The sequence below is a fragment of the Stenotrophomonas mexicanensis genome (genome assembly GCF_032911605.1).
Classification (GTDB): domain Bacteria; phylum Pseudomonadota; class Gammaproteobacteria; order Xanthomonadales; family Xanthomonadaceae; genus Stenotrophomonas; species Stenotrophomonas maltophilia_A.
On record NZ_JAWJTG010000008.1, the window covers coordinates 1 to 57671 of the forward strand.

Genomic DNA, 57671 nt, shown 5'->3' on the forward strand with positions numbered 1-57671 from the left:
AGCCATGCTCGACTCATCGCGCACCCCGCGAAGAGCAGTCGAGCATGGCTCGACTCTACAGAAGCCCGGATCGCGCGCTACAGATGCAACGCGATCGCGGCCTCGATCTGCTGCGGCGACTGGAACCCGGCCAGACGGGTGCGTTCATCACCGTCACGGAACAGCGAGAGCGTCGGCGTCTGCCGCAACCCCAGTTCCCTGAAGAAGGCCTCGCCCAGCACCTCCAACTGCACGCGCAGCAACGTGGTGCCCTGCCCCGCCACGCTGTTGGCCACGCGGTGCAGCGACATCTCCAGCATCCGGCACCCCGGGCACTGGTCCTTGTGGAAGTCCACCAGCACCCGCGGGTGTTCGGCCAGCAGCTGCTGGAACTGCTCAGGCGTGGTGGCGTCGATGATCTGCATCGGTGTTGCTCCAGTAATGGGCGAGGACCGCATCGGTCCAGGCCTCGATGGCCGCGGCATGGCGAACGCCATGCGGCATCTGTTCGATCTCCAGCGGCGGGTAGTCGCTGTGGAAGTAGCGGATCAGCCGGTGCACGGCGCCGCAGTAGTACTCCTGCCCCCACTGCGTTTCGCCGGTACCGAACACCGCCAGCTGCCGTGGCCGCTCGCCGCGCTCGGCAATGCCGGCCACCCACGCCTTCATCTCCGCCGGCGTGCGGCCGGCGTTGTCGGTCCAGCAGCCCAGCAGGACCAGATCGGCCTCGCCGGCGGCCAGCGGCGGCTCCTGCCGCAGGTCGTCGGCCTCGTGCCAGTGCACGGCGTGACCTGCAGCGCGGCAGCGCTCGGCGATCTGCCGGCCGAGCTCTCGGGTGTTGCCGCTCAAGGAGGCGACCACCACCAGGATGCTCAGCACGGCGCCGGGCTCAGAGATCGTCGAAGCCGTTGTCGACGTTGGTCTTCTTGTAACTTGCATTGCGCATCTCGAAGAAGTCGGTCTTGGTTTCAGTGAAGTTGTCGGCGTAGGCCTTGATCCACGGCATCACGTTGTCGGTGGTGTCGCTGTACAGGCGTTCGATGCCGAGCATGCCGGCCATCTTGTTGGCGCGGTACTTCACGTAGCGCACCATCTCGTCCACGTCGATGCCATCGATACCGTCCAGCACCTCCGACGACCATTGCGTCTCCAGCTCGATGGCGTGCTCGAACGATTGGTGCACGTAGGCGGTCAGCTCGTTGGTCTGCAGCTCCGGGTTCTCGCCGATGATGGCGCGGATCAACTCGCTGATGAACTTGGTATGCGCCAGCTCGTCGCGGTTGATGAAGCTGATGATCTTGCCGGTGCCGTTCATGCGGTTCTGCCGCACCATGTTGTAGAAGTAGGCGAAACCGGAATAGAAGTTGATGCCTTCCAGGATCGAGGACTGGATCAACGACTTCAGCAGGGTCTCGGCGGTCTTCTCGCGCATGAAGTCGTCGTATGCACCCATGATCGGTGCGTTGCGCTTGATGATGGTCGGGTGGGTGCGGGCGATCTCGAAAATGCGGTTCTGGTTCGGCAGGTCGGTGATCGAGGCCAGCACGTAGCTGTAGCTCTCGTTGTGGATCACTTCCTGCTGGCCGATGATCGCCGCATTGGCATGCGCCGCTGGGTCGGTAATGTACTCGGCCACGTTGTAGATGAAGCGGGTCTGCGGTGAGTCGAGCGTGGCGAGCAGGCCGATGATCGAGTCGTAGGCGTTCTTTTCGCGTGCGTTGAGCTCGCCGTACTGGCGGGCATCGAGCTTCATGTCGACCTCATCGGGAATCCAGAAGTTGGTCGACAGCTCCTTGTAGGCCCGATAGAACGACGGGTACGGAATGTCGTTCCAGTTGAGGATGCCGCTGGTGCGGCCGTTGATGATGCCGGTGCTGCGGTTGGGATGGCGCGGTTCGAGGATCTTGATGCGGTCGAGGGGGGTTGCCATGGGTTTTTGCCTTCGTTCTCTTTCTATCGTGTTGCCGGCCAGCGGCCGGCACTACCGAAGATCGCGCGGTTGCCGGCCAGCGGCCGGCACTACCATCATTGATCAGCTGGAGCACCACTCGCATTCGCTGATGTCGATGTCGTTGGAGCGCACGTAGTAGGTGGTCTTCAGGCCCTCGCGCCAGGCACTCAGGTGCAGCTCCAGCAGGGTGCTGGCGCGGATGGTGCTGGGCACGTACAGGTTGAAGCTGATCGACTGGTCGACGTGGCGCTGGCGGCGCGCGTTCTGGCGCACGCTGGCGAACTGGTCGACCTTGTAGGCACCCTTCTCGTAGTACGGCCAGGTCTCCAGCGACAGGCCCGGAGCGGCCACCGGACGCCGGAAGTCTTTCTTTTCCTCGTAGTAGAACGCGCTGTAGATCGGGTCGATGGAGGCGGTGGAACCGGCAATCTGCGCCGTGCTCATGTTCGGCGCCACCGCCAGCAGCCAACCGTTGCGCAGGCCGTGCGTGGCCACCTCGCGGGCCAGGCTGTCCCACGCGGCGCCGCTGTAGTCGCGGTCACGGAAGTAGCGTCCGTTGTGCCAGTCGCTGCCGGCGAACATCGGGTAGCTGCCCTTCTCCTTCGCCAGCTGCGCGCTGGCCTGGATGGTCAGGAAGTTGATGCGCTCGTAGAGGCGGTCGGCCAGCTGTTCGGCATCCGGTGATTCCCACTGGATCGCCTGCTGCGCCAGCAGGTGGTGCCAGCCGAAGGTGCCCAGGCCGATGGCGCGGTATTTGCGGTTGGTGATGGTGGCCTGCGGCACCGGCAGCGCATTGAGATCGATCACGTTGTCGAGCATGCGCACCTGGATCGGGATCAGGCGCTCCAGCACATCGGTGGCCAACAGGTCATCCGGCGCACTGATCGCCCGACCGAGGTTGATCGAGGACAGGTTGCAGACCACGAAGTCACCGGCGCGGCGCGTAGTCACGATCTGGTCGCCGCTGACGATCTCCTGGATCATCCGCGTCGGGCTCATGTTCTGCAGGATCTCGGTGCACAGGTTGCTGGAATAGATCATGCCCGCGTGCTTGTTCGGGTTCCTGCGGTTGACCTCGTCGCGGTAGAACAGGAACGGGTTGCCGGTCTCCAGCTGGCTGAGCATGATCCGCTTGAACAGATCGATGGCCTTCACCGTGCGGCGGCTGATGCGCTCATCGGCCACCAGCTCGGCGTAGCGGTCACGGAAGCTGCCAGAACCACGCTTCTCGTCGTAGAAGTCCTGCAGGTACCAGCCTTTGGCCTGCTTCACCTCGTGCGGATCGAACAGGTACCAGTCGGCGCGGCGTTCGACCGCTTCCATGAACAGGTCCGGCACGCAGACCGAAGTGAACACATCGTGCGCGCGCAGGCGCTGGTCGCCGTTGTTGAGGCGCAGGTCCATGAAGGCTTCGATATCGCGGTGCCAGATGTCCAGGTACACCGCCACCGCGCCCTTGCGCTGGCCGAGCTGATCAACCGACACCGCAGTGTTGTTGAGCTGCTTGATCCACGGCACCACGCCACCGGAGGAATTGGCCACGCCACGGATTGGCGCGCCGCTGCTGCGCACATAGCCCAGATAGGCACCCACACCACCGCCGTGCTTGGACACGCGCGCGATATCGGTATTGGAGTCATAGATGCCCTGCAGGCTGTCGTCCACCGTGTCGATGAAGCAGCTCGACAACTGCCCGCCCACCTTGCCGGCATTGGCCAGGGTCGGTGTGGCCACCGTCATGTACAGGTTCGACAGCGCCCAGTACGCCTCACCGACCAGCTGCATGCGCCGCTCGCGCGGCTTTTCCTCCTGCATCAGGTACAGCGCGATGGTCAGCCAGCGCTCCTGCGGCAGTTCATAGACCTCACGGCTGCGGTCGCTGGCCAGGTAGCGCGTGGCCAGCAGGTACAGGCCGTTGTAGGCGAACAGGCGATCGCGTTCCGGGTCGATCATTTCGCCGGCCTGCTGCAGCTCTTCCTTGGAATAGCAGCGCAGGATGTCGTTGCTGTAGATGCCGCGGTCGGCCAGGCTTTCCTGCAGGCCCACGTAGGAACCGTACTTCAGTCCAACGTCGTAGAAGCGGTTGCGGCTGGCGCGCTTGTACAGGCGGCGCAGGTAGATGCGTGCGGCAAACTGTTCCCACTCCGGCGCGACCAGGTCCACGCGCGATTCGGCCTCGCGGATCAGCAGATCGACCAGATCATCGGCGCTGATGCTCGGTTTGCGTTCGACCATCGACTGCACTACACGGCGGTAGTCGCTCACGTCCAGCTGCGGGAACTCGGCATGCACGGCGTCGATGCTGCGCTGCAGGCGCTCGGCCTCGAACGGCAGGCGACGATTGCCGGCCTCCTTGGTGATCCAGGTCGGCACGCGCTCGCCACCGGCGCGCAAGGCGTCGCCAGCGCCGGCCAGATCGGCCACGCGGAAGGTACTGTCGGTCATGGTGGTGAAACTCCAGGCTCGCACGCGCGTTGGCGGTCGATGCCATGGCGGCCCTGCACGCGATACCGGCGCACGGGGCGGTCGGGGTGGGATGCCAAAGCGCGGGAACACCAGATCGTCGGCAACAGCCTGCGCCTGCGGCCGGTATCCGGGCCGTGGGGGCGATCTGGGTCCGCTCGATGGCGGCCGCGTCGACACGGCAAGCCTTCAGGGGCGGGCCGCGGGACGTTTGCTGCATGTCCGGCGGCGGCGGCTGACCGGGAGTGACGGACACAACATAGTGGGGATATTCCAACCCGTCAACACAAGATGCGGTAATCAGCACATGTCGCGACGATCAGTCGCAGGATGCCGTGTTGCACATGCGGCGCCTTGTCGACAACGCCTGCGTCCCCAGTTCGGTACAACATCAACTTTCCCCGGAACACCGCCCATGCGCGCTGCCCAGTACCCCTCCTTCGGCGACCCGGCCGACGTCCTTGCCATTGCCGATGCCGCCTTGCCCGAGCCCGGCCCCGGCGAGGTGCGCATCCGCACCGTGCTGGCCTCGATCCACAACCACGACCTGCTGACCGTGCGCGGCCTGTATGGCTACAAGCCAACGCTGCCGGCGATCGGGGGCAGTGAAGCACTGGGCGTGGTCGATGCACTCGGCGATGGCGTCGACGGCCTGCAGATCGGCCAGCGGGTGGCCGCCGCCTCGGTGCACGGCACCTGGGCTGAGGCCTTCATCGCACCGGCTCGCATGGTCATTCCGATGCCGGAGGCGATCCCGGACGAAATGGCCGCGCAGCTGATCGCCATGCCGCTGAGCGCGCTGATGCTGCTGGAATTCCTGCACGTCGAAGCAGGCCAGTGGGTCGTGCAGAACACCGCCAACGGCGCGGTGGGCAAATCGCTGGCGATGCTGGCGCGGGCGCGTGGCGTGCATGTGGCCAACCTGGTGCGCAATGCCGATGCGGTCGCACAGTTGAAAGTGCTGGGCATCGATCATGTGTTCGACACCTCGGTGGACGGCTGGAAGGATCGCGTGCGTGAGGCGACCGGCGAAGCGCAGGCCGCGGCCGCGGTGGATTCCATCGGCGGCGACGCCAGCGGCGATCTGGTCGACCTGCTTGGCCACCACGGCACCCTGGTGTCGTTCGGTGTGATGAGCGGCGAACCCATGCGCATTCCCGCCGGCGGCCTGATCTACAAGGAAGCCACGGTGAAGGGTTTCTGGGGCAGCAAGGTCAGCCAGGCGATGGCGGTGGAGGACAAGCGCCGGCTGGTTGGCGAACTGCTGAAGCGCGCGGCGAGCGGCGAACTGACCCTGCCGGTGGAGCAGATCTTCGCACTGGACGACATCGCCCAGGCAGCAAAGGCCGGTGCGGGTTCGGGCCGCAATGGCAAGGTGCTGCTGCGGCCGTGATGGGCTGGCACTGCCTTCTGTAGAGCCGAGCCATGCTCGGCTGCTTTCCTGTCAGTGTGCGGAGCCGAGCGTAGGCTCGGCTCTACAGGAGCGTGCGGACCAACGGTCCGCACCCACCGAGAGCAAGAAGCAGCCACTTCGTTAAGAACCTGTGATGTATAACTGAATGCGCTTTCGTCATTGGAAGGCGCATGTACCTGCGTGCGGTACTGACGGCTCCTCCCCCGTTCGGCGTTGTCGCTTCCATGTACCGCACCACCCTGAACCTGCTTGCCGGCGCGATCGCGCTGGGCCTCTCCGCCAGCGCTGCCGGCGCCGCTGAAACCGCCGACACCGGCAAGGACAGCACCACCCTCGGCACTGTGCTGGTGACCGGCTCCAACATCAAACGCAGCGATACCGCCGGGCCCAACCCGGTGCAGATCGTCAGCCGCGAACAGATCGAGCAGACCGGCCGCTCCACCCTCACCGACGTGCTGCGCAACCTGTCGGCCAATGCCGGCAACAGTTTCGACGAACAGTACACCGGCAGCTTCGCCGCCGGCTCGGCCTCGATCGGCCTGCGCGGCCTGTCGCCGAAGAACACGCTGGTGCTGGTCAACGGCTATCGGGTGTCCAACTTCGGCTTCGCACTCAATACCCAGGACACCTTCGTCGACCTCAACGCACTGCCGATCAGTGCGGTCGAGCGCATCGAAGTGCTGAAGGATGGCGCCTCGGCGGTGTACGGCTCCGACGCCATCGCTGGCGTCATCAACATCATCCTGCGCAGGAACTTCCAGGGCGTGGAAGTCGGCGGCGGCTTCGGTACCGCCACCCAGGGCGGCCTCGACGAACGCAAGGCCAACCTGCTGGCCGGCTTCGGTGATCTGGAACAGCAGGGCTGGAACGTGCTGTTCGGGCTGGACCTGCTCAAGCGCGACCGGCTTGATGGCGATGACCGCGCCTATACCCGCAGCGGCGATTTCCGCGACAAGCCCGGTGGTCGCCTGCCCGGGTGGTCCACTGCCGGTGGCAACTGGCTGAGCAACCCGCGTGCGCCGCAGCCGTTCGGCAACTGCCCCGACGGCAGCCAGCTGCGCCCGTACAGCGACTTCGGCAGCACCCTGCCCGGCCAGGCCTGCGCCTTCAATGCGCAGCCGTTCAAGACCCTGCAGCCCGGCGCCGAGCGCCTGCAGGCGTCGCTGAGTGCGACCTACCGCTTCAATGACAGCGTCGAGGCCTTCGCCGATGTGCTGTACAGCCACAACAAGGCCGACCAGATCTTCAGCGCGCCGCTGACCGTCGGGCCGGGCCTGCGTGCCTACAACCCGGCCACCGGCACCCTGATCGATGTGCCGGCGGTGCTGCCGGTCGGTCACCCGAACAACCCCGGCAGCACGCCGCTGCCGTTCGAGTACACCTTCTTCGATCTCGGCCCGCGCCTGAAGGACAACACCCAGGTGTTCTACCGCGCCCTGGCCGGCGTACGCGGCAGCGGCGAGCGCTGGGACTGGGAAGTGGCGGCGCTGACCTCGCAGAGTGCACAGCGCGAGTACGTCGACAACTTCGTCAACCGCTACGCGTTCGAGCAGATCCTGCGCGATGGCAGCTACAACTTCCTCAACCCGTCCAGCACGCCAGGGGCGCTGGATGCACTGCGCCTGCAGACCAAGCGCCCGGGCTGGTACAAGCTGCACTCGTTGAATGTGAAGGCCTCGACCTCGCTGTGGGAGCTGCCGGCCGGTGCGGTCGGCTTCGCCTGGGGTGCCGAGTTCCGCAAGGAATCACTGGACGCACGTACCAGTGCACAGGTGCTGTCGGGCACCGAGCTGCGCCCGGCGATCAACGTGGTCAACGGCGAACGGCAGGTCAGCGCTGCCTACGCCGAGCTGAGCGTGCCACTGCACCGCACGCTGGAACTGCAGCTGGCCGGTCGCGGCGACCGTTACGATGATTTCGGCAAGGCGTTCTCGCCGAAGGTGGCGCTGCGCTGGCAGCCGCTGGACAGCCTGCTGCTGCGCGGCTCGTTCTCGCGTGGCTTCCGTGCGCCGTCGCTGCCGGAAATCGCGCCGGGCCAGACCGTCAGCTACGGCTCGGTGATCGATCCACTGGATCCGCTGCAGCCCGGCGGCAGCCGTGGCGTGACCAACATCCGCACCGGCAACCCGGACCTGAAGGCCGAACGCTCGCGCAACTTCAACGTGGGTGCGGTGTGGTCACCGGATGGCGATACCAGCATCGGCCTGGACTGGTACCGCATCGAGCAGGACAACCTGGTCAAGCCGGACAGCGCGCAGTTCATCGTCGACAACCCGACGCTGTTCCCCGGGCGCGTGCAGCGCGATGCACAGGGGCGCATCCAGTTCATAACCAACCAGTACGCCAACCAGGGCGAGCTGACCACCTCGGGCCTGGACCTGGACGCCAACCACACCTTCCGCACCGATGGCTGGGGCAGCTTCACCGTGGCCGGCAGCTGGACCCACCTGCTCAGCTTCAAGCAGCCACTGGTGGCCGGCCAGGCCCCGTATGAAGGTGCTGGCAACAACCGCCACGGCGCGCTGCCGCGCACCCGCGGCACCACCTCGGTGAACTGGGCGGTGGGCGACTGGAGCAGCACGCTGAGCCTGCAGTACGTGAGCGGCTACGACCAGCGTGTGGCGACGGTCACCAGCAACCCGGGGCTGCGTGACCGCATCAAGCCGTATCACCAGCTGGATCTTTACATCGCCTACGAAGGTATTCCCAACACCACGCTGTCGCTGTCGGTGCTGAACCTGACCGACAAGGACCCGCCGTTCGACCCGGCCGGCGGCTCCAATGGTTTCGACATCAGCCAGTACAACCTGCGCGGGCAGTTCGTCTCGCTGGGGGCGCGCTACCGGTTCTGATGCGATATCGGGGCGGCGGTGATGCGCCGCCCCGTTCGCGTTGCCGGCCAGGGGCCGGCACTACCATCAACGTGCATCAGCGGCTCAGGTGCAGGAACTGCAGGTGCCGTTCGTACTGGCTGATGATGTCGTTGATGATCTGCTTGCGGCTGTAGCCCACCAGGTCGTAGTCCTGGCTGCCTTCGTACAGATGCACTTCAGCGCGGTAGTAGCGCTGGTTGCGCAGCTGCTGCGCGGCGAACGACGGCGTCAGGTAGCCACTCAGGATCACCCGGTACAGGAAGTCCTGCTGCTCGCCGTGATTCACCGTCAACTCCATGTCACCGGCCTCGAACCGCGTGGCCACATCCCAGCCCTGCCCGCGCAGCTGCTCGGCCACCGCCTCCATCGCTGGCTTCACGGTGTCGTCCATGAAGCGGTAGACCTGGTCGCGCACCGGGAAGTGCATGGCCTGGCTCAGGCGCTGGCGCCAGCCCTGGTGGTGGCGGTCGTCACCGATCAGCGGCGAGGGACGGTACTGCAGCGCGCGCTTGCGGTGCGATTCGTCACTGAAGGCGCGGGTCAGGCCCCACATCATCAGCAACAACACCGCCGAGAACGGCAGCGACGCCAGCACCACCGCCGATTTCAGCGCATCGATGCTGCCGGCCAGCAGCAACCCGGCGGTCAGCACCGCGATTACCGTGCCCCAGAACACGCGCAGCCAACGCGGACCATCATCCTCCGGCGCCCCGCCATGCGAGGACAACGTGGACAGCACCACCGCGCCGGAGTCAGCCGATGTCACGAAGAAAATGAAACTGACGAACACCGTCACCGCGATCACTGCCTTGCTCCACGGATACCCATCCAGCAGGGCATACAGCACGGTGGGTGGATCATCTACCGCCAGTTGCGCCAGTTGCTGCTGGCCATGGTGCAGCACCTGGTCCAGTGCACTGTTGCCGAAGATCGACAGCCACGCCAGGGTGAAGCCGAGCGGGATCAGCAGCACGCCGAACACGAATTCGCGGATGGTGCGGCCACGCGAGATGCGGGCGATGAACAGGCCGACGAACGGCGCCCAGCCGATCCACCAGGCCCAGTAGAACACCGTCCAGCCGCCCAGCCATTCCGGTCGGCCGCCATAGGCGTACACATCGAAACTCTTGCCGACCACGCTGCCGAGGTAGTCGCCCAGGTTCTGCATCAGCGTGCTGAGCAGGTACTGGGTGGGGCCGGCGCACAGCATGAACAGCACCAGCGCGATCGCCAGCAGCATGTTGATGTTGGCCATCCAGCGCACGCCCTTCTCCACGCCTGAAACGGCCACGGCCACCGCCGCGCCCATCATGCTGACCACCAGGATGATCTGCACCAGGTTGGAGTGCGGGATGTTGAACAGGTGCGACAGGCCAGCGTTGAGGTGCAGCACGCCGAAGCCCATGTCGGCGCCGATGCCGAACACGGTGGCGACAATGCCCAACGCGTCCACGGTATAGCCGATCGGGCCATTGATGCGCTTGCCGATCAGCGGGTACAGCGCCGAACGCAGGGCCAGCGGCAGGTTGTGGCGGTAGGCGAAGTAGGCCATCGCCATCGCCGCGAGTGCGAACACGCCCCAGCCATGCAGGCCCCAGTGCAGGAACAGCAGCTGCATGGCCTGGCGCGCGCCGGCCTCACCGGCCGCCGGATCGCCCTGCGGCGGCTGCAGGTAATGGGTCAGCGGTTCGGAGACACAGAAGAAGAACAGGGTGATGCTGATGCCGGCGGCGAACAGCATGCCGGCCCAGGAGAGATAGCTGAACTCCGGCTCGTCATGGTCGGCACCGAGCTTGATGCCACCGTACTTGGACAGCGCCACGCCGACCACGAACACCAGGTAGAGGGTCATCGCCAGCAGGTAGTACCAGCCGACATTGAGTGCGGCCCAGTCCTGCGCCTTGACCAGAAGGCGGCCCGCACCGAGCGGGAACAGGCTGACAAACAGCGCGAACGCCACGACAACAATCGCCGCGAAGGCGAACACAGGTCGAAGGGTGCGCACCGGGGATTGTTGCGGCTCCAGTACTTCCATGGGGCGGCGTTCTCCGGTAGATCAAAGGGTTAGCCGACCGATTCTGGCTGAACCGCAGTGGACAGAGCATGAAGTTGCAGCCTGTGGTCACAGGCCCGGTCCACCATTCCGTGTTATCACGCGCGCGCCGAAGCGTGCCTGCGAGCGCAGCCGCGCGCGGACCGCGTGCATCGCGGCCACGCGCGTACTGTCCAATCACGACATCACATGCACCGCGCACAGCTTGTTGCCATCCGGATCGCGAAGGTAGGCCAGAAACAGCTGCCGCCCGGCCATGTTGCGGATGCCGGCCGGGTCTTCGATGGCGGTGCCACCGTTGCTTACGCCTGCGTCCTGCCAGCCACGCACGGCATCGGCACTGTCCAGGGTGAAGCCGATGGTGCCGCCATTGGCATGGCAGGCCGGCTCACCATCGATCGGTGCGGTGACGATGAACATGCGGCCGTCCTTGAAATACACCAGGCGCCCCTTGTCATCGAAGACACCGGGACGGGCGCCCAATGCGGTGAACAGGGCATCGTAGAAGCGATGCGCGACGTCCATGTCGTTGGTTCCAACGGTGATGTGGCTGAACATGCGGGCACTCCCTGCGGAAAGACCGCAGTGTCGGCGAGCCCGGCGGTCATCGCAAACGCCCTGGCCGTTGTCCCCCTGCACAGGGTTTGTCGTACACCTCCCGATCACACTATAATGGGAATCATTCTCATTAATGATCGATGCCGATGGCCGTGCCCGCCGCCTCCAGCACCGCGCTGGCGGGGTTCTACCGCGAACACCATGGCTGGCTGCTGGGCTGGCTGCGCCGCCGCACCCACAACGCCGACTGCGCCGCCGACCTGACCCAGGACACCTTCGTGCGCCTGCTCAGCCGACGCGTCGATCCCTCCGAACTGCGCCTGCCACGTGCTTATCTAAGCACTATCGCGCACGCCCTGCTGGTCAACCACTGGCAGCGCGCGGACCTGGAGCGCGCCTATCTGACGGCCTTGGCCGCGCAGCCGGAGCCGGTGCATCCATCGGCGGAAGAACGCACGCAGGCACTGCAACTGCTGCACGCCATCGCCGACATGCTGGCCGGCCTGGCCGAGCGGCCACGCCGTGCGTTCCTGCTGGCCCGGCTGTCCGGCCTGGGCTATGCGGAAATCGGCCAACAGCTGGGCGTGTCCGAGCGCATGGTCAAGAAATACATGGCGCAGGCGATGCTGCATTGCCTGCGCCTGTCCGGCGATGCCACGGCATGAATGCCGCATTGGCCAGCCCGGCACTGGAGCAGGCGGCAGAGTGGTTCGCGCTGCGCGAGCAGGGCTGGACTGATGACGAGCAGTACCGCTGGCGCGCATGGCTGCAGGCTGATGCCGGCCACGCCGATGCGTGGCGTCGAGTCGAGTCGGTCTGGCAGTCCTTTGCGCCCCTGTCGGCGCCGGCCGCCGCCACCGCGCTGGATGCCGCAGGCCGTCGTCGCCGGCAGGCTCTGCGCAGCCTCGGTGGTGCACTTGGCATCGGCGCGGTTTCACTGCTGGGCCTGCATGGCCTGCAGGCGCAACGCGGCCTGCAGACGCAGCGCACCGTTGCCGGGCGCACCGGGCACTGGAGACTGATTGATGGCAGCCAGTTGTGGCTCAACGCCGACAGCGAAGTCACCATCGACATCGACATCGGCAGCGGCCGCCGCGCCCTGCATCTGCTGCGTGGCGAGCTGCTGCTGCAGACCGGCCATCACCCTGCGTTCGCCGGCCAGCCGTTGACCGTGCATGTGCCGGGCGCACGCCTGCAGCCGATCGGCACCCGCTTCGCGGTCGGTCGTGAGGCGCAGGGCAGCCGCCTGGATGTGTTCGAGGGCGTGGTGCGCTGCCTGCCGATGTTCGGTGTGGCGCTGGATGTGGCTGCCGGAGGCGCGGTGCGGATCGGCCCGATGGGCGGGCTCACAACGGTCGCTGCCGATCCTCTGCGCGGTGACTGGCAGGACGGACGCCTGCAGGTACAGAACACGCCTTTGGTCCGCGTCATCGATGAGCTGGCCCGCCACCATCAGGGCTATCTGGGTTGTGATCCGGCGCTCGCCGCATTGAAGGTCACGGCAGTACTGCCCCGCCTGGACAGCACCCAAGCGCTGCATCTGCTGGCCCGCGCCCTGCCGATCCGCATCGAGCAGCGCTGGCCGTGGTGGACCGTCGTGCGTCCGCTTTGAAATCGCGGTTCCCTTTCTGCGCGCTCACCGGGCATTACAAGGGAACCCATTGCGGATGTTGCCGCCCCCATGAAACTGCCCTGCCCCTCCCCTCGCCCCCTGGCCATCGCGCTGTGCCTGGCCATGGCCTTCCCGTGCCTGCTGCCGGCCGCCGCCCATGCACAGGACACTGCGGTCGCCATTCGCTGGCAGATCCCGGCTGGCCCGCTCGACCAGGCCCTGACCGCGTTCGGCCAGCAGTCGGGCCTGTCGATCGCTGCCGATGCGCGCCTGACCCGCGGCCGCCACAGCAGCGGCGTGCAGGCCACGCTCGGTACTGACGCCGCATTGGCGCAGCTGCTGGCCGGCACCGGCCTGGCCTTCCAGCGTGATGCCAGCGGTGTGGTGCTGCAGGCGGCACCCACCGCTGAAGCCGGGGTACGCCAGATCGGCACCCTGCGCGTGGCTGGCCAGGCCAGCGAAGGCGCTTCACCGTGGGGCCTCGCCGATGCCGATGCGGTCTACCGTGACAGCGGCTCCCGCGTGCACCTGGACCATCAGCAACTGGAACGCTTCCGCGGCCAGTCGATCGGCGACGTGCTGGCCGGTGCGGTGGGCGTGCACACCGCTGACGTTCGCAACGGCGGTGCGCTGGACGTCAACATCCGCGGCCTGCAGGGCCAGAACCGGGTGCCGGTGATCATCGACGGCGGCCAGCAGGCCATCGACGTGTACCGCGGCTATGCCGGCGTGCAGCAGCGCAGCTATCTCGATCCCGATCTGATCAGTGCGGTCAGCATTGAAAAGGGACCGAGCCTGGCCGCCAACGCCGCCAGCGCGATCGGCGGCGTGGTCTACATGGAAACGTTGAACGTCGATGACATCCTCGATGATGGCCAGACCTGGGGCCTGCGCATGCGCGGCGGCGTGGCCGACAACAGCATCGACCGCACCCGCACCTTCAAGCAGATCGCGCGCGGCAGCGACAACCGCAACAGCCTGCGCGACCCCCGCGACTGGAATGGCAGCGTGGCCTTCGCCCAGCGTGGCGAAGACTGGCAGCTGGTCGCGGCCTATGCGCGGCGCCGCCAGGGCAACTTCTTCGCCGGCAGCAACGGTGCGCATCGCTACGACAACCAGCACCTGTCCAGCGGCGGTACCGGCATGTCCAGCCAGGCCGTATCCAAGCTCTTCCATCCGGGCGATGAAGTGCTCAACACGCATACCGACAACGAATCGGCATTGCTGAAATTCACCTGGACGCCCAACCCGGACCAGCGGTTGGAGCTGAGCCACCGCTACTTCAACTCCAGCTTCGGCGAGATCATGCCGTCGGCGATCGGACGCGTGGGTGAGTCCAATGAATGGGTGACCTACGTGGACAAGGCCAACACCATGTTCCAGTTCGAGCCGGGAAAAATGCGGGTCAACGCCACCTCGCTGCGCCACCGCTACCGGCCCGAGGCACATCCGTGGCTGGACCTGAGCAGCACGCTGTGGTTTACCACCGCCACCAGCCGCATGTTCAATAGCAACATCGCCAACACGCCGCTGTTCAAGGACGTGCCCAACGACCAGATGCCGGACACGCTGGGCGAAACCTACGGCCCGGGACTGCAGTCGGACGTGAAGACCCAGCGCTGGGGCGTGGACAGCAGCAACACCACGCGCTTCAGCAATGCTCTGGGCGACTGGACGCTGCGCTATGGCGCGTCCTTCCAGCACGAGGACACGGCGCCCAACTCACCGGTGCTGCCGGTGGATTTCAACAACAACCGCTACCTGCGCTCGGGCACGCGCCGCGAAGCCAGCGTGGTGGCATCACTGCAGTGGCAGCCGTGGGACTGGCTGTCGCTGACCGCGGGCGGCCGCTTCACCGACTACCGCACCCGCGACCGCAACCGCGTGGCCTTCGTCAGTGAATCGCGCGACCTGCGCTACACCTTCGCGCGCCTGAGCAAGGGCGGCCAGCTGCTGCCCGGCTGGTACAAGGAGTGGTACCCGGATGCCCAGGGCAATTACACCTATGACTCGCTGCGCGCTACGCCCTATGGCGACAGCACGCTGGGCCAGGCCTACGATTTCGACGGCTTCATTCCCGATCCGCGCGGCGCCAACGGCTTCTATACCAAGCAGATTCCCACTGCCTGGGGCTACAAGCCGGCGATCCGGCGCTCCGGCCACGGCTTCGCGCCCTATGCCGAAGCACGCTTCAACCTCGACGAGGACATGTTCTTCTACGTGAAGTACGCGCAGGGCTGGAAGATGCCCAGCCTGTTCGAGTCGACGCTGGGCAACAGCACCTCGGCACCGGTGGCCGACCTCAAGCCGGAGAAGAACCGCTCGTGGGACATCGGCTTCAGCCTGCTCAAGCAGGACCTTTGGCGTGACGGTGATCGCCTGGCGTTCAAGGTCGCCTGGTTCAAGAACGATATCGACAACGCGATCACCCGTCGCTTCGATTCCAGCAACTGGGCGTTCTACGTCGACAACGTCGACAATTACACCGTGTCCGGCTATGAGCTGCAATCCGGTTATGACGCCGGCATCGCCTACCTGGACCTGTCGGCCAGCTACTACCAGCGCGCGCGTACCTGCGATGCGGCCACCGCCAAGCGCCTGCGCGAAGACCCCTATGCGAAGTGGAGCAAGCTGGACACCACTCCGGAATGCGTGGACGGCGGCTTCGGCACCTCGTTCGTCAACGCGCAGAACCCACCGAAGTACTCGATTCACAGCACGCTGGGCTTCCGCCTGTTCGACAAGCGGCTGGATACCGGCATCCGCCGCACCTACAACAGCGGCCCCACCCACGAACTGGACAAGCCCTGGAACACCACCGGCTCGACCGGCCTGCAGAACATCTACCTGCCGACCGCGATTTATGACTTCTATGCGCGCTGGCAGTTCACGCCGCGCAGCGAAGTGGAGCTGGTGGTCAGCAACCTGCGCAACACCTACTACATGGACACGCTGGCGATGAGCCTGATGCCGGGCCCGGGGCGCACCACGCGGCTGAACTTCACCGCACGCTTCTGAGTGCTTCAGAAACAGCAACGCCCCGGGGAGATCATCCCCGGGGCGCTTGCTTGCGGCCGCTCACGCTCTGGAAGGGGCCAACCGTGGTTCTGGTAGGCGCCAACCTTGGTTGGCGCAACGATGCATCACTTCGCGGTACTCAGCAGCAGCACTGCAATAGTGACCAGCGCAATTCCGACCCAGCCGATCGGACGCAGGCGGTTGCCGAACAACAGGCGGCCGCAGGTGGCGGTACCGATCACGCCGATCGCACCCCACATCGCATAGGCGGTAGCCAGGTCCATGTAGCGCACCGCTTGGCCGAGCAGGGCGAAGGCGATCCAGACCATGACGATCGCAGCGACGCCCCAGCGCCAGCGGCGGAAACCTTCCGACTTGGCCACCATCATGTTGGCGGCGACGTCGATCAAGGCCGAACAGATCACGAAAAACAGGGCCAGGGTATTCATCAGTGCGCCTCCCCGAGGGTGACGCAGACGATGCCGACCACTGCCAGCACCAGGCCGGCCAGCTGCTGCAGCGACAGGCTTTCACCGAAGACGGTGAGGCCGACCACAGTGAGCAGGGTCAGGCCGAGGCCTTCCCATACCGCATAGGCCACGCCCACGGCGATGCGGCGCACCGACTGCGCCAGGAAGAAGTAGGACAGCGCCAGCGCGCCGGCCATGACCAGATAGCCGGTCCAGCCACCATCGCGAGCGGCATGGGCCATGAACGAGGTGCCGACCACTTCGGCGACGATCGCCACGGTCAGGCAGGCCCAGGCGACCAGCGCGCCACGGGCGGGAACAGTACGGGACATGTGAAGCTCCTTGCAGGGCGGGGACCACGCCGCCTCATCAATGGATCCACGCCGAGCGTGGAGGGTCCGGAACGCCCCGCAGACGGGGGCGACGGAAGCAAGTATCATCGCCTTTTACGGTGGTATCAAAATGGATTCCATCGACAGGAGCGATGGATCAATGCCCTACTCCCCTGAATCCCTGCAGGCCTTCGTGGAAGCCGCGGCGCTGGGCTCGTTCTCGGCGGCGGCGCGACGCCTGCGCAAGACCCAATCGACGGTCAGCACCGCCATCGCCCACCTGGAAGCCGACCTGGGCGTGAGCCTGTTCGACCGCAGCGGGCGCTACCCGCAGCTGACCGAGGCCGGGCGCCAGGTACTTGGGCACGCGCAGGAAATCCTGGCTGCCGATGCCCGCCTGCAGCAGTTGAGCGTGCGCCTGGCCGCACCGGTCGAGCCGCGCTTGACCGTGGCATTCTCCGACGTCTACCAACTGGACCCGGAACAACGGGTGCTGCAACGCTTCGCCGAGGCATTCCCGGAGATCGAGCTGGAATGGCTGGATGCCGAGGGCGAGGACGTGCTGGAACTGGTGAGCAACGGACGCGCCGCGCTGGGTCTGCTGCCACGGCAGGAGCACTATCCGGACGGACTGGTGGCACGTCCGCTGGCGCACCACAGCGAACTGTCGGTGTATGTGGCGCGCGAGCATCCGCTGGCCAGCGCTGGCCGTCGCGCCGCCGCACAGCTGGCGCGGCATAGACAGGTGCGCTTGAGCGCGGAAGTCGATCAATCCCGCGTGGTCACCGGCCTGGCCTGGACCGCCACCGACTACCTGATGGTGATGGAAATGGCCGAGGACGGCCTCGGCTGGGCCGAACTGCCGCGCGCACTGGTACAGCGCTACGACCGCGGGCGGATGGTGGAACTGCTGCTGCCCGGCTGGCCGCGGCGCATCCACAGCGACCTGCTGTGGCGCCGCGACACGCCGCCAGGCCCAGCCGCACTCTGGTGGGCCGAGGCGCTGGGGTAAACCAAAAAAGGGGACGGAGGGGATTAAGTCGTTTGTGGCACAAACGACTTAATCCCCTCCGTCCCCTTTTTCAGTTGCCGGCCAGCGGCCGGCACTACCGATCAACGATGGGCGAGCGCGTAATCCAGCGCCGAGCACACGGCTGCCACCTGCGCGTCATTGCACTGCTGCGGGGTCGCCCGCGGGCTGTCTGGGTAGACCTCGGTGGTGGTGGTGTACTTCGCCCCGGTAATGCCGGCGCACAGGCCCAGCTTCACCAGCGGGTACTCGATCACGCCATGCGCCGCCACCGGCGAACCGATGATCTCGCCCTTCTCGTCGGCCGGCGCAATGTGGGTAACCTTTTCCACTGCGGCGATCACCGCCTGCTGGAACGCCGCCTGCGGGGCCTCGCTGTCGTCCACCAGATAGAAGCCATCGGGAATCAGGCCTGGCTCGAACGGCTTGCCATCACGCGCCGCCAGCGCCGGGCGGAACTCGCTCTCGTCGCTGTCGGTGGTTTCGTGCAGGTCGATGTGCAGTACGAACTGGTCCTTGATCGGTGCGACCAGTTCGATCAACGCGGTCGACTCGCGGGCCGGGCCATCGGCGCGGAAGTTGCGGTTCGGGTCGATCGCATCGAAGTTCCAGCGGTTGATGCGCTCGAAGCCCCACGGATTCACGCACGGCGCCACCAACAGGTTTGCCTTGCCGGCATAGTCGGCAGCGTGCTTTTCGAGGAACTCCAGCGCGCCCATCACGCCGCTGGTCTCGTAGCCATGCACGCCACCGGTGACCAGCGCGGCCGGCAGCGCCGGGTTCCAGTCGCGGCTGCGCAGGGCGAACAGTGTGTAGGTCTCGCCGGCGTAGTCGAGCTGGCCATAGGCCACCTTGTCGAAGCGCGAAGCCAGTGCCTCGATGCGCGGCAGCACTTCCTCGTCATAGCGACGCAGGCGCTGCTGGCGGCCACGCCACGCCTCCCGTTCCGCCGCTCCCCACGGCTTGCCAGGGGTTCCGACGGGGTAGAAAGCGGCTTGGGACATGGCAGATCTCAGCGAGTCAGGAAGCAATCACCCACTTTACCACCGGCCCATCAGCATGAACCGGAGGCGCATTCCATTGGCGAATGGAATCAGCAATAATTCTCATTTACGCCCTTCCACGACCTGCATCGATGCCCATCCACGCCCCGCAAACGGCCCGCCTGCCGCTGGCCGCAGCCCTCGCCCTGTGCCTGCTTCCGGCTGCCAACACCTTCGCCCAGGACGGTGCCACCACGCTGGACAGCATCCAGGTCTCCGGCAGCTGGCTGGGCACCGGCCTGCATGACAGCGTCAAGCGCTTTGCCGGCGCGCGCACCGTGGTTGACCGCCAGCGCATCGAGGCCAGCGGCGCGGCCAGCATCGGCGATGCCATGCGCCGCATCCCCGGCGTGCAGGTCACCGACAACTCCGGCACCGCCGGCAGTTCGGTCTCGCTGAACATCGGCGTGCGTGGCCTGACTGGGCGCTACTCGCCGCGCTCGACTGTACTGCTGGATGGTGTACCGCTGGCGGTGGCGCCGTATGGCCAGCCGCAGCTGTCGTTCGCGCCGACCAGCCTGTCCAACATCGAATCGATCGACGTGGTGCGCGGCGGCGGCGCGGTGCGCTACGGCCCGCAGAACGTGGGCGGCATCATCAACTTCAGCACCCGTGCCATTCCCACCGGGGCCGGCCTGCACGGCGAAGCGGGCGTGCGCTACACCGCCTACGACCATGGCGGCGGTGACAGCACCCAGTACAACGCCTTCCTCGGCGGCACCGGCGACAACGGCCTGGGCGCGGCCCTGCTGTATTCCGGCCAAGATGGCCGCGGCTGGCGCCAGGGCAGCGATGACCGTTTCAACGACCTCGCGCTGAAGTTCGCGTACGCCATCGACGAACAGCAGGAACTGCGCGCCAAGCTCTCCTACTACGATGTGCGCTCGCTGACCCCGGGCGGCCTGACCCGCGCGCAGTACGAGGCCGACCCGTTCCAGAACACCCGCCCCACCGATTTCTGGAAAGGCCACCGCACCGGCATCGACCTGGGCTACACCAATACGCTCTCGGCCAACAGCGAGTTCGAGGTACTGGCCTATTACAACGAAAGCAGCCGTGCCAGCTCACTGATCAACGCCGCCAATACCCAGCTGACCGTGCAGCCGCGCGACTACCGTGTGCTCGGCATCGAGCCGCGCTACACCCAGCGCCTGCACTGGGGCGCCAGTGTGCACGACATCACCGCCGGCTACCGCTTCCTGCGCGAGCGCGGCAACGACCGCAGCTACACCGTCACCCGCCGTACCGGTGTGGCCAGCGCAACCAACCGCTTCGACAACGCCACCGACGCACATGCCTTCTACATTGACGACCGCATCGCGATCGGCCAGTGGCGGATCACCCCGGGCGTGCGCATGGAGTGGATCGACATGGACCGCCGCCAGGCCGGGGGTGCGGCGACCTTCAGCAGCCGCAACGACAAGGCCCTGCCCTCGCTCAACGTCGCCTATCTGCTGACCCCGCAGCTGACCGTGTTCGGCAACTACACCACCTCGTTCGGGCCGGTGCAGAACATCCAGCTGAACTCACAGACCGCCAGCAACCCGCTGAATCCGGAAATCGCCAAGACCACCGAACTCGGTGCGCGCTGGCAGGGCGGTGCACTGCGCGCGGAAGTGACCGTGTTCAAGATGCGCTTCGACAACCAGATCCTGCAGGTGCCGGGCATCACCCCGCCGACCTTCCAGAACATCGGCGCCACCGACCACAAGGGCGTGGAAAGCGCGCTGGAGTACCACTTCGCCGAGGGCAGTGCGCTGGCCGGGCTGGAGCTGTACGCCAACTACACCTGGACCAAGGCGATCCAGCAGTCCGGTGACAACCGTGGCCTGGACGTGCCGTTCTACTCGCGCGACACCGACAGCGTCGGCGCACGCTATGCACTGGCCGGCTGGACCTTCAATGTCTCCAGCACCCACCAGAGCGGCCAGTTCTCCGATGCGGCCAACACCTGGGCCGAGAGCGCCGATGCGCGCGTGGGCCGCGTGCCGGGCGTGCGCCTGTGGAACGCGCAGGTGGCCTGGCAGGTGCCGGGACTGGGTGACAGCGAGATCGCGCTGGGCGTCAACAACCTGGCCGACAAGCGCTGGTACACCCGCAACGTCGATGGCAACGCCGGCCGCATGGTGGCCGCGCCACGCACCTTCTACCTGCAGGGCCGCTACCGCTTCTGAGCCGGTAACCGCCCGATGCAGTGACGGCGGCGATCACGGTGGCGGCGTATCATGCCGCCACCATGTCACTGCCTGTTTCGCCATCGCGCCTGCATGCGGCCTTCCAGGGCCTGCGCCTGCGCCTGCGCGGCAGTGACCTGTGGTTCATTGCGCTTGCCCTGCTGGTCGGCCTGATCGCCGGCTACCTGACCCTGCTGCAGTCCGGCATCGCACGCTCGCTGCAGGGCACCCTGTACGGACTGGACGAAGGCATGCGCCTGAGCTCCCTGCCCTCGCTGACCTGGACCGCGCTGCTGGTGCTGCCGCTCGGTGGCCTGCTGGTCGGGCTGGTCAGCCTGGCTGCCACCCGGCTCAAGCGGCCCCTGCTGGATGCGGTGGAAGCCAACGCCCTGCATGGCGGCCGCATGTCGATGCGCGACAACCTGATCGTGCTGACCCAGACCCTGCTGTCCAACGGCTGTGGCGCCTCGGTCGGGCTGGAGGCTTCCTATACGCAGATGGGCGCCGGCAGCGGCTCGCAGCTGGGACGGGTGATGCGCCTGCGTCGCAACGATGTGCGCATCCTGGTCGGCGCCGGTGCCGCCGGTGCCATCGCCGCCGCCTTCGGTGCACCCTTGGCCGGTGCGTTCTACGCCTTCGAGATCGTCATCGGCGCCTATACCCCGGCCGCACTCGCCCCGGTCGCGGTCGCCGCACTGGCCGGCGCGTTCGTGGCCGACCAGGCCGGCATCGAGGCCTACCTGCTGCCGGCGGCCTCGACGATTGATGTCCGCGCCGCCGACTACGCCATCTACGGTCTGCTGGGGTGCTGCTGCGCGATGGTCGGCATCGCGGTGATGCGGTTGATCGCCTCCATCGAAGGCACGGTCAAGCGCAGCCCGTTGCCACTGTGGGGCCGGCCGGTGGTGGGCGGCCTGCTGCTGATTCCGCTGGCACTGGCCAGCCCACAGGTGCTGTCGTCCGGCCATGGCGCGCTGCACCTGGACCTGACCACGCATCTGCCGCTGATCTGGATCGGCGGCCTGCTGACCCTGAAGTGCCTGGCCTCGGGCATCTCGCTGGGCTTCGGCTTCCGCGGTGGCCTGTTCTTCGCCTCGTTGTTCATGGGCACCCTGGTCGGTGCCCTGTTCGCCGGCCTGCTCGCCATGGCCACCGGCGTGCCGGTGATCGACGCCACCTCCGCCGCGCTGGCCGGCATGGCCGCACTGGCCGCTGCGGTGGTGGGCGCACCGATGACCATGGCCATGCTGGTGCTGGAAGGCACCCACGACTTCCTGCTGACCAGCGTGGTGATGAGCGCGGTGCTGGTCTCCAGCACGCTCGTGCGGCAGTGGTTCGGCTATTCGTTCTCGACCTGGCGCATGCACCTGCGCGGCGAGACCATCAAGAGCGCCCGCGACGTGGGCTGGGTGCAGAACCTCAACGCCGGCCGGTTGATGCGCAAGGGCGTGGCCACCGCCCCGGCCGACCTCGATGCCGCCGCCTTCCGCCAGCGCTTCCCGCTGGGCTCGGGCAGCCGCGTGATCCTGATCGACAGCGAAGGCCATTACGCCGGGATCGTGCAGATTCCGCGCGTGTACGGCGACGGCGTGAAGCCCGAAACCACGATCGGCGAACTGGCGGAAAACCGCGACGTGTCACTGCTGCCAAGCGCGGACGTGGTCACCGTGATGCAGCGCTTCGACCACACCCAGGCCGACGAACTGGCCGTGGTCGCTGCCGACGGCCAGGTGCTGGGCGTGGTCTCCGAAGCCTTCGTACGCAAGCGCTACGCCGAGGAACTGGACAAGCGCCAGCGCGAACTGATGGGCGAGCGGGTCGAGGACACCGACTGACCCCAAAAAATGGGACGGAGGGGATTAAGTCGTTTCTGGCCCCCTCGAAATCCACGCATGGCGTGGATCTACTGTCACGTCGGCGCGGTAGACTCCGGCCATGCGTTTCATTGAAACCTTCCAGGCCGGTCCCTTCGCCGACACCGTGGTCAGCCTGCTGGCCGCCTTCGTGCTGGGCACGCTGATCGGCGCCGAGCGCCAGTACCGGCAACGCACCGCCGGCCTGCGCACCAACGTACTGGTCGCCGTCGGCGCCGCTGCCTTCGTCGACCTGGGCATGCGCATCGCCGGCAGCGCCGAGGCGGTGCGGGTGATCTCCTACGTGGTCTCCGGCGTCGGCTTCCTCGGTGCCGGCGTGATCATGAAGGAAGGCATGAACGTGCGCGGGCTGAACACCGCCGCCACGTTGTGGTGCTCGGCGGCGGTCGGTAGCTGCACCGGCGCGGACATGTTGGCCGAAGGCGTGCTGCTGACGGTCTTGATCATCGCCGGCAACACCCTGCTGCGGCCGCTGGTGAATGCGATCAACCGCATCCCGATCAACGAGACGGCCACCGAGGCCACCTACGAGGTGCGCCTGAGTGTGGATGCCGAAGCGGTGCCACGTGTACGCGAACGCCTGGTCGATGCGCTGGAAGCGGCGCAGTATCCGGTCGGTGATGTGCAGGTGGTCGAGCATGCCGACGCGCCCACCGATGTGATCGCGGTGCTGGTCAGTACCGCCGTGAGTGCCGATGAGCTGGACGTGGTGCTGGCGCGGATGGAGCATGTGCCGGGCGTGCTGCACGCCACCTGGGAAGTCAGTACCCGCGATTGATTCATCCACGCGTGGCGTGGATCTACCGAGGTCGTGGTGCAGTAGATCCACGCCATGCGTGGATGCGCTTCTCTCACCCACCCGCCAGGCGCTGCTGGGCCCGCAGCAACTTACGGAACGAACCGCACTGGCGCGCATCCTGCGCTTCCGGGCAGGCCGCCGCGCGTTGTAGATGGCGGCGCACCCGCTGCAGCTGGGTGATCTGCTGCTGCAGCACATCGGCCTGTGCCAGCAGGGCTTCGCGATCCAGCGTAATGCATCCGCGCTGAGGCGGCAGCGACAACCCGATCTGCTGCAGCGACAACCCGGCCGACTGGCCAAGGCCGATCAACGCCAGGCGCTCCAGCACCTGCTCGTCGTACTGCCGGCGCAGGCCGCGACGGCCCAGCGACTGCAACAACCCGAGCTGCTCGTAGTAACGCAGGGTCGAGGCCGGCACGCCGCTGCGCTTCACCACCTCGCCGATATCCAGTTCACGCATGGGCTTGACCTCAAGTCGCCTTCAAGCTTCAACCTATGGGCAACTTCCCGGCAGGACAAGGCCATGGCCAGTACATCCCCCGTTGATCAGAATGCGCTCTGGAATGGCCCTGGCGGCCAGATCTGGGTCGCCCAGCAGGCCATCCTCGACGGCCTGTTCCAGCCCATGGCCGACCTGCTGGTGGCCGAGCTTCCGCAAACCGTCACGCAACTGCTCGATATCGGCTGTGGCACCGGCGCCAGCCTGCTGGCATCAGCCGCCGCTCGCCCGGCGACACACAGCACCGGCCTGGACATCTCCGCGCCGATGCTGGCACTGGCCCGCCAGCGCGCCGAGGCGGCCGGACTGGACGCGGACTTCATCGTGGCCGATGCGCAGCAGCATCCGCTGCCCTCCGCGCACTTCGACTGGATCCAGTCGCGGCTGGGTGTGATGTTCTTCGAGGATACCGGCGCGGCCTTCGCCAACCTGCACCGCGCCGCGCGACCGGGTGCCGGCCTGCGTTTCATCGCCTGGCGCAGCACAGAGGAGAACCCATTCATGACGACGGCCGAGCGTGCCATTGGCGATGAACTCGATCTACCCCCACGCGCACCAGGAGCACCCGGCCAATTTGCCTTTGCCGATGGCCAGCGCGTGCAGCGTCTGTTGCAGGCCGCCGGCTGGAAGGATGTGGAGTTGGTCGCGGTAGACCTGCCGTGCTCGATCGCCCGCGATGAACTGCCGACCTATGTCGGCCAGCTGGGCCCGTTGGGCTTGGCGCTGCGGAACCTGCCCGAAGACCGCGCCGACGCACTTCGAAACAAGGCGCTGGCCGCGTTCGCGCCCTTCATGGAAGGCGACCGTGTGCGCGTCGATGCCGCCTGTTGGCTGGTCCGCGCCCGCGCCTGATACAAAAAAGGGGACGGAGGGGATTAAGTCGTTTCCGGCACAGCCGGGGCAAGAACGACTTAATCCCCTCCGTCCCCTTTTTCTACTACAGCGCCTCGCCGGCGTCCGCCAGGCGCGATTCAATCAGCGCATACCACTGCTGCAGCACGTCGATCAGCATGTCCAGCTCGGCGTCGGTGCGCTGCGCGCGCCCACTGCGCAGGCAGGCCTGGGCTTCCTGCAGCTGGGCCAGGAAGCCGGCCACGGTGTCTGCCTGCAGGATCAATCCCGGCAGGCGCCGCCCGGGAATGCGCACCACCGCATGATTGCCGAGCTGGCCGTACACACTCAGTGTGGTTTCCGTCTTCATGGAAGGAGGCAGGAATTGGGCGTTCATCGCGTGCACCATGGAAAACCTGAGCCGCCGGCAGGCGTGGACAACGGGGGAGACGTGGCCACGTCCTGCCGGCGGTCAGGGGGGACTCGGGATGCCGGGGACTTGCCCCGGCGCAGGATTCTCAGCGTGGCTGCGCCACACCCGCGATCTGCACGCGCCGGTTCGGCGCCAGGCAGGCGATCAGCTCGCGACGGTTGCGCTGCTCGCACTGCACGATCGGCTCGGCCGCGCCGCGCCCTTCGGCACTGATGCTGGCTGCAGGCACGCCGCCCTGCACCAGCGCGCTGCGCACGGCCTCGGCACGTCGCTGCGACAGTGCCTGGTTGTAGCTGGCACTACCGATACGGTCGGTATACCCGGTCACCCGGATTGACTGCACCTGACTGGCCTCGCGCACCTGCGCCAGCACGCCCTGCACGGCCTGCTGGCCTTCGGCACTGAGCACCGCGCTGTCGAAACCGAACAGCGCATCGGCGGACATGCGCAACGGCTGCTCCGGCAACGGCGCCGGTGCAGGCGGGGCCGGCGGCCGCGGCGGGTCCAGCACCGCCGCACATGATTCAGGCTTCCAGTAGCCACCCTGGGCGATGCCCTTGCTGTCGAATCGCACCTGGAACTGGCAGGTGAAGTACTCCGCGCCCTGCGCAGTGCGGAAGTTGAACAGGTAGTTCCACTCGCGCACGCCCCACATGCCCTCGTTGAAATGCGGCGTGCCCAGCAGCGTGTACAGCTGGCGCTTGCTCATGCCCGGCGCGAAGCGGCGCAGGTCGGCGACGTCGGGATAGATGCCTTCCTTCAACGAGGCCTTCGAGGCCTCCGGGAACTGCACGGCGGTGGTTTCGGCAGGACCTTCGGCGGCCGGCGCATGGCTGCGGCAGGCGGCCAGCAGGCCCATTCCCAGGACCAGGCCCAGCACTGCGGCCATCTGGCCGGTGCGGGCGATGCGATGCTGTTTCATGTCATTCCCCCTTTGGACGTTTCCGCGATGCCGGGCCGCGCGTGCGGCCCGGCGGCGGGGATCACCACTGGATGCCGGCACCGACGGCCACACCGGCCTCGCCACGGCTGTTGGTGGAGCCGCTGAACTTGTAGATCCAGCGCCCTCCTTCGGAGACACCGGAGATACCAACCGCCACGCCCGACTCGCCGTTGTAGCTGCCGGCGGCGACCGAGGCCATGCTGCGGCCCGCTTCGCTGGGCTGCGGCAGTGCTGCGGTGGCCATTGCCGAGGCGATACCGGCCGAGGCGCGGTTGTCGGTCTTGCGCAGGTCGCGCTCGAAGCCACCCATGCGCTCGTCGGTGTAGGCCTTCGACCAGTCCAGGGTCTGCGCCATGCCCGACTTCAGCTGGTCGACGTTGACTGCGTCGGTACCGGCGGTGCCGGCGGCGACGTTACGCACCGTGGTCGGGCCGCTGTTGGTGCTGCCCAGCGTGACACTGTTGTAGTTGGTCGCGCCGTTCACCGTGGTGTCGTAACGGATCGTGCCCTGCTGCGAGGCCTGCAGCTGGCGTACGTTGACCGCGTCGGTAGCCTGCGAACCGTCGGCCACGTTGACCACCTGGCGTTCGGCACCGGCGGCACCCACTGAGACCGTGTTGGCCCGGTTCGCCACCGAACCCGCACCCAGCGCCACCGAGTTGTCGGCCTGCGCCTGCGAGCCATTGCCCAGCGCGGTCGAGTTGGCACCGGCGGCGGTGGAGCCTGCGCCACCTGCGGCCGAGTTGGCACCGCTGGCGGACGGATCGGCCAGGTTGTTGGTGTTGTTGGCGCGGAAGCTGCCGGCCACGTTGGTGATGTTCTGGATCTTCTGGTCGGTGTACTTCTTCGATTCGTCGATGGCGTAGTTCACGCCGTTCTTCAGCTGGCCGACGTTGGTTGCGTCGTACGTATCGGAACCGTCGGCGACATGGGTGATCTTGCGCTCGCTGCCGGTGCTGCCGACCGAAACCTCACCGGCCGAGTTGCTGGCGCCGGTCTGGCCATAGGCGCCGGTGTAGCCGCTCTGCGCACCGACGCTGGCCACCGACCCGGCACCCAGGGCGACGCTGTTGCCGGCACTGGCGCTGGCGCCGTTGCCGACCGCCACGCTGTTGGCACCGGCCGCACTGGCCTGCGGGCCGACCGCCACCGCTTCCGCACCGGCAGCCGTTGCAGGCGCTGCGGTCGAGTTCACTGCCAGGTAGGCACTGCCACCGCTGTTGTTGGTGATGCGTTGGTTGAGGACCTTCAGCGAGCCGTCCACCGCAGTGAAGGCGGCGGTGACATTGTTGTAGTCGCCGCTGGTAAAGGTGCCGTCGGTGGCGATGCTGGAGATGCTGAACTTCGGCGCGGTCCACACGTTGGTGGTGCCGTTGTACGCGGTGGTGCCACCGAAGTAGTTGGCGACGGTGCTGTTCGTGCTGAACAGCTGGTCGCCGGTGATGGCATCACTGCTGCCGGCCAGGATGCTGCCGGCGGCGACGTTGGTGATCTTCACCGCGCCGGTGCCGGTACCCGTCAGCGTCACGCTGTTGAGCACGTTGCCACTGCCATCGACGTCGTACTTCACGGCCAGCTTGTCGATCTCATCGGTCTGGTCGGCAACGTTGGCCAGCGAGTTGCTGACCGCATCGAAGGCGGTACCGACGTCGTTGTAGCTGCCCTTGGTCACGGTGCCGTTGGCGGCGACGTTGTTGATCGAGTAGGTCGGTGCGGTCAGCACGCCGCTGGCGTTGACCGCCGCGCCACCACCGAGGTGGGTGGCCACGGCCTGGTTGGCCGCAAACAGCTGGGCACCGTTGATGGCCTCGCTGCTGGTGGCACTGACCTGACCCGGCCCGAGATTACGCAGCGTGGTGGCGGTGCCGGTCTGGCCAAGCGTGGCACTGGCGTAGTTGACGCTGCCATCGCCATTGAGGTCATAGCGCAGTGCCCCCTGTTCCGACGCCTGCAGCTGGCCGACATTGACCGCATCGGTCGCTGCGGTACCCGCAGCCAGGTTGGTGACCTGACGCTCGGCACCGGCGGCACCGATGGACACGCTGTTGGCACGGTCAGCCAGGCTGCCGGCACCCACCGCGATGCTGTTGGCGGCGGTGGCGCGGGCGTTGGTACCGACCGCGATCGAGTCGGCGCCGCTGGCCAGTGCCTCGGTACCGGTCGAGTTCACCCGCAGGTACTTGGTGCCACCGTTGCGGATGTCGGTGATCTGCGTGTTGAGATTGACCAGCGAACCATCGACCGCGGCGAAGGCATCGGTGGCGTTCTCATACAGACCCTTGGCGATCGCACCGCCGGTGGAGATGGTGCTGATCTCGAACAGTGGTGCGGTGAATGCACCGCTGGCCGGATCGAAGGCTGCGCGACCGCCGAAGAAGCTGGCGATGGCCGCATTGGTCGCCGCCAACTGGCCGCCATTGACCGCTTCCAGGCTGCCGGCGGTGACCGCACCGCCGGCCAGGTTGCCGATGGTGGTAGTGCCGGTGCCCGCACCGAGCGTGACGCGGCGATAATTCGGATTGCCGGCACCGTCCAGGTCGTAGGTCACCGCAGCCGCCGCCACATCATCGATCAGGCTGATGGCACCCTTCAGCTGGGCCACGTTGACCGCATCGGTATTGACACTACCGGCGGCCACGTTGGTGATCTGGCGCTCACCGCCACCGGCGGTACCCACCGACACTTCACCGGCCGAGACCTGCGGCGCAGTGAGGCCATAGGCGCTGTAGCTGGCCTGGGCACCGCGCAGCGCGGCCGAACGGTAGCCCAGGGCGACCGAGTTGGCTTGGTTCGAGGTGGCCTCGGCACCGAGCAGGGTCTGCCCGTTGGCCGTGCCCACCGCGCTGTCGCCGACGATCACCGAATGGCCCATCCGTGCGGCGTAGTCCGCGGTCGGCACGCCGGTCGGGTTGCTCGGGTCATTGGTGCCTGCACCCGGGAAGGCCACGTTGGCATCGACCTTCGGCAGTTCGTGGCGGGCATTGGCGCCGATCACCACTTCCTTCGAACCGTTGGCAAAGGCGCCGTCACCCATCAGCACCTGGTAGTCCTGCGCGGCGTTGACGGCCCAGCAGGAGATGTCGGCGAGGACGATATCCAGGCACTTGGCCGCCCATGCCGGCGAATCCTTCGGCAGCAGCAGCCCGAGCAGGCCGCCCGGATTGCCGTTGTTGATGTTGTAGATGTAGCTGTCGGAGGTGACACCGCCGATCAGGGTCAGGTGCGAGCTGCCGCCGGTGACGGCGCCGCCCAGGCCATTGAGGGTGCTGCCGACAGGCGACAGGTTGACCACCGGCAAGCCCAGCACATTGACCGTCGAGTAGGTCTGCATCACGTTGGCGTTGCTGAGCTTGAGGTTGCCGTTGCTCAGGTAGCCGTTGCCGCCGAACAGGCTGGTGGTGGTCGGGCCGATCAGCTGCCCGACATTGCCGACCAGGCCACCGGTGCCGATGATCAGGCCCGCGTTCGGATCGGCCGGAGCCGGCGCCTTCGGGCTGGTCGGCGGGATCGCCGAGGGCTTGGTCAGGCCGAGACCGCCGAGGGTGCCGCCGACCAGGCCGCCTACGGCACTGCCGAGATTGCCGATGGTGCCGTTGAGGTTGCCATTGAGCAGGTTGCCGACGGCGCCGCCGACATTGCCAAGCGTATCGCCCAGCAGGCCACCGAGGCCGCCGGTGCTGCCACCTGTAGCGCCATTGAGTACACCGCCGACGGTGCTGCCCACTGCACCCACTGTATTGTTGAGCGTGCCGCCCACGGCGCCACCAACTGCACCCACCGTGCCAGCCGCACCATTGAGTGCGCCGCCGACGGCGCCGCCGACGGCGCTGCCGACCGAGCCGACCGTGCCGTTGAGTGCACCACCCACAGTGCCGCCGACTGCACCAACCGTGCCAACCGCTCCGTTGAGTGCGCCGCCGACGGTGCTGCCGACCGAACCGACCGTGCCGTTGAGCGCACCACCGACGGTGCCGCCGACTGCACCAACCGTGCCAACGGCGCCATTGAGCGTGCTGCCCACTGCTCCGCCCACCGCACCAACCGTGTTGCCTACGGTGCCATCAAGCACGCCACCCACGGCGCCACCTGCCGCGCCGACAACGCCGCCCACCAGGCCACCCACGCCCAGTGCGCTGTTCTGCGCTGCCACAGTCGCTTGGCCGGCCAGCTTCAGATTGCGGTCGGCCACGACTTCCTGGCCATCGGGCGCCTGCACGCGCACTTTGCCGGCAACACCGGTATCGAAAGCTGCGGTGATCGCACGATCATGGGTCTCGCCCGGCAGCTCCTCCTTTGCCGGCAACGTGACCGCCGCCGTCGCCTTGACCTGCCCCTGACCATCGATCTGGTGGCCCGCCAGCTTCAGCTGCGAATCCACCTTGCCGTCAACGGACGCCTTGAGGCCGGACAGCGAGCCAGCGGATGCGCCAGCAACAGCGGCGGCCGCCTTGGCACCGGTATCGATCGAGGCCACCTGGGCACCGGCGATGCCAACCCTGGCCTTCGCCTGCGCATCCGCAGCCACACCGAGCGGCGCATGCGCGGACGGCGCAACGTTGGCCGCCAGCGAGGCATCCATCTTCGCCACATTGGACGCTGCGTGCCCCAGCCCGACATTGGCGCGAACATCGGCGGCCAGTGCAGGAACCGCGACCTGCTTCGGCGCGGCGTTCGCCGCCAGCTTCACCTGTACGGTAGCCGGCAGCACGTCGCGCACGATCGGCAGCGAGGTCGTACTCAGCTGCAGGCCCACACGCGCGTCTGCGCTGATCGCCGGACTGCTCTGCGCCTGGCGCGATGCCGCGGCCAGCGCGACTTCTGCGTCGACCTTGACCGGCATCGGCTGCGCGTATTTCGCGGCCAGTGCCTGCAGATCACGTAGCGACTGATTGGATTCGGATGCTCCTGCATGCCCGCTGGCCAGCGCACACAGCAGGGCCAGGGCCAGTGCGGTCGGCATCAGCAGGACACTGCGCGGATCGCGGGCGGCGCTGCCGCCGCTATCGCCGGTGGCCAGTTCCGAGGCCACAACCAGAGCATTGAGCTGGCGGTTCCATACACGCCGGTAGATGCGGTTCATGAGCATTTCCCCCGTAGGCGAACAACTGGAATGTCAGTGGACTTGCCGTTAGGCAGGTGACTGACATTTCAGCGTTTGCAACGGCGGCTGCGCACTTCATTCCGGCACGGCAATCGCGCATTCCGGCAAATCCACGGTCGGAATCGGCAGCCGGTTATGCAGAAGCGGCAACCATATCGGCAAGCGGATATGCAATTCCGGCAGGAACCGCCGGGAAACCCTTATGGGGCCTGGATCAGGCGGGCTGACCGATCTGCGCGGGTGCGCGCATCAGCGTGTCACGCGGCAGTTCACCAAAGACCTTGCGGTAGTTGTCGGCGAAACGCGACAGGTCCCACAGGCCACAACTGAGGGCGATGGCCTTGACCGAACGGCGGCTGGAATCGGCCATCGACAGGCTGCGGCAGGCTGCGCACAGGCGCAGCATCGACAGGTAACGATTGGGCGACGTACCGAACAGGTCCTCGAACGCATAGCGCAGCCCACGCTCACTGACACCGGCAGCGTCGCAGATCTCATTCATGTAGATATTGCGGCGCAGGTTGAGGCGCATGAAGTTTTCCGCCCGCTGTGCGATCAGATAATGCGTGCGCCGCGCACGGCTGCAACCCGGGCGTTCGGCGGAGCCCGCACCCAGCAGTGCCTGCACGTGTTCGTGCAGCAGCCGCTCGGTTTCTTCCGGCTGCAGGCCCGTGCCCTGGCCCAGCTGCAGGTGCAGCTGCTGGTAATGCTGTGCCAGCGGGGCGGCCTCGCTGGCGAGATTGAACAGTGAAAGCGCCTGTCCGGCCGGCGGCGTGCTGCGCAGGCTCAATTCGGTCAGCTTGCGTTGCACCCGTGCCACCGGCACCAGCATCAGAGTCATGTGCGTGCCCGGGCTCAGGGTGAACTCGCTGATGCCCTCGGGCATCACGGTCAGCGCCATCCCAGGGGAAAGCGGTACGCCATGGCACCAGCTGAGGGTTTCATCGGTCGCATGCAGATACCCCAGCATCGCCCAGTCCGGCGGCAGCATGAAACGTCCACGGCAATGGAATCCACAGCTGATGCTGCAGAACAACGCCTCCTCGTGCACGCGTGACGCGAAGGCCGCCCGCGGCCCATTGCCATCGAGCAGAAGCAGTTCGACATCACATACACGAAGCACGCCGCTCAGCGTCGCCAAGTCGATCGACCGCAGGCCGCTGTCGTCGCTGTCTCCTACCCCACCATCGACCATGACAGTGTCGTCCCCCCGATTATCCGCCGTGCGGTACGGCCCCCACTGCCTGACAGGGCGCGCACCTCTCATGGAATCTCTTCCATCACCGGGATGCGCGCCGCCAAGGTGCGCCCCCCAAAAGAAACGCGAGTACTTGAATGCGAGTATGCCCGATAATTCAACGGGGTAAACATCTGCACCGCGTTGAATAAGATTGATACAGAGGTGAAAATCAGATTGTCGCGTTTGGCACAGTTTTCGCATGCGACCTGAAGCCTGCCTCACATTATCTGCACGTCGATGAATCGTTGTGCGGGCGAACGGATTTCCGTCACAGAACCCGGCTTTAAAATTAAGGACCAATGGGATTCTGCCGAATTTGCATATAGGTTCCGGTTGCAGCCGGCCGCCATTCAGGCAAAGTCGATAACACGGTGATCCGGTCTTTGATAAGGACCGCACCCAGGGGGACAGCATGACCATGCACGTATCGCTCGACACGTCGACCACCGGCCCCGCGCCGCGCGGTCGCGGTTGCGCGAACGGCGTCCCGCCTGGAAACGATCACCCTGCTTGAGCACAGCGGGTCCATCCCGCCGTGCCTCCTCCGCCAGGACGTGCGGAGGTCCACGGACGATCCCGGCGGAGCCGGGCCACCGCCCAACAGGTGTCCTGTAGCAGACAGGTAGAGGGAGACAAACGTCATGAACGCATCGATCCGCAAGTTCCTGAAGGAAGAAGATGGCGTTACCGCACTCGAGTACGGCCTGCTGGCGGCTGTGATTGCCGGCATCCTGATCGCGGTCGGCAATGCGCAGATCAAGTCCTTCTTCGAGACCCTGTTCACCAATCTCTCCGCATTGGCCACCAAGGCCTCCGGTAGTGCAGCACCGCCTGCCGGCGGCGGGGGCTGACCGGGACCGCGCGCAGCCGTCGGCTGCGCTTGCGGCTCATTGCAGAAGGCGGCGGCTGACCGTCCACTGACGGACAATGGAGGGTGCGATGACACTGCTGGGATTGCTGGCCATCGGTGTGTGCCTGCGGATCGCGATCAGCGATCTGTACGCCCGTCGGGTGCCCAACGCCTGGCTGCTGTCCGCATGCGCGATCACCGTTTTCGTGCTCATCGCCGGACAGTTCAACGCGCCGCGCCTGCCGTGGGCTTCCCACGTTGCCGGCGCGGCGCTCGGCCTGGTCGCATTGCTGCCTTTCCATGCAGTGCGTTGGATGGGCGCCGGTGATGTCAAATTCTTTTCGGTACTGGGATTGATGCTGGGCTGGCAGGCACTGCTGCCGATCTGGATCGCGGCCAGCCTGGCAGCGGGCGCACATGCCGCACTGGTGCTGGTATCGCGACGGTTGGGCCCAGTACTGCCCATCGGCCTTCAAACTCATATGCTTCGGGCAAGTTCGCAATGGCATTCGCACCCGGCGCTGCGCGGGATGCAGAGCGCCCGCCAGGGACGCCAAGGCATTCCCTACGCCGCCTACCTGGCGGTATCCGCCATCGCCTGGGTCCTGATCAGCACGTACGGAGGCGTGGCATGAACATCCACAACCGACGCCGGCAACGTGGCGCGGCCAGCATCGAGTTCGCGCTGATGCTGATGCTGGGCCTGCTGCCGCTGCTGCTGTTCACATTCTCCGGCGTAATGATCATGGCGGCCCAGCAGACGTTGGCAACCGCCTCGGCCGAGGGTGCACGTGCATCGCTGCGCTATGGCAGCGCCAACGAACGCCGTACCGCCGCCTGCGTTGCGGCGCGTAGTTCGATGCAGTGGCTGCTGAACTTCTCGGGTCAGCCGGTCGACTGCAGCAATGGCGGAAACAATGCCATTCTGGTCTCCGCGCAGGCCCCCTGCGCCGGACTGGCCAGCGCCCAGTGCATGACCGTGACGGTCAGCTACGACTACGCAAGCCATCCCTTCCTGCCCGGCACCGCCACGCTTTACAAGTGGGTGATGCGGGCTCCCATCCGCAGCGTCGCGGTCGCCCAGCTCGACCTCGGCAGCGGCAACTGACGTTCGGTACAGGAGACGGTTCCATGCTCAAGTTGACCCGCATTGCTGCCGTCGCCCTGATCGGGCTGGCCGTGCTACTGGCGGTGATCGCCTTGATGATCGGGCGCAAGCCGGCCGCACCGGCCACGGTTGCCCCGATGACGCAGAGCGAAGCCCAGGCGATCACCGTGGTGGAAGCGGTGGCGCGACTGCCGGCTGGCGAACCGATCTCTGCCAACGGACTGCGTCTCGCACAGCGCAGCGCCCCGGTTGCCGGTGCCGCTACCAGCATTTCCGCCGTGGTCGGAAAGGTGCCGGTGCAGGACATCGCCGAAGGCACGGCGATCAGCAGCAACGCACTCGCGCAGGGATTCTCGCTGCAGTTGCGCCCCGGGGAACGCGCACTGGCGGTCCCGGTCGACGAGCTGGTGGGGGCCGGCAACCGCATCCTGCCCGGTGATTTCGTCGACGTGTTCCTCAACCTGCGTAATGCCCAATCCACTGCCGGCGGCCCGGCCGACGCAGCACAGACGCGCCTGCTGCTGTCGCGCCTGCGCGTGCTCAGCTATGGCCAGCAGGACATCGCCCCGGCCAACCATGACGCTGTTGCCAGCAACGAGGCCGATGGCCGCAACGATCCACGCGCCGCCGACATCACCGGAAGCAGCAGCACCCAGAGCACGGGCAGCGGGACCGCCCAGCCGGCACGCAGCGCGGTACTGGCGGTGCCGGTGGCCGATGCCAACCGGCTGCTGCTGGGTGCACAGCAGGGCAAGCTGTTCCTCGCCCTGCGCAACCCTGCCGATTCCGGCCAGCCCGATCTGGCGCTGTTCCCGCAGGCACGCGGGGTGATTGATCCCCTGCGTGGGCTGGATGCGGAACAGCAGCTTGCGCTGCAGCGGCCAGAGAATCACGCCTTCGCCGGCATCGACGGCGATGCATTGGCCGGCCGCAGCAACGCGCCCGCGCGCAGCACCCAGGATGCCCCGGCACGCGCACCCGCACCACGGCGCAGCGCCCCACGCGCATCGGGCATCGAAATCATCCGAGGTGACAGCTCCGCCCCCCGTGGTTCCCTTTGACCTGCATCGAGCGCATCCATGACCGAACGTCGCCGCAGTCCACGCCCTTCCCCCCGCCAGCGCTGGCTGGCCCTGCTGCTGGTGCTGCTGGCACCGGCGACAAGCGTGGCCGCCGACGACCTGGTGCTGCAGGCGCGTGAGCAGCGCCCCTGGACCCTGCCGGGTGATCTGGAGCGGGTCGCCATTGCCGATCCGGGCGTGGCCGATATCGTGATGCTGCGCGGCCAGCGCCAGGCCCTGCTGGTCGGCAAGGCGCCGGGCACCACCACGCTCCTGCTCTGGCACCGCAAGCAGACCGAACCACAGCGCCTGCAGGTGCGGGTACAAAGTGCGGTGCAGGGTGCGGCCGACGCCGGCGCGAACGGGCTGGTATTCACCCAGCAGGACAACCAGGGCCTGCTGCAGGGAAGCACCGAAAGCGTGCTGTCGCACATGCAGGAGCAGAAGGCTGCCGCCATGGCCCTGGGCAAGGATGGCCTGCTTGCCGACGCATCCACGGTGAGCAGCGGCGGCGTGGTCCAGGTCGAGGTCAAGGTGGTCGAGTTCAACAAGACCGCACTGAAGCAGATCGGCATCAGCTTCCAGAACCGCAATGGCAACTTCGCCTACGGCTTCGCCCGCCCGGGCGGCCAGCTGCCGGGCAACACCGGCATCCTGCCCGGTATGAAGGAAGGCAACTCCGGCAACGAAGCCGAATCGCCCATTTCTTCGGCCTTCCGCCTGGTGTTCGGCTCGACCAAGGGCCTGTGGAATGCCGACGTCGACCTGCTGCAGAGCAATGGCATGGCGCGTGTGCTGGCCGAGCCGACACTGGTCGCGCTGTCCGGGCAGAGCGCCAGTTTCCTGGCCGGCGGCGAGCTGCCGATCCTGGAACCGCAGGGACTGGGCACCACCACCATCACCTACAAGCCCTTCGGCATCGGCCTGACCGTGACACCGACGGTACTGGCACCGAACCGCATCGCCCTGAAAGTCGCACCGGAAGCCAGCGACCTGGACTACAGCAACGCCATCGCGCTCAACGGCGTGCAGATTCCCTCCATCACCACCCGCCGCGCCGACACCACGGTCGAACTGGGCGATGGCGAGAGCTTCGTGATCGGTGGCCTGGTCAGTTCCAACGTGGTTTCCAGCGTCGGCAAGATCCCGCTGCTGGGTGACCTGCCGATCATCGGCTCGTTCTTCCGCAACTTCGACTACAAGCGCCAGGACAAGGAACTGGTGATCATCGTCACGCCACGCCTGGTGAAGCCGCTGGCACGCAACACCGAGCTGCCGCTGCCCGGCGACCGCGAGGCCAAGCCGCACATGCCCGAATGGGGCGCCTGGCTGCTGGGTCCTATCAGCCAGGACCCGGTGCCCGGCTTCTCACGCTGATTCCATGATGCCTGCGATACCACGCCCATGCCCTACGCCACTGCCCAGCCGCTGCATCCGCAAGGACCGCCGATGAACCTGGTCCTGTACGGAATGGATCGCGAACTGCTGCCCCGGCTGGCGGCGAAACTGCCGCCAACCACCACCCTGCACTGGCAGGACAGCAGCACGCCGACCTCCGCCCAGGACCTGCAACGCGGGCCGCAGAGCCTTGTCCTGCTCGACTTCCGCCCGGAACATGCGGCCGCCTCCAGCGTGCTGGCGCAGCAACTGCAGCAGACCGAGCCGGATCTGGCATTGGTTGCAGTCGGTGCCACCAGTGCCGGCCAGGTGGAAGGCGTTGTCATCGCATTGCGGGCGGGCCTGCGTGATGTGCTGGACCTGGACAGCGACAACGTCGGCATCGAGGCCGCGCTGCGTCGCGCCCTGTCACCACGACCGGCCGCCGCCGCGCAGCAGGCGCACAAGGCCCGCCTGATCGTCCTGCTGGGCGTGCGCGCCGGGGTCGGCACCAGTACGCTGGCCGCGCATCTTTCGGTGCTGGCACAGCAGACCCGTGCACTGGCACAGGGCGAGGCACTGCAGCAGGATGGCCTGCTGATGGAGCTGGCCCAGCCTTCGGGCGACCTCGCCCTGTACCTCAACCTGGACAGCCGCTTCCACTACGAAGACGCGCTGCGCAACGCCAGTCGCATCGACGCCACCCTCGCCCGTACGGCCATGGCCCGTCACGATTCCGGACTGGTGCTGCTGGACCGCGCCAGCGGCAGCGATGCGGTACCGCCGTCCGATCCGGGTGCGCTGCTGCAGCGCCTGCGCACCGTGTTCGCCAGCGTGCTGTGTGATGCCGGTGGCTGCCCGCTGCGTCAGCTGCCGCCGCTGCTGCTGGACCAGGCCGACGAGATCTGGCTGGTCACCGATGCCTCCATTGCCACGCTGGTGTCGCTCGACCAGGCACTGAAGCATCTTGCCGGCCAGCGCGAACGCGAGAAGCGCCTGCAGCTGGTGATCAACCGCCACGATGACAGCAGCGGCATGAGCCCGGAGCAGATCGCGCGCCGCTTCGAGGTTCCCCTGCTGGCCACGCTTCCCGAACGACCGCGCGTGCGCCTGGCTGCCAGCCAGGGCCACCTGCTGCTGCAGGATGCGCCGCGCGACCCCTACCTGCGTGCCCTCGCCCCGCTGGTTTCGCGCCTGGATCCGGCTGCCTGCCCGGTCCAGGCGCAGGGCCTGCGGGAAAGACTCTCCCTTGCCCTGGGTGGATCGCAATGGAAGACAAGGTAACCCCGTTCCCGCATGCCGTTGCCCGGCCGGTGCTGCCCGAAAGCTCGCCGGGCCATCAGCCGTTCGCGCAGACCGAGCAGTACCAGAAGGTGCTGTCGGCCGCGCATGAGCACCTGCTCAACAGCATCGAGGACGAGCGCATCGACATCGATTCCTGGGCCCCCGACACCATCGCCCGCTGGGTGCAGGTGCAGACGGTGGGCTTCATCCAGGAATGGCGCATCCCGATCAACGAAGAGGAGATGCAGGTGGTTGCCGACGGCCTGGTCAAGGAGCTGACCGGTTTCGGCCCGCTGGACGACCTGCTGCACGACCCGTCCATCGAAGACATCCTGATCAACGGTTTCAAGGATGTGCACGTGTCCCAGGGCGGCCAGCTCAAGCGGGCCACCCAGCGCTTCACCGACGATACGCATCTGCTGCGCATCCTACGCCGCATCCTCGCCCCGCTTGGGCGCCGCCTGGATGACTCCAATCCGATGGTCGATGCGCGCCTGCCCAACGGCGGCCGTCTCAACGCGATCATCTCGCCACTGGCGGTGGATGGACCGATGGTGTCCATCCGCAAGTTCCGCAAGGACCCGTTCACCCCCGATGAACTGCTGGCCAAGGGCACCTTCGATGCGCCGATGCAGGCCTTGCTGAAGGCGATGGTACTGGGTCGCTGCAACATCCTGGTGTCCGGCGGCACCAGCTCGGGCAAGACCTCACTGCTGAACGCCCTGGCCAGCTACGTCCCCGCGAACGAGCGCGTGATCACCGTCGAAGACACCGCCGAGCTCTCGCTCAACCACCCGCATGTAGTTCGCCTGGAAAGCCGTATCGGCGGCGCCGAAGGGCACGGTGCGGTCAGCATCCGCGATCTGGTCCGCAACAGCCTGCGCATGCGCCCCGACCGCATCGTCGTCGGCGAGGTGCGCGGTGCCGAGGTGCTGGAAATGCTGCAGGCGATGAACACCGGCCACGATGGCTCGATGGCCACCATCCACGCCAATTCGCCCCGCGACTGCCTGTACCGGATCGAGATGCTGGCCGGCTTTGCCGGCTTCCAGGGCAGCGAGGACAGCCTGCGCCGGCAGATTGCCAGTGCCATCGACTTCATCGTGCAGATCTCGCGCCTGGGCAGCGGGCGCCGCGTGCTGGTCTCGATCACCGAGATCACCGGGGTCAGCGACAACCTGATCACTACCCAGGAAATGTTCCGCCACGAGCTGCAGATCGACGGCAACGGCAAAGAGATCGATCGCTGGGTCGGGCTGGGCTTCCATCCGCACTCGCACAAGCTGGAGCCGTTCCGCCAGCAGCTGCGCGAATCGCTCTACGGAGACTTCTGAGCATGGGAACCGGCGCGCTGCTGGGCATGCTGAGCATCATCGCGGTGCTGCTGGCGCTGGCAGCCTGGCTGTGGGGCACGGCCAGCAGCCGTGAGCAACGCCAGGTTTCAATGCGGCACGCCGAGCAGCAGCTTTCGCGCGGAAGCGCCACGGGCGGAGCACCCGCCGGGCCGTCCGTCACCGCTGCCAACGACCCGGCGCGGCCCGCCAGCGCCGGGCGCCGCGTGCTGCCGCTGGATGGCCTGCTGCAGCGCGCAGGGCTGCAGACCGGCTGGAAAATTCCCATCATGCTGCTGGTACCGGGGCTGGTACTGTCGGTGGTGGCGATGCTGCGGCTGGGCACCGCATGGATGTTTCCGCTGACCCTGCTGCTGTACCTGCTTGGCTGCTGGCTGTGGGTGATGCGGCGGACCACCAAGCTGCGTGCGCAACTGCTGCATCAGCTGCCGGACTTCCTCGACAACCTGGTGCGGCTGACCGCACTGGGCAACAGCCTGCAGGCCGCGTTCCAGGTTGCGTCGATGCAGACGAGCGCGCCGTTGCGCGGGCTGCTGGACACCACGGTGCGCTTTGCACGCAGCGGCATGGAGCTGGACCGTGCACTCGCACAGGCCTCGCATCCCTATCGCATGGATGTGCTGAAGGTGTTGTCGGTGGTGATCGGTGTCAGCGTGCGCATCGGCGGGCGCTCCGACCAGATCCTGCAGCGCATGGGCGATTTCATGCGCGATCTGGAACAGGCCCAGCAGGAGCTTGCAGCGACCACCTCGGAGACGCGGATGTCAGCGTGGGTGCTGGGCCTGTTGCCACCGGCCTGCGCGGTACTGATGGCGATCACCAGCCCGGACTTCTTCCAGCCGGTGCTGCACGATCCGCTCGGCCACAAGATCCTGCTGCTTGCACTGGGCATGGAACTTGTCGGTGGCTTCCTGCTGTATCGCCTGGCCAAGTCGCTATGAACCCCCTTCGCCCCGCCGGAGACAACCGATGAGCGCCAGCGCCTGGTTCGCCCTCTCCCTGCTCGTGCTGGCCGCCGGTATCGCCCTGCTCGGTATCGTCGGCTGGGTACGCAGCCATCGTGAGCAACGTACAACGGCCACCTTGAAGACCGCCCTGCAGCCGCGCGAGGCGTCCCGTGACACCGAGCCTGCGCGGCACGATTCGCTGGGCTGGCTGGAACGCTTCGGCCGTGCCCTCAGCGGCGGCCGCCTGGAAACGGCATTGCTGGCCAATGAAGACCGGCTGCTGTTGGATCTGGCCGGGTGGAACACCCGCCGCGGTACGGCCATCTACCTCGGCCTGCGCCTGCTGCTGGCCGTGCTGGTGCTGGTACTGGTGCTGACATTCAGCAGCGTCACCGGGCTGGCCAGGATCATGGTGATCATCGGCGCCCTCGCCGCCGGCCTGCTGCTGCCCAAGTTCGTTCTCTCCTCCTGGGTGAAACGGCGCCGACGAGCGGTCGACAACGAGCTGCCGCTGCTGATCGACCTGCTGCGTCTGCTGCAAGGCGTGGGCTTCAGCATGGACCAGAGCCTGCAGACGCTCGGCGACAAGCTGCGCGATGCATTGCCGGTCCTCGGCGGCGAGCTGCAGGAGGCCAACATCGCCTATACCCACGGCCGCACGCGCGCACAGTCGCTGCGCCGGCTGAGCGAGGTCTATGCCGACGATGACCTGACCAGCCTGATGCAGCTGATCCTGCAGGTGCACGCCCATGGCGGCGCGGTGCAGGAGCCCCTGCGGCAGTTCAGCATCCGCCTGCGCGAACAGCGTCGCAACACGCTGAAGGAAAAGGTCGGCAAGCTCTCGGTGAAGATGACCGTGGTGATGATGCTGACCCTGCTGCCAGCGTTGATGCTGGTCCTTGCCGGTCCGGCGCTGGTCGCGCTGGCTACCACCATGTCCAAGATGGGGTCCCCCTGATGCCTGCCCTGCGCACTTCCTGCCTGATTGTTGCCCTGGCTGCGGTTGCCGGCGCCAGCGGCTGTGCATCGACCACGCCGAAGTACCTGCGCGCGCCCAGTCTGGCCGCGCCCGAGCCGGCACCGCAGGACAGCCGCAATGCCTACCTGGAGCTGATCGAGCGCATGCAGCAGCAAGGCGCATGGTATGCCTCGCTCGCCCACGTCGACGCCTTCCGCCAGCGCTACGGCGATCCGCCGGCGCTGCGCCTGCTGCAGGCCGACGCGCTGCGCGAGACCGGCCAGGCCGATGCCGCGGTCACCTTGTACCGCGATCTTTCCAGTGGCCCCCAGGCCGCCGCGGCCGCCCATGGTCTGGGCCTGATTGCCGCGCGCCGCGACGACGACACCGGCAGTGAGCAGGCGTTGGCGCGGGCGACCGAACTGCAGCCATTGAACACAAGTTATCTCGGCGACCTGGGCTATGCGCGGCTGCGCGCCGGGCAGTTCGAGCGCGCGCGCGAACCCTTGGCCAAGGCGCTGGAGCTGTCGCCGGGCAATGCCAAGGCCACCGCCAACCTCGCCCTCTGGGCGGTGCTGCGGGGCGACACCGCCACCGCCGAACGCCTCGCCCAGCAAGCGAACCTCAACGACGAGACCCGGCTCAGCATCCAGCAGCAGGCGGCGCAGATCCGTGCCCGCCTGCAGCAGCGCCAGGCCGCAGCGGCAGCCGCCGCGGTCGTGCCGGCCACTGCCCGTGCTCTCGCCAGCGATGCCGCCGGCAACCCGCCGGGCGCCACGCGACTGGCGGCGGAACCGCGCCGCGACAGCCGCGATGAACGCGATCCGCAGCGCCTGCCGCCCTCGATGCTGGAACGCTTCAGCGCCTCCGACCACCCGAACGGGAACACACCATGACCGCGACGCCCCTGACCCGACGCCTGCTGCCCGTTCTGATCTGCCTGCTGCCAGCCGCCGCCGTGCAGGCGCAGCAACAGCCGCTGACCGGGCAGATGCTTGGCGGCAGCACGCCGGCTGCGTCGGCTTCGCAGCCGCTGCAGTCCGAGTCACTGCCCACCGTGGACCTGGCGGCCCCGCCAGCACCGGTGCCGCAGGCGGCGCCTGCAGCAGTGGCCATCACCGACGGCAGCACTGCAGCCCCGCGGCCCGGCCGCAGCCAGATAGGCGATACCACGCGCAACCTGTTCCGCCTGCAGGCATCGGGGCAGCAAGCCGGACAGCACCTGCCGATCCTCGGCGACCAGGCGACGCTGAGCTACGCCCGCTACATGAAGAGTTTCGAACACGAGATCCCGGACTTCTTTGAAGCCGATGTCGCCAAGTCCAAGGGATCATCCTCATCCGGACGCTGAGGTAGGCCATGAAACGCCCACGCCAGTTCAGTTTCAGCCGCCCACGGGGCGGCATGTCGATCACCATGATGCTGGTCATGCTGGCACTGCTGGCGATGCTGGGCCTGATCGAGATCGGTTACCTGTTCTGGGCCAAGCGCGATGCACAGAAAGTCGCTGATCTGGCCGCACTGGCCGGAGCGCAGCGACTGGAACTGTGCACCTCGGACAACAGCGACAACAGTGCTGCGCGGCAGAGCGCACTCACCCAGAACACCTTCGCAGGAAGCCTGGAAGTCCGCTGCGGAAACTGGAACGTGACCCGCGCCACCGAAGGGCACTTCAGCCCTGTCGTCGATGCAGCGAATCAACGCAATGCTGTCCGTGTCATCACCCGCCGCGCGGTGCTTCCCTTCTTCGGGCAGAACAGCAGCCTGCCGACCGTGACCGCCCAGGCGGTGGCGCGCCGTGCAGAACCGACGGCAGTTTTCAGTGTCGGCTCGCAACTGCTGCGCATCAATGGCAACACGCCACTGGGAAATGTCCTGAAACTGGTGGGCGCCGACCTCGACAAGACCACCCTGCTCGGCTACGACGGCCTTGCACAGGCGCATATCACCCCTAATGGACTGCTGCAGGCACTGGGCATTCCGATCGACGTCAACATGGGCGTGGCGGAGTTCAACAATCTGCTGGCCGGCCGCAAGGTCAAGCTGGGCAAGATCCTTCAGGCGACCGTTGACCTGCTCACCCAGCAGGGCGTTGCCCACGTGGACCTGAGTGCACTGGAGAATGCCCTGGTCGTGAAGGGCATCGACCTCAAGCAGCTGGAGGTGAAACTCGGCTCCGATGACAGCGGTGGCGGCCTGTTCGCACGCGTGGTCGCGCCGGATGGAACGATTTCCAGCGCGCTGCAGGCCGATGTCAATGTGCTGGACCTGATCGGCACCAGCATCAGCATCGCCAATGGCGGCCGTGCGGTCTCGGTCGATGAACTCAACCTGCTGGGCCTGGTCAATGCCAAAGCCGCTGTGGTGGAACCGCCGTCCATCGCCATCGGTGGCGTTGGCTCGCGCGCTTACAACGCGCAGATCCGTGTCTTCCTCGACATCGACACCAACAACATTCCCGTTGCAGGCGGCGTGCTTTCACTGCTGGGCATCCGCCTGAAGCTGCCGGTCCATGCGGACGTGACCAATGCAATGGCGACCCTGACCAGCCTGCAATGTGGCAGCACGCCTCCCACGGCGACGATCAAGGTCGAGTCTTCCGTGCTGCGCGCCTGCGTCGGCAAGGTGGCCGACAGCGAGCGGTTCTCCAAGCAGAATGTCTGTGGCGACACCCTGCAGAAGGAACAGATGCTCACACTGCTCGGCGCCCCGTTGATCAATGACAGCATCAAGGTCAATACGCTGACCGACACGCAAAGCCTCACCCTCCCCGCCGGCGCGACCGGTTCAACCCAGGTCAACTCCCTGGAGGTGGGCACCGCCGTGTCCGAGCTGGTCAGCGAACTGCTGCGCGTACTGTCCGGCATGCTCGATCCGCGCGACGATGGCATGAGCCAGGGCTCGACCGCAGCGCAGTTGGCCGATCGCTACCTGAAAGCAGCCAACGTTGGTCGCAAGCGATACGATGTTGACGCAACCATCAAGCTGCTGGAATTCGGAGACAGCACGCAGGGATTGAAACCACTGGGAAACTGGGACATCACCAAGGGGGTACCTACCAGCTGTGTGCTGGTGACCTGCATGGTCGACGGCAAGGTCTGGCAAGGATTCCGCAACGCAGTGACCGGGGTTGGCTCGGGGCTCCTCGATGGCGTACTGGGAGCGCTTGTGGGTGGGCTGCTGGTCAAGCAGTGCAACAGCCTGATTGGCGCGCTGGATGACACCACCTACAACAATTGCATGAAGTACAACCTGACCTCCTACCTGCAGACCGCCGATGCCGGCTTCCTGGACCAGTTCGCCGGCGACGGCGTCACCGCCCCCGGCAATGGCCCGGTCAGTTGTTCGGGCCTGCTGTGCTTGCTGCTGAAGCCCGCCCTGGACGTCCTGAAGCCGCTGCTCAACAGCGTCGGCTCCCTGCTGCGCTCGCTGCTGGCGCAGGTGCTGGGCCTGGAACTGGGCCGTACGGATGTGCATGTCCAGTCCATCCAGTGCACGCCCGCACAGCTGGTCTACTGACCCGTGACGGGCGCCCTTGGCGGCGCCCGCGCACATGCTAGACTCCCGGCGGGGAACCACCTTCATCTCAACCCACACTCATCCGTGGATGGTCTAGACATGCGAGAAACTTCAGGGGGCGCGGTCTTCGCCCGGCACGCGCGCGGCGCGGCACTGCTGGCCGTGGCCATGATGCTGGTGGCACCGGCGGCGATGGCTGCCCGTGGCGACCGCGAAGCAGCCGCAGAGCCGGCCGCACGTACCGCACCGGTGGTGCGCAACACCGTTGACGAGCTCAAGCAGCTGATGGATGCCCGCCAGCTGACCGAGCTGCGCACCACCTACAACGGCAACTACGGCGCCAGCCTGCTGTTCAATGCCAACACCCTGACCTACTACGTCGCCCTGTTCCAGGAGAAGAACTTCTGGCGGGTGATCAAGACCGATGCCGTCGACAACGCCGAGCGTGTCTATCGCACCTTCGCGCAGCAGTCAGAGCAGCTGGCCCAGGTCTACATCGACACCACCCGACTGGAAGCCGGAAAGCGCTATACCGAGCGCCTGGTGGCCTACAACGAGGAGCGCCTGCGCACCCTGCAGCAGGAAATGGAACAGCAGCAGGCACAGTCGGCCCAGGTCAGCGCTGCCCTGCAGCAGGCCCAGCAGCAGGCGGTCAGCCTGAGCAGCGACGTGCAGAGCACCAACAGCCAGCTGGATTCCCTGCAGCGCCGCATCCAGATCCTGCAGGCCGAACAGGGCAACCCGGAGCTGAGCCTGCCCAAGCCGGACAGCGTGCCCTCGCCGGCACCGGCGGCCGCCAGCGACGGTCGCTGAGGTCCAGCGCCTGGCGTGCCGTCCAACGGCGCCTACGGGCGCCGTTGTCGTTTCCGGCACCATTCCATTTCAACGGCACGCCTCATGCACGGCATCGTCCAGTTGCCGGCGCTGCACGAAGTCCATGCGCTTGCCATTGGCCAGCACCTTCCCACGATGCTGCCGCGCGCGCTCACAGGCGGCGGGATCCGCGCTGATCGGTATCACTGCAGCCCGCGCACGCCGCTGCTGCACCACACGCGGACGCATTGAAGCTGGGCTCGCTGCCTTGGCCGCGCTCGCACCTGTTGAGGGCGGCTCCGCCGGCACCTCCCAGCGCCATTCCGCGCGCCCCTGGCACGGCGTCTGCTGGTAGACCGGATGCGGCCCGTCCACACATTTGTAGACGTTGGTCTGAGCATGCGCCCCCGTGGCCAGCAGCAGGTACAACAGCGGGCTCCAACACGCGTTCGACATTGCAGGCTCCTCGTCAGGGCTGCCGCCATCCTCGATGCCGGCACGGCTTCGTGCCAGAGCGATACACGTCACATCCGGCGTAATCCAGCACAGCCGTGCAAGTCGTGGGTCTGGCGCTGCGCTGTACTGCCGAAGGCACCGGCATCCACGCCAGCGCCTTCCCTCCCTTCCGTCAAGGAAACCACAATGAGCAACTTCGTCACCGTCGCCGACGGCGCGCGCATCTTCTACAAGGATTGGGGTACCGGCCAGCCGATCGTGTTCGCGCACGGCTGGCCGCTGTCGTCCGATGCCTGGGACCCGCAGATGCTGTTCATGGGCCAGAACGGCTTCCGCGTGATCGCTCACGACCGTCGCAGCCACGGCCGCTCCAGCCAGACCTGGGACGGCAACAACATGGACACCTACGCCGACGACCTGGCCGCCGTGCTCGAGGCGCTGGACCTGAAGGACGCGATCCTGGTCGGTCACTCCACCGGTGGCGGCGAAGTGGCCCATTACATCGGGCGCCACGGCAGCAAGCGCGTGGCCAAGGTGGTGCTGGTCGGCGCCGTGCCGCCGCTGATGCTGAAGACCGATGCCAACCCGGCCGGTACCCCGCTGGAGGTCTTCGACGGCATCCGCAAGGGCACCGGCGGTGACCGCTCGCAGTTCTTCAGGGATCTGACCACACCGTTCTTCGGTGCCAACCGCGACGGCAACAGCGTTACCCAGGGCATGCGTGATTCGTTCTGGCTGCAGGGCATGCTCGGTGGCGTCAAGGGCCAGTACGACTGCGTGCACGAATTCTCGGAAGTGGATTACACCGAAGACCTGAAGAAGATCGATGTGCCAGCGCTGGTGGTGCATGGCGATGACGACCAGATCGTGCCATTCGATGCCTCGGCCAAGCTGTCCTCGCAGATCATCAAGGGAGCCGAGTTGAAGGTGTACGCCGGTGCGCCGCACGGCCTGACCGTCACCCACGCCGACCGGTTCAACGCCGACCTGCTGGCGTTCGCACGCGGGTGAGGCACTGCGGCGGCGCCACCCAGCGCCGCCGCCCCTGTGGTAGAGCCGACCGCTGGCCGGCTGCGCAGGATCGGGATGGATTGATCGCGCAAAAAGGGGACGGAGGGGATTAAGTCGTTTGTGCACAAACGACTTAATCCCCTCCGTCCCCTTTTTGGGTCAGATATCGCTGTGGTGGTGCGGGACCCCGGTCTTCGGCAGCGGGTCATGCCCGCCCACGAAGTGGCGTACCACCGGTGCACGCTCACCGCGATGCAGCCCGCGCAGCACTTCCTGGATCGCCTTGTCATCGGCGGTGATGCGCTCGTGCTGGCGCAGATGCTCCAGCCACGACGGGGTCACGAAATACTCCAGGTGGATGCCCGGGCTGGCCACATCCTCGACCACGCCCCAGACCACGGCGCCATCGCGGCGGCGGATCGTGCCCAGCGCGCGCATCTGCGCCTGGAACGCGGCGCGGTCAGCCTCGTCGATGCGGTACTCCAGGGTGACCAGTACCGGGCCGCGATCGTTGGATACCGGCACCGACAGTTCCGGTGCAGGCCAGTGCCCGGCCGGACGCAAGTTCAGATCCTCGGTGCCAGCGATGCGCACGCGCCACACCAGCAATCCGCCGATCACCGCACCCGCGGCCGCCACCAGCAACGCCAGCTCCGGCGAGGTGCGCTGCGCCAGCGCGCCCCAGCTCAGGCCACCGGCCGCCATGCCAGCGGAGAACACCATGATGTACAGCGCCAGTGCACGCGCCCGTACCCACGCTGGCACTGCGGTCTGCGCGGCAATCTGCAGCGACGACAGCACGGTGATCCAGGCAAAGCCATTGATCAGCATCACCAATGGCAGCACGTACCAGCTGCGGGTCAGCGCCAGCCCGACCAGGCTGAGCGCCAGCGACAGCGTGGCCAGCAGCACCAGCAGGTCGCGATCCATCTGCGCGCGCAGCTTCGGCAGCAACAACGCACCACCCACGGCACCGATCCCGATGCAGCCGAGCAGCATGCCGTACTGCCCCGCCCCACCCTGCATCTGGCCGCGTACCACCACCGGCAGCAGTGCATTCATTGCTGCAGCAAAGAAGAAGAAGCCGACCGACTTGATCAACACCGCCTGCAGGCGCCCGGCGCGGCTGGCATAGCGCAGGCCCGCCTTCAGGCCGGCACCGAAGCCTTCCGGCGGCAGGCTGGACTGTTTCGGGTCGCGCTTCCAGCCCCACACCACGAACAGCATCGCGGCGAAGGTGATGGCGTTGAAACCGAACGCCCAGACCGCACCGAGCTGGGCCACGATTACGCCACCGATGGCCGGGCCGATCGAGCGTGCGATGTTGATGCCGATCGAGTTCAGCGCCACCGCCGAGGCCAGCATCGGCTGCGGCACCAGTTCGGATACGATCGCGGCCTGTGCCGGCATCGCCATCGCCGCACCGCAGCCCATGCAGAAGGTCAGCAGCACCAGCAGCTGCGGCGTCAGCATGTCCATCGCGGTCAGCGCCGCCATCACCGCGGCGACCAGCAGCATCCAGCCCTGGGTGGCCAGCAGGTACCTGCGGCGGTCGACGATGTCGGCCAGAGTGCCGGCGGCCAGCGCCAGCAGCACGATCGGCACCGTGGTGGCCGACTGCACCAGCGCCACCATCAGTGGTGAGCCGGTACGCTCGGCCATCACCCAGGCAGCGGCCACATCGTTGACCCAGGTGCCGATGTTGCTGGCCAGGATCGCCAGCCAGATCGAGCGGAACATCCGGATTTTCAGGGGGGACCAGGCACCTGCGGCCTGTGCGGGGGGTTGCGACGCGGTTGCGTTCACCATTGCCATGCTCCAACGATCGAGGCGAACAGCGTGTCCTGGCCTCCGGCCTGCTTCAGTGCAGGACCGGCATCGACCCAGGCCAGCTGCAGCTGCCATTGCCAGTGTTCGCTGGCCTGCCAGCGTGTTTCGGATTTGTATTGATTGCCAATGCGGCGCGCGCCACCGGCGCTGCCTGGCAACGCCACCAGCGGTGCCGGCGTGGTGTAGATCGCATCGGCACGACGATGCTTCCAGGCCATCTGTACGCCCAGTTCCGTCGTCACCGCGTCGTGCAGGCGCAGGGTCAAGGTCGGCTGGAGGTCCATCAGGTTGGCCGGGGCCAGCAGGCTGGCCTCGCTGAAATAGGCCGACTTCGGGAACAACGCGTTGAAGGTTCCCAGGCGGCCGTCATGCAGGTTGCCATCGCCACTGGCGATGTCGGCCTTCAGCCCCAGCCGCGGCCGCAGCGGCAGGTTCGTCCAGCGCCACCCCGTATCGGTCGCCAGCGTCCAGGCGCGGATATCGAGGGTGCCGGCGGTGGTCCTAAGCTCACCGGCCTGCGCCACCAGCTCGCTGTTCCAGTCCAGCGCCCCGGCCTGGCCGAACCAGCGCGCGCCCACGGTCTGCCGACGTTCGGCACCGCTGCCTGCGGCGAAGCGCGCGCCCTCGCGGCGGTAGTCCAGCAGATACAGATCCCACTGTCCCGCGCCCTGTCCCCGCACCGTGGTGGCATAGGCACCCCACAGGTGGGCACCGTGCTCGACGCGATCATCAAAGGCACCCGGTCGGTTTTCCACTGGCCGCAATGCCATCAGATCAAGCGTACCCAGGCGGCCTTTCCAACCCACACGCGCACCGTCGAACGCCAAGCGGATGTTCGGCCCGTCGCGCACCGACAGCAGCCGTGAACTGCCATAGCCTGCTTCCTGCCGGCCGAGTTGCAGATGGAAGCCATCGCGCTGCCAGCGCCAGTACGCCTGCTGCACATCCAGCGCGCTGCGGTCGGTGCGACCCGGGCCGCCGGCCTTGCCACTCTCACCATGCACACCCAGCTGCAGCTTCGCCTGCCAGGTGTCTTCCACATAGGTAGCCGATGCCAAGGCACGCAGCAGGCCATAGGCATCCTCGCTGCCGCCAATGCCGAACCGGGTCTGGTCGTAGTACAGGCCACGCGCCCGCAGCGATGCGTCCCATTGCAGCTGGCCGTCCCCAGCCGCGCTGCAATGACCGCCGTCGCAGGCCTGCACCAGCGACGGTGCGGCCAGCAATGCCAGGCTCAGAACGCGAAGCACGAGCATCCCATCGCGCCCCAGAACGCGGTCAGGTCATCGGTGGGCGCCGCGTGCCGGGCCGCATGACCATGAGCACCGTGAGTGCTGCAGGCTACGCCGTGATGGTGACGATGGGCGGCGGCCAACCCGGTGGCGGTACCGCCGACGTGGTAGCCACCGAACCGGTTGACCGGCGACCAGTTGGGCATCGCCGGCGGCAGCTGCGGCGCAAGCCCGGCGTAGTCGCCGTCGGCATGCACGATGCGGCCACCGACCACGGTCAACACGCTGGTTATGTCGGCGATCTGCGCATCATCCACGCGGAAGAAATCGGCCGAGAGCAGGATGAAATCGGCCAACTGGCCGACCTTCAACGTACCCTTCACTGCTTCGTCGCCGGAGAACCAGGCACTGCCCTGGGTCCACAGGCGCAGCGCCTGCTCGCGTTCGAGCAGGTTCTCATCGCCATACAGGGCCAGCCCGCCGACGGTGCGCCCGGTCACCAGCCAGGACAACGCCACCCACGGGTTGTAGCTGGCCACACGGGTGGCATCGGTTCCAGCACCGACCGGCACGCCTTCGGCCAGCATGCGCTTGACCGGCGGCGTATGCCGCGCGGCCTGCACGCCGTAGCGCTCGACGAAGGCTTCGCCCTGATAGGCCATGCGATGCTGCACGGCGATGCCGCCACCCAGCGCACGGATGCGCTCGATGTTGCGCGGGGTGATGGTTTCGGCGTGATCGATGAACCAGTGCAGGCCATCGAACGGCACCTCGCGGTTGACCTGTTCGTACACATCGAGGATGCGGGTGATGCTCTCGTCGTACGTCGCATGGATGCGGAACGGCCAACGCTTCTCGACCAGCAGCTTCACCACATCGTGCAGTTCCGGTTCCAGCTCCGGCGGCAGTTCCGGGCGCGGCTCGTTGAACAACTCGAAGTCGGCCGCCGAGAACACCAGCATCTCGCCGGCACCGTTGTGGCGCAGCAGGTCATCACCCTGCCGCGGCTGCAGCATCTCGCTCCATCCGCGGAAGTCATCCACTTCCTTGCCCTTGTTCTGGGTGAACAGGTTGTAGGCGATGCGCACGGTCAGCTGGTCATCGCGGTGCAGCTGCTCGATGACCTGGTAGTCCTCGGGGTAGTTCTGGAAACCACCGCCGGCGTCGATCACCGAGGTGATGCCGAGCCGGTTCAGTTCACGCATGAAGTGACGCGTCGAATTGGCCTGGTACTCGATCGGCAGGCGCGGCCCTTTGGCCAGGGTCGCGTACAGGATCAGCGCGTTGGGCTTGGCCAGCAGCAGCCCGGTCGGGTTGCCCAGCGAATCACGCACGATCTGGCCGCCCGGCGGATCCGGGGTGTCCTTGGTATAGCCACAGGCACGCAGTGCGGCGCGGTTGAGCAGCGCACGGTCGTACAGGTGCAGCAGGAACACCGGCGTGTCCGGCGCGATGTCGTTGAGCTCCTGCAGCGTGGGCAGGCGCTTCTCGTTGAACTGGGTGGCGGTGAAACCACCGACCACGCGCACCCACTGCGGTGCAGGCGTGCGGTCGACCTGCGCCTTCAGCATGTCCAAGGCATCGCCCAGCGAACGGAGGCCGTCCCAGCGCAGTTCCAGGTTGTAGTTCAGGCCACCACGTATCAGGTGGGTATGGCTGTCGTTGAGGCCGGGCAGCAGGCGCCGGCCCTGGGCGTCGATCAGGGTCGCTTCATTGCCCCAGCCACGCATAATCTCCTCGTCGCTGCCGACGGCGACAATCCGCCCTTCCTGCACGGCCAGTGCCTGTGCATGCGGCTGCTGTGGGTCAAGGGTGGTGATGCGGGCATTGCGGATGACCAGCGTGCTCATGCGACGCTCCTTGGAAGTGGAATCGAGTGCGGCACCGGCACGGCCGGCCAGACCCAGCGCCACCGCGGCGCTGCCGGCCAGCACCACGTTGCGGCGGCCGTGATCGAGTGGATCGTGACTCATGCGAGATCTCCCGGAAGGCGTTGGCCGTCCAGTGCCCAGGCGCCGGGCCCGGTCAGCGCGAGGGCCAGCAGTACCGTGGTCCACATCAACGGGTACTCACTGCCGCCGCGCATCCAGAACCAGCCCTTGGGCAGGGCCAACAGTACGGTGAAGCCGATGAAGGCCGCCGCTGCAAGCGCGGCGACGCGGGTCTGCCAGCCCAGCAGCACGGCCAGCCCTGACAGCACCTGCAGCAGGGCCAGCAGCAGCGGCAGCGGTGCCACCGCTGGCAGGCCGAAGCCGCGCAGTTCGGTGGCGAAGCCGGCCAGCCCAGGACCGCCGAACCAACCGAACAGCTTGCCGAGCGCGTGTGGCAGCAGGAATCCCCCGGCTGCCACGCGCAGCATCAGCAGGGCCAGGTCGAGGCCATGGCCAGCCAGCATGCTCAGTGCCTGCCTTCCTGCGCGCCGAACATGCGCTTGGCGTACTGGATGCCGATGCCATAGCCACCGGCGTGGTCGCGGGCGATGCCGGTGGTCAGCTCGTAGGTCTCGCCACGCGCCCAGTCACGCTGCAGCTCCAGCAGGTACTGCACGCTGGTCATCGGCACCGCACCGGCCTGCACCATGCGGGTGATCGCACGCTCGTGGGCTTCTTCGCTGACATCGCCGCAGGCATCGGTGATCACGTAGACCTCGAAACCCTGCGCCAGCGCCGACAGCGCCGGTCCCACGATGCAGACGCTGGTCCACAGGCCGGCAACGACCAGGCGACGCTTGCCGATGCGGTTGATCTCGTCGATCACCGGCTGGTCTTCCCAGGTGTTCATCGAGGTGCGGTCGAACACCGTCTGGCCCGGGAAGATCTCCGGCAGTTCCGGGAACATCGGGCCGGAGAACGACGCTTCGGCGACGGTGGTCAGCAGCACCGGCACGTTGAAGCCCTTGGCGGCCTTGCTGATCAACGACACGTTGTTGCGCAGCGCGGAGATATCGATGGTGTGGGTGGCGAATGCCATCTGCGACTGGAAGTCGATCAGCACCAGGGCATGGTCGGTGGGCGACAACAGGGCCGGGGCGGGCGTGGCGGTGGCAAGGCTCATGGTTGGACTCCGTTGGAAACACGATCAGGGGGAAGCAACAGGGCCGCATCGCCGGCCAGGTACTGGCCGGGGCTGCAGCCGGTCTCGGCGCGGAAGCTGCGGACGAAATGGCTCTGGTCGAAGAAGCCCAGCTGCTGCGCCAGGCAGGACATCGGCAGCTGCGCGACCGGCAACAACTGGCGCGCACGTTCGATGCGGCGACGGCGCACGTAGCGCAGCGGGCTGGCGCCGGTACCGGTCCGGAACAGGCGCACCAGATGGAAGCGGCTGACGCAGGCGGCTGCGGCCAGCTCGGTCACCCGCAGCGGCTGCGACAGGTGCTCATCGACATAGCGCAGGGCGCGCTGCAATGCGGCGGCCTGCTGCGGTGCCAGCGCCACGGCGGGCGGATCGGGCGAAAAGACGGTGGCCATGCGGGACGCCGCGAGGGGGTGCCCCATGGTGCGTGGCCGCCGCACGATGCCCTACCCCCGTCGGTCGAGGCCAGCACCTACCCGAATGGGGGAGGCCGACGCCCGAGCAGGCGACGACCGAACAACCGCGCATCCAGTGAATAGGCGCCAGGGCCCAACATCAACAGCGCCAAGGGCAGCACCACCTGTGACCACGGCGCCTGCTGCGCGAACAGGCCCACGGCCGCCATCAGCACGGCCAGTGGCGTCAACACACCCAGCGTGAGCATCGGCACTGCCAGCAGGCACAGCGCCGACCACCCGCCCGCATGCGTGCCGGGCGTGCACAGTGCCGCGGACAGGCACAGCCGCAGCCACAGCAGGCCGATGCCCGGCCCGCGGTCGGGGAACATCACGAACAGGCGCTGCATGGCCGGGCTCCACAGGGCATTCCGGCGTGATAGCCGACCGCGGCGGCGACCGCCTACCCCGTTCGGGTCACCCCGGACTGCCCCGCACCTGCCAGAATGCGCGCCATGCGTGGCCGCCCCTTCCCGTTCCTGCGTCGCCTGCCGACGCTGCTGACGTGCCTGCTGCTGTGGACCGCCCTGCCCGCTTTTGCCGTGCAGCGCCCGCCGGTGAGCGGCGGGCTGCCCGGTTACGAGCACACCGCGTGGCGGGTCGGCCAGGGTGCACCCGGCGATATCTGGGACATCACCCAGGACCGCGACGGCCTGCTGTGGCTGGCCACCGGCTCGGGCCTGTACCGCTTTGATGGCCGTCGCTTCGAACGGCAGGCAGCGCCCGTCGGCAGCCAGTTCCCGTCCACCAACATGGTCACGCTGGCGCATGCCGCCGACGGTGCCCTGTGGATCGGCTACTTCCAGGCCGGCATCAGCCGGTTCGCGCAGGGGAGGCTGCACAACTACGGCCGCGAGCAGGGGGTACCGGTCGGCGTGGTCCCACGCTTCAGCCAGGATCGCCAGCGCCAGCTGTGGGCGGCGATCAATGGCGGGCTGCGCCGCTTTGATGGACAGCGCTGGCAGCCACTGCCGGCCGCAGCCGGCCTGCCCGAGCGCCGTGTGCAGTGGGTGCTGCACGACAGCCGGGGCAGGTTCTGGGTGCTGGCCGACCTGAAGATCTGGATGCGTGCGGCCGGCCAGACCACGTTCGAGGACACCGGCATCGCGGTCTCGCAGATGGCAACGCTGGCCGAAAGCCCGCAGGGTGAAGTGTGGTTGGCCGACCGGGTGCGCGGCACCTCACCCCTGGCCAACGCGCAGGGCCTGTTGGCGGCCAGCGAACGTGAAGCGCGGCGTCTTCCGGAACTGGTTGCTGCACGCCTGCAGTTCACTGCCGATGGCGCGCTGTGGGCCACGATGAGCCCGCACGGCGGCGTCGCCCGCATCACCTTCGACGGCAGCCGCGCCGTGCGCATGGAGCGTTTCGATTCGCCGCACGGGCTGACCGCCACCTCGGCCGTGCCGATCATCGCCGACCGCGAAGGCAATCTCTGGGTTGGCACCAATCTCGGCCTCAACCGCTTCCGCGCATGCAGCGTGCACACCCTGGCAGTGGGCCCGAGTGATCCCTACCGCTCGCTGGTGCGGGCCAGCGATGGCCGCGTGTATGGCTATGGCGAAGACCTCAAACCCTACGATCTGCGGCGCACTCTGCTGGATGGCAGTGCCCCGCAGCTGCAGGCCGCCGCGCGCCAGGCACCCACGCCGATCTGGCAGTTCGACTGGGTCAATCTTGCGCGCACGGTCGCCGGCCACACCTCGTTGATCCCGCTGCCGGCTCCGTTCACCGGGCAACCGCTGCACGCCCTGCTGTTCCCCGACGACGCGCAGGCCTGGGTATGCACGGGTGAACGCGGCGTCCTGCACTACCTGCATGGCCAATGGCAGCGCGAGGTCCGCCTGCCCGAGCAGGCCTGCTCATCGCTGGCGCTGGATGCCCATGCCCAGCTGCTGCTCGGCTATGCCGACGGCCGCCTGCGCCGGATGAGCGCGGGCCACATCGAGAGCTTCGATGCCAGCCAGGGCCTGTCGGTCGGGCCGATCACCGCAATGCTGCATCACCAGGACCTGCTGCTGGTCGCCGGCGAAGCCGGTCTGGCTGCGCGCGTTGGCAACGGTCGTTTCGTTCCGGTGCGAACCGACATGGCCGGTGTACTGGAAGGCATCACCGGCATGGTGGCCGATCCGAACGGACACCTCTGGTTCAATGGCAGCCGTGGCCTGGTCCGGCTGGGGAGCGATCAGCTGCGACGGGCGCTGCGCACCGGGCAGCCGGTGACGCCACGCCTGTTCGATGCGGTGGATGGCATGCCGGGCATCGCCCTGCAGAGCGGACCGATCGCCACCGCCACGCTGGCCGATGACGGGCTGCTGTGGCTGGCCACCAACCAGGGCCTGGCCTGGCTGGATACCACGCGCTCGCACATCAACACCATGGCGCCCAGCGTGCGCATCGGCGAAGTGCTGTACGGCAGCGCACACGAGCCCCTGCGTGACGGCCTGCGCCTGCCGGCCGGCACCAGCCAGCTGCAGATCGACTACGTCGCGCTGTCGCTGGCACGTCCGGAGCGCAACCGCTACCGCTATCGCCTGTCCGGCGTCGACGATGGGTGGCAGGATGCCGGCAGCAGCACGCGGGCGTACTACACCAACCTCGCCCCGGGCAATTACCGGTTCGAGGTGGAAGCCGCCAACGAAGACGGCATCTGGAGCACTGCACCGGCCAGTCGCAGCTTCCGCATCGCCCCCACCTTCATGCAGACCGTGTGGTTCAAGCTGCTGTGTGCGGCCGCGATCCTCGCGCTGCTGGTGATGGCGGTGCGCATCCGCAGCGGGCAGCTGGCCGCGCTGTTCCGCGCGCGCCTGCAGGAACGCAATGGCGAACGCGAACGCATCGCACGCGACCTGCACGACACCCTGCTGCAGGGCAGCCAGGGCCTGATCCTGCGCCTGCACGCGATCAGCCAGTCGCCGCAGACCCCGGAGCAGGTACGCGGCCAGCTGGAATCGGCGATGCAACTGGCCGAGCGCAACCTGGCCGAGGGCCGCGAGCGGGTCAATGCCCTGCGTGAGGGACCGTTCGCTGGCCGCGACCTCGCTTCGGCACTGGCCGATGTGCACGCCGAGTACGCCGGGCATGGCACCAACCCACTGCGCCTGACCGTGGAAGGTGCAACGCCACCGCTGCAGGCCGACGCGGCCGAAGAAGTGTTTCTGATCGGGCGAGAGGCGATCCGCAATGCGTTGCGTCACGCCAACGCCAGCGCCATCGAAGTGGAGCTGTCCTACGGCACGCGGTGCTTCCTGCTGCACGTGCGCGACGATGGCGTCGGCATCGCCGACGACAATGCCGGCCATGGTCATTGGGGCCTGCAGGGCATGCGTGAGCGCGCGCAGCGCCTCGGTGCGGAACTACAGCTGTGGACCCGCGCCGGACTGGGAACCGAAGTCGCGCTGGCGGTTCCCGCCCGGCGCCTGTATCACCGCCGCCCATCGCGCTGGCGCTGGCCCTGGAGTAAAGCAAACCATGACTGAGTCCCCTGCCCTGATCGGCGTGCTGGTGGTCGACGACCACCCGCTGCTGCGTGACGGCCTGGCGGCGCTGCTGGGCGCACAACCCGATCTGCGCCTGCTCGGCGAAGCCGCCGATGGCGAGGAAGCCATCGCCTGCTACCAGCGGCTGCAGCCCGACGTGGTGCTGATGGACCTGCAGAT

At 67.0% G+C, this 57671-nt stretch carries 48 protein-coding genes (1 of these 48 running past the window's edge); 26 read left to right on the plus strand and 22 right to left on the minus strand.

Annotated features, from left to right (window positions below; all coding sequences use genetic code 11):
* Positions 1 to 77: 77 nt before the first annotated feature.
* The 4 genes from R1L06_RS05555 to R1L06_RS05570 all read right to left on the minus strand — a co-directional run bounded on the left by R1L06_RS05555 (position 78) and on the right by R1L06_RS05570 (position 4375).
* Positions 78 to 404, minus strand: a complete 327-nt coding sequence (locus R1L06_RS05555; RefSeq protein WP_005409967.1) for a thioredoxin family protein — start codon at positions 402 to 404, stop codon at positions 78 to 80.
* Positions 376 to 855 (minus strand): flavodoxin, encoded by a 480-nt coding sequence (locus R1L06_RS05560; RefSeq protein ID WP_317217195.1) that lies wholly within the window; start codon positions 853 to 855, stop codon positions 376 to 378. Before R1L06_RS05560 ends, R1L06_RS05555 begins: the two co-directional genes overlap by 29 nt.
* Positions 856 to 868: 13 nt before the next feature.
* The gene (locus tag R1L06_RS05565; RefSeq protein ID WP_024957408.1) at positions 869 to 1909 is read right to left on the minus strand and encodes a ribonucleotide-diphosphate reductase subunit beta; all 1041 of its coding nucleotides are present in this window, start codon (positions 1907 to 1909) and stop codon (positions 869 to 871) included.
* 102 nt (positions 1910 to 2011) lie between these two features.
* Positions 2012 to 4375 carry a ribonucleoside-diphosphate reductase subunit alpha gene (locus R1L06_RS05570; RefSeq protein ID WP_111687396.1) on the minus strand — a complete coding sequence of 788 codons (2364 nt, stop codon included), beginning with the start codon at positions 4373 to 4375 and terminating at the stop codon, positions 2012 to 2014.
* Positions 4376 to 4808: 433 nt separating this feature from the next.
* Between R1L06_RS05570 and R1L06_RS05575 the strand changes: the two genes are divergently transcribed.
* The gene (locus R1L06_RS05575; RefSeq protein ID WP_317217143.1) at positions 4809 to 5786 is read left to right on the plus strand and encodes a zinc-binding dehydrogenase; all 978 of its coding nucleotides are present in this window, start codon (positions 4809 to 4811) and stop codon (positions 5784 to 5786) included.
* A 191-nt stretch (positions 5787 to 5977) separates the two neighbouring features.
* The gene (locus tag R1L06_RS05580) at positions 5978 to 8659 is read left to right on the plus strand and encodes a TonB-dependent receptor (RefSeq protein WP_317217144.1); all 2682 of its coding nucleotides are present in this window, start codon (positions 5978 to 5980) and stop codon (positions 8657 to 8659) included.
* A 76-nt stretch (positions 8660 to 8735) separates the two neighbouring features.
* On the opposite strand, the gene betT is transcribed toward R1L06_RS05580, so the two are convergent.
* Positions 8736 to 10715 (minus strand): choline BCCT transporter BetT, encoded by a 1980-nt coding sequence (gene betT / locus R1L06_RS05585; RefSeq protein WP_006372779.1) that lies wholly within the window; start codon positions 10713 to 10715, stop codon positions 8736 to 8738.
* Positions 10716 to 10910: 195 nt separating this feature from the next.
* On the minus strand, positions 10911 to 11291 hold the full coding sequence (locus tag R1L06_RS05590) for a VOC family protein (protein ID WP_317217145.1): 381 nt from the start codon (positions 11289 to 11291) through the stop codon (positions 10911 to 10913).
* 146 nt (positions 11292 to 11437) lie between these two features.
* Here R1L06_RS05590 and R1L06_RS05595 point away from each other — a divergent pair, with 146 nt between their 5' ends.
* From R1L06_RS05595 to R1L06_RS05605, 3 genes are all read left to right on the plus strand, one after another.
* The gene (locus R1L06_RS05595) at positions 11438 to 11956 is read left to right on the plus strand and encodes a sigma-70 family RNA polymerase sigma factor (protein ID WP_197613774.1); all 519 of its coding nucleotides are present in this window, start codon (positions 11438 to 11440) and stop codon (positions 11954 to 11956) included.
* Positions 11953 to 12903: a FecR family protein gene (locus R1L06_RS05600; protein WP_317217146.1), complete on the plus strand. Its 951-nt coding sequence runs from the start codon at positions 11953 to 11955 to the stop codon at positions 12901 to 12903. Before R1L06_RS05595 ends, R1L06_RS05600 begins: the two co-directional genes overlap by 4 nt.
* A gap of 69 nt (positions 12904 to 12972) precedes the next feature.
* Positions 12973 to 15921, plus strand: a complete 2949-nt coding sequence (locus tag R1L06_RS05605; RefSeq protein ID WP_317217147.1) for a TonB-dependent receptor — start codon at positions 12973 to 12975, stop codon at positions 15919 to 15921.
* 125 nt (positions 15922 to 16046) lie between these two features.
* Here the strand turns inward: R1L06_RS05605 and R1L06_RS05610 are convergent, their stop codons facing one another.
* Positions 16047 to 16370: a DMT family transporter gene (locus tag R1L06_RS05610; RefSeq protein WP_032128064.1), complete on the minus strand. Its 324-nt coding sequence runs from the start codon at positions 16368 to 16370 to the stop codon at positions 16047 to 16049.
* Complete coding sequence (locus R1L06_RS05615) at positions 16370 to 16723, minus strand: SMR family transporter (protein ID WP_005409979.1); 354 nt, start codon at positions 16721 to 16723, stop codon at positions 16370 to 16372. Before R1L06_RS05615 ends, R1L06_RS05610 begins: the two co-directional genes overlap by 1 nt.
* A 160-nt stretch (positions 16724 to 16883) precedes the next feature.
* Between R1L06_RS05615 and R1L06_RS05620 the strand changes: the two genes are divergently transcribed.
* Positions 16884 to 17735: a LysR family transcriptional regulator gene (locus tag R1L06_RS05620; RefSeq protein WP_317217148.1), complete on the plus strand. Its 852-nt coding sequence runs from the start codon at positions 16884 to 16886 to the stop codon at positions 17733 to 17735.
* A 101-nt stretch (positions 17736 to 17836) separates the two neighbouring features.
* On the opposite strand, the gene R1L06_RS05625 is transcribed toward R1L06_RS05620, so the two are convergent.
* Complete coding sequence (locus tag R1L06_RS05625; RefSeq protein ID WP_317217149.1) at positions 17837 to 18757, minus strand: M14 family metallopeptidase; 921 nt, start codon at positions 18755 to 18757, stop codon at positions 17837 to 17839.
* A gap of 131 nt (positions 18758 to 18888) precedes the next feature.
* On the opposite strand from R1L06_RS05625, the gene R1L06_RS05630 reads away from it, so the two are divergent.
* The 3 genes from R1L06_RS05630 to R1L06_RS05640 all read left to right on the plus strand — a co-directional run bounded on the left by R1L06_RS05630 (position 18889) and on the right by R1L06_RS05640 (position 23622).
* Positions 18889 to 20970: a TonB-dependent receptor family protein gene (locus tag R1L06_RS05630; protein ID WP_317217150.1), complete on the plus strand. Its 2082-nt coding sequence runs from the start codon at positions 18889 to 18891 to the stop codon at positions 20968 to 20970.
* 62 nt (positions 20971 to 21032) lie between these two features.
* Positions 21033 to 22805: a chloride channel protein gene (locus R1L06_RS05635; protein WP_317217151.1), complete on the plus strand. Its 1773-nt coding sequence runs from the start codon at positions 21033 to 21035 to the stop codon at positions 22803 to 22805.
* A 100-nt stretch (positions 22806 to 22905) separates the two neighbouring features.
* Positions 22906 to 23622 (plus strand): MgtC/SapB family protein, encoded by a 717-nt coding sequence (locus R1L06_RS05640; protein ID WP_024957423.1) that lies wholly within the window; start codon positions 22906 to 22908, stop codon positions 23620 to 23622.
* A 73-nt stretch (positions 23623 to 23695) separates the two neighbouring features.
* Here the strand turns inward: R1L06_RS05640 and R1L06_RS05645 are convergent, their stop codons facing one another.
* Positions 23696 to 24103 (minus strand): MerR family transcriptional regulator, encoded by a 408-nt coding sequence (locus R1L06_RS05645; protein ID WP_049423068.1) that lies wholly within the window; start codon positions 24101 to 24103, stop codon positions 23696 to 23698.
* Between the two features lie 63 nt (positions 24104 to 24166).
* Here R1L06_RS05645 and R1L06_RS05650 point away from each other — a divergent pair, with 63 nt between their 5' ends.
* Entirely contained in the window at positions 24167 to 24994 is an 828-nt protein-coding gene (locus R1L06_RS05650; RefSeq protein WP_317217152.1) for a class I SAM-dependent methyltransferase, read from the plus strand.
* An 85-nt stretch (positions 24995 to 25079) separates the two neighbouring features.
* Here the strand turns inward: R1L06_RS05650 and R1L06_RS05655 are convergent, their stop codons facing one another.
* The 4 genes from R1L06_RS05655 to R1L06_RS05670 form a co-directional block, all read right to left on the minus strand.
* Positions 25080 to 25370, minus strand: a complete 291-nt coding sequence (locus R1L06_RS05655; RefSeq protein ID WP_317217153.1) for a DUF6959 family protein — start codon at positions 25368 to 25370, stop codon at positions 25080 to 25082.
* 121 nt (positions 25371 to 25491) lie between these two features.
* Positions 25492 to 26328: an OmpA family protein gene (locus tag R1L06_RS05660; RefSeq protein ID WP_317217154.1), complete on the minus strand. Its 837-nt coding sequence runs from the start codon at positions 26326 to 26328 to the stop codon at positions 25492 to 25494.
* A gap of 61 nt (positions 26329 to 26389) precedes the next feature.
* Positions 26390 to 31429, minus strand: a complete 5040-nt coding sequence (locus R1L06_RS05665) for a YadA-like family protein (protein ID WP_317217155.1) — start codon at positions 31427 to 31429, stop codon at positions 26390 to 26392.
* Between the two features lie 235 nt (positions 31430 to 31664).
* Positions 31665 to 32645, minus strand: a complete 981-nt coding sequence (locus R1L06_RS05670) for an AraC family transcriptional regulator (protein WP_253143719.1) — start codon at positions 32643 to 32645, stop codon at positions 31665 to 31667.
* A 686-nt stretch (positions 32646 to 33331) separates the two neighbouring features.
* Between R1L06_RS05670 and R1L06_RS05675 the strand changes: the two genes are divergently transcribed.
* From R1L06_RS05675 to R1L06_RS05735, 13 genes are all read left to right on the plus strand, one after another.
* Positions 33332 to 33541, plus strand: a complete 210-nt coding sequence (locus tag R1L06_RS05675) for a Flp family type IVb pilin (protein WP_049398483.1) — start codon at positions 33332 to 33334, stop codon at positions 33539 to 33541.
* Positions 33542 to 33629: 88 nt separating this feature from the next.
* A complete protein-coding gene (locus R1L06_RS05680; RefSeq protein WP_317217156.1) occupies positions 33630 to 34175 on the plus strand; it encodes an A24 family peptidase in 546 nt (181 codons plus the stop codon).
* Positions 34172 to 34648 (plus strand): TadE/TadG family type IV pilus assembly protein, encoded by a 477-nt coding sequence (locus R1L06_RS05685; RefSeq protein ID WP_049398481.1) that lies wholly within the window; start codon positions 34172 to 34174, stop codon positions 34646 to 34648. The genes R1L06_RS05680 and R1L06_RS05685 overlap by 4 nt, the downstream gene beginning before the upstream one ends.
* Before the next feature lie 23 nt (positions 34649 to 34671).
* A complete protein-coding gene (cpaB, locus tag R1L06_RS05690) occupies positions 34672 to 35709 on the plus strand; it encodes a Flp pilus assembly protein CpaB (protein WP_317217157.1) in 1038 nt (345 codons plus the stop codon).
* Between the two features lie 18 nt (positions 35710 to 35727).
* Entirely contained in the window at positions 35728 to 37086 is a 1359-nt protein-coding gene (locus tag R1L06_RS05695) for a type II and III secretion system protein family protein (protein ID WP_049423074.1), read from the plus strand.
* Between the two features lie 27 nt (positions 37087 to 37113).
* A complete protein-coding gene (locus tag R1L06_RS05700; RefSeq protein ID WP_032128075.1) occupies positions 37114 to 38370 on the plus strand; it encodes a CpaE/TadZ family protein in 1257 nt (418 codons plus the stop codon).
* A complete protein-coding gene (locus R1L06_RS05705; protein ID WP_049398477.1) occupies positions 38355 to 39704 on the plus strand; it encodes a TadA family conjugal transfer-associated ATPase in 1350 nt (449 codons plus the stop codon). Before R1L06_RS05700 ends, R1L06_RS05705 begins: the two co-directional genes overlap by 16 nt.
* A gap of 2 nt (positions 39705 to 39706) precedes the next feature.
* A complete protein-coding gene (locus R1L06_RS05710) occupies positions 39707 to 40663 on the plus strand; it encodes a type II secretion system F family protein (RefSeq protein WP_032128077.1) in 957 nt (318 codons plus the stop codon).
* 28 nt (positions 40664 to 40691) lie between these two features.
* Positions 40692 to 41627 carry a type II secretion system F family protein gene (locus tag R1L06_RS05715; protein ID WP_317217158.1) on the plus strand — a complete coding sequence of 312 codons (936 nt, stop codon included), beginning with the start codon at positions 40692 to 40694 and terminating at the stop codon, positions 41625 to 41627.
* Positions 41627 to 42523: a tetratricopeptide repeat protein gene (locus R1L06_RS05720; RefSeq protein WP_049460957.1), complete on the plus strand. Its 897-nt coding sequence runs from the start codon at positions 41627 to 41629 to the stop codon at positions 42521 to 42523. Before R1L06_RS05715 ends, R1L06_RS05720 begins: the two co-directional genes overlap by 1 nt.
* Positions 42520 to 42978 carry a DUF3613 domain-containing protein gene (locus R1L06_RS05725; RefSeq protein WP_049460955.1) on the plus strand — a complete coding sequence of 153 codons (459 nt, stop codon included), beginning with the start codon at positions 42520 to 42522 and terminating at the stop codon, positions 42976 to 42978. Before R1L06_RS05720 ends, R1L06_RS05725 begins: the two co-directional genes overlap by 4 nt.
* Positions 42979 to 42986: 8 nt before the next feature.
* Positions 42987 to 45146, plus strand: a complete 2160-nt coding sequence (locus R1L06_RS05730) for a TadG family pilus assembly protein (RefSeq protein ID WP_317217159.1) — start codon at positions 42987 to 42989, stop codon at positions 45144 to 45146.
* Positions 45147 to 45245: 99 nt separating this feature from the next.
* The gene (locus R1L06_RS05735) at positions 45246 to 45959 is read left to right on the plus strand and encodes a DUF2968 domain-containing protein (protein WP_043402505.1); all 714 of its coding nucleotides are present in this window, start codon (positions 45246 to 45248) and stop codon (positions 45957 to 45959) included.
* Positions 45960 to 46028: 69 nt separating this feature from the next.
* On the opposite strand, the gene R1L06_RS05740 is transcribed toward R1L06_RS05735, so the two are convergent.
* Positions 46029 to 46415, minus strand: coding sequence for a hypothetical protein (locus R1L06_RS05740; RefSeq protein ID WP_071229094.1), 387 nt, complete (start codon positions 46413 to 46415; stop codon positions 46029 to 46031).
* Positions 46416 to 46601: 186 nt separating this feature from the next.
* On the opposite strand from R1L06_RS05740, the gene R1L06_RS05745 reads away from it, so the two are divergent.
* On the plus strand, positions 46602 to 47426 hold the full coding sequence (locus tag R1L06_RS05745) for an alpha/beta fold hydrolase (RefSeq protein WP_317217160.1): 825 nt from the start codon (positions 46602 to 46604) through the stop codon (positions 47424 to 47426).
* Between the two features lie 159 nt (positions 47427 to 47585).
* Here R1L06_RS05745 and R1L06_RS05750 read toward each other — a convergent pair whose 3' ends face one another.
* From R1L06_RS05750 to R1L06_RS05780, 7 genes are all read right to left on the minus strand, one after another.
* Positions 47586 to 49235, minus strand: a complete 1650-nt coding sequence (locus R1L06_RS05750) for an MFS transporter (RefSeq protein ID WP_293794667.1) — start codon at positions 49233 to 49235, stop codon at positions 47586 to 47588.
* A complete protein-coding gene (locus R1L06_RS05755; RefSeq protein ID WP_317217161.1) occupies positions 49229 to 50512 on the minus strand; it encodes an alginate export family protein in 1284 nt (427 codons plus the stop codon). The genes R1L06_RS05750 and R1L06_RS05755 overlap by 7 nt, the downstream gene beginning before the upstream one ends.
* Entirely contained in the window at positions 50491 to 52338 is a 1848-nt protein-coding gene (locus tag R1L06_RS05760; RefSeq protein ID WP_317217196.1) for an amidohydrolase, read from the minus strand. The genes R1L06_RS05755 and R1L06_RS05760 overlap by 22 nt, the downstream gene beginning before the upstream one ends.
* A gap of 119 nt (positions 52339 to 52457) precedes the next feature.
* The gene (locus tag R1L06_RS05765) at positions 52458 to 52883 is read right to left on the minus strand and encodes a DoxX family protein (protein WP_049398467.1); all 426 of its coding nucleotides are present in this window, start codon (positions 52881 to 52883) and stop codon (positions 52458 to 52460) included.
* A 2-nt stretch (positions 52884 to 52885) separates the two neighbouring features.
* The gene (locus R1L06_RS05770) at positions 52886 to 53542 is read right to left on the minus strand and encodes a hydrolase (protein ID WP_317217162.1); all 657 of its coding nucleotides are present in this window, start codon (positions 53540 to 53542) and stop codon (positions 52886 to 52888) included.
* Positions 53539 to 53982, minus strand: a complete 444-nt coding sequence (locus R1L06_RS05775) for a helix-turn-helix transcriptional regulator (RefSeq protein ID WP_053091059.1) — start codon at positions 53980 to 53982, stop codon at positions 53539 to 53541. Before R1L06_RS05775 ends, R1L06_RS05770 begins: the two co-directional genes overlap by 4 nt.
* Before the next feature lie 50 nt (positions 53983 to 54032).
* Positions 54033 to 54365, minus strand: coding sequence for a hypothetical protein (locus R1L06_RS05780; protein ID WP_032128091.1), 333 nt, complete (start codon positions 54363 to 54365; stop codon positions 54033 to 54035).
* A 96-nt stretch (positions 54366 to 54461) separates the two neighbouring features.
* Between R1L06_RS05780 and R1L06_RS05785 the strand changes: the two genes are divergently transcribed.
* Positions 54462 to 57491, plus strand: a complete 3030-nt coding sequence (locus tag R1L06_RS05785; protein WP_317217163.1) for a sensor histidine kinase — start codon at positions 54462 to 54464, stop codon at positions 57489 to 57491.
* Positions 57484 to 57671, plus strand: partial view of a response regulator gene (locus R1L06_RS05790; RefSeq protein ID WP_107432195.1) — the 5' portion only. It continues 466 nt past the right edge of the window; 188 of the gene's 654 nt are visible here — the first part of the coding sequence; the start codon lies at positions 57484 to 57486; its stop codon lies beyond the right edge, outside the window. Before R1L06_RS05785 ends, R1L06_RS05790 begins: the two co-directional genes overlap by 8 nt.

Coding starts and splice junctions, on each gene's coding strand:
- R1L06_RS05555 (WP_005409967.1), bottom strand. CDS start 404: ATGCAGATCATCGACGCCACCACGCCTGAGCAGTTCCAGCAGCTGCTG.
- R1L06_RS05565 (WP_024957408.1), bottom strand. CDS start 1,909: ATGGCAACCCCCCTCGACCGCATCAAGATCCTCGAACCGCGCCATCCC.
- R1L06_RS05570 (WP_111687396.1), bottom strand. CDS start 4,375: ATGACCGACAGTACCTTCCGCGTGGCCGATCTGGCCGGCGCTGGCGAC.
- R1L06_RS05575 (WP_317217143.1), top strand. CDS start 4,809: ATGCGCGCTGCCCAGTACCCCTCCTTCGGCGACCCGGCCGACGTCCTT.
- R1L06_RS05580 (WP_317217144.1), top strand. CDS start 5,978: ATGTACCTGCGTGCGGTACTGACGGCTCCTCCCCCGTTCGGCGTTGTC.
- betT (WP_006372779.1), bottom strand. CDS start 10,715: ATGGAAGTACTGGAGCCGCAACAATCCCCGGTGCGCACCCTTCGACCT.
- R1L06_RS05590 (WP_317217145.1), bottom strand. CDS start 11,291: ATGTTCAGCCACATCACCGTTGGAACCAACGACATGGACGTCGCGCAT.
- R1L06_RS05595 (WP_197613774.1), top strand. CDS start 11,438: ATGGCCGTGCCCGCCGCCTCCAGCACCGCGCTGGCGGGGTTCTACCGC.
- R1L06_RS05600 (WP_317217146.1), top strand. CDS start 11,953: ATGAATGCCGCATTGGCCAGCCCGGCACTGGAGCAGGCGGCAGAGTGG.
- R1L06_RS05605 (WP_317217147.1), top strand. CDS start 12,973: ATGAAACTGCCCTGCCCCTCCCCTCGCCCCCTGGCCATCGCGCTGTGC.
- R1L06_RS05610 (WP_032128064.1), bottom strand. CDS start 16,370: ATGAATACCCTGGCCCTGTTTTTCGTGATCTGTTCGGCCTTGATCGAC.
- R1L06_RS05615 (WP_005409979.1), bottom strand. CDS start 16,723: ATGTCCCGTACTGTTCCCGCCCGTGGCGCGCTGGTCGCCTGGGCCTGC.
- R1L06_RS05620 (WP_317217148.1), top strand. CDS start 16,884: ATGCCCTACTCCCCTGAATCCCTGCAGGCCTTCGTGGAAGCCGCGGCG.
- R1L06_RS05625 (WP_317217149.1), bottom strand. CDS start 18,757: ATGTCCCAAGCCGCTTTCTACCCCGTCGGAACCCCTGGCAAGCCGTGG.
- R1L06_RS05630 (WP_317217150.1), top strand. CDS start 18,889: ATGCCCATCCACGCCCCGCAAACGGCCCGCCTGCCGCTGGCCGCAGCC.
- R1L06_RS05635 (WP_317217151.1), top strand. CDS start 21,033: ATGTCACTGCCTGTTTCGCCATCGCGCCTGCATGCGGCCTTCCAGGGC.
- R1L06_RS05640 (WP_024957423.1), top strand. CDS start 22,906: ATGCGTTTCATTGAAACCTTCCAGGCCGGTCCCTTCGCCGACACCGTG.
- R1L06_RS05645 (WP_049423068.1), bottom strand. CDS start 24,103: ATGCGTGAACTGGATATCGGCGAGGTGGTGAAGCGCAGCGGCGTGCCG.
- R1L06_RS05650 (WP_317217152.1), top strand. CDS start 24,167: ATGGCCAGTACATCCCCCGTTGATCAGAATGCGCTCTGGAATGGCCCT.
- R1L06_RS05655 (WP_317217153.1), bottom strand. CDS start 25,370: ATGAACGCCCAATTCCTGCCTCCTTCCATGAAGACGGAAACCACACTG.
- R1L06_RS05660 (WP_317217154.1), bottom strand. CDS start 26,328: ATGAAACAGCATCGCATCGCCCGCACCGGCCAGATGGCCGCAGTGCTG.
- R1L06_RS05665 (WP_317217155.1), bottom strand. CDS start 31,429: ATGAACCGCATCTACCGGCGTGTATGGAACCGCCAGCTCAATGCTCTG.
- R1L06_RS05670 (WP_253143719.1), bottom strand. CDS start 32,645: ATGGTCGATGGTGGGGTAGGAGACAGCGACGACAGCGGCCTGCGGTCG.
- R1L06_RS05675 (WP_049398483.1), top strand. CDS start 33,332: ATGAACGCATCGATCCGCAAGTTCCTGAAGGAAGAAGATGGCGTTACC.
- R1L06_RS05680 (WP_317217156.1), top strand. CDS start 33,630: ATGACACTGCTGGGATTGCTGGCCATCGGTGTGTGCCTGCGGATCGCG.
- R1L06_RS05685 (WP_049398481.1), top strand. CDS start 34,172: ATGAACATCCACAACCGACGCCGGCAACGTGGCGCGGCCAGCATCGAG.
- cpaB (WP_317217157.1), top strand. CDS start 34,672: ATGCTCAAGTTGACCCGCATTGCTGCCGTCGCCCTGATCGGGCTGGCC.
- R1L06_RS05695 (WP_049423074.1), top strand. CDS start 35,728: ATGACCGAACGTCGCCGCAGTCCACGCCCTTCCCCCCGCCAGCGCTGG.
- R1L06_RS05700 (WP_032128075.1), top strand. CDS start 37,114: ATGCCCTACGCCACTGCCCAGCCGCTGCATCCGCAAGGACCGCCGATG.
- R1L06_RS05705 (WP_049398477.1), top strand. CDS start 38,355: ATGGAAGACAAGGTAACCCCGTTCCCGCATGCCGTTGCCCGGCCGGTG.
- R1L06_RS05710 (WP_032128077.1), top strand. CDS start 39,707: ATGGGAACCGGCGCGCTGCTGGGCATGCTGAGCATCATCGCGGTGCTG.
- R1L06_RS05715 (WP_317217158.1), top strand. CDS start 40,692: ATGAGCGCCAGCGCCTGGTTCGCCCTCTCCCTGCTCGTGCTGGCCGCC.
- R1L06_RS05720 (WP_049460957.1), top strand. CDS start 41,627: ATGCCTGCCCTGCGCACTTCCTGCCTGATTGTTGCCCTGGCTGCGGTT.
- R1L06_RS05725 (WP_049460955.1), top strand. CDS start 42,520: ATGACCGCGACGCCCCTGACCCGACGCCTGCTGCCCGTTCTGATCTGC.
- R1L06_RS05730 (WP_317217159.1), top strand. CDS start 42,987: ATGAAACGCCCACGCCAGTTCAGTTTCAGCCGCCCACGGGGCGGCATG.
- R1L06_RS05735 (WP_043402505.1), top strand. CDS start 45,246: ATGCGAGAAACTTCAGGGGGCGCGGTCTTCGCCCGGCACGCGCGCGGC.
- R1L06_RS05740 (WP_071229094.1), bottom strand. CDS start 46,415: ATGTCGAACGCGTGTTGGAGCCCGCTGTTGTACCTGCTGCTGGCCACG.
- R1L06_RS05745 (WP_317217160.1), top strand. CDS start 46,602: ATGAGCAACTTCGTCACCGTCGCCGACGGCGCGCGCATCTTCTACAAG.
- R1L06_RS05750 (WP_293794667.1), bottom strand. CDS start 49,235: ATGGTGAACGCAACCGCGTCGCAACCCCCCGCACAGGCCGCAGGTGCC.
- R1L06_RS05755 (WP_317217161.1), bottom strand. CDS start 50,512: ATGCTCGTGCTTCGCGTTCTGAGCCTGGCATTGCTGGCCGCACCGTCG.
- R1L06_RS05760 (WP_317217196.1), bottom strand. CDS start 52,338: ATGAGCACGCTGGTCATCCGCAATGCCCGCATCACCACCCTTGACCCA.
- R1L06_RS05765 (WP_049398467.1), bottom strand. CDS start 52,883: ATGCTGGCTGGCCATGGCCTCGACCTGGCCCTGCTGATGCTGCGCGTG.
- R1L06_RS05770 (WP_317217162.1), bottom strand. CDS start 53,542: ATGAGCCTTGCCACCGCCACGCCCGCCCCGGCCCTGTTGTCGCCCACC.
- R1L06_RS05775 (WP_053091059.1), bottom strand. CDS start 53,982: ATGGGGCACCCCCTCGCGGCGTCCCGCATGGCCACCGTCTTTTCGCCC.
- R1L06_RS05780 (WP_032128091.1), bottom strand. CDS start 54,365: ATGCAGCGCCTGTTCGTGATGTTCCCCGACCGCGGGCCGGGCATCGGC.
- R1L06_RS05785 (WP_317217163.1), top strand. CDS start 54,462: ATGCGCGCCATGCGTGGCCGCCCCTTCCCGTTCCTGCGTCGCCTGCCG.